The sequence below is a fragment of the Actinoallomurus liliacearum genome, from assembly GCF_039542035.1.
Taxonomy (GTDB): Bacteria; Actinomycetota; Actinomycetes; order Streptosporangiales; family Streptosporangiaceae; genus Actinoallomurus; species Actinoallomurus liliacearum.
This window is the reverse complement of sequence record NZ_BAABHJ010000001.1, coordinates 285151-340296: the sequence shown is the minus strand read 5'-3', so window position 1 is coordinate 340296 and position 55146 is coordinate 285151. Positions and strand designations below refer to the sequence as shown.

Below are 55146 nucleotides of genomic sequence, written 5' to 3'. Positions count from 1 at the left end.
GCACGCTGGTCCGCAGTTGCGGCGGGGACAGTCCCTCCAGCTTGCGCAGGACGGCGTCGCGGTAGAAGTCGAGATACGCGGCGAGCAACTCCGCCGGATCGCTCATCGTCTGTGGTGGTTCAGGTGCGGGGCTCCTGGAGACGATCACCGTCCCGACGGTACCGGGTACGGCTCATCGGCGGACCGATGACGTGATCCGTGGGGTACGTGTCGTTGACGCCATCACGCGGGACCGGCGAGCCTGGAGCCGTGGACGTCCCCCGGATCTGCTTCGTCATCTTCGACGGCTTCCAGCCGCTGGACCTCGCCGGACCGCACGAGGTGTTCGCCGACGCCGGGTACCGGTCGCGGATCATCGCGACGCGGGCCGGGCTCGTACGCTCCGGCAGCGGTCTGCCCGTCCACGCGGAGTACGGGGTCGGCGACGTGGACCCCGCCGGCGTGGACACGCTCGTCGTGGTGGGCGGTACGGGCGTCGACGCGGCAGGGCTCGACTCCGCGCTGGTCGGCTGGATCGCGGCGGCCGGGGCCGTGGCCCGGCGTGTCGCCTCCGTCTGCAGCGGGGCCCTCCTGCTGGCGGCGGCGGGCCTGCTGGACGGCCGGCGGGTGACGACCCACTGGAAGCGCCGCGACCAGCTCGCCGCCGAGCATCCGGAGCTGATCGTCGACTGCGATCCGATCTTTATCCGGGACGGCAGGTTCTGGACGTCCGCGGGGGTGACGGCGGGCATGGACCTGGCGCTCGCCCTCGTCGAGGAGGATCTCGGGAGGGACGCCGCCCATGAGGTGGCGCGGGAACTCGTCATGTTCCTGCGCAGGCCCGGAAGTCAGTCGCAGTTCAGTGTTCCGCTGTGGTCGGCACAGCCGTCGAGCGACCCGATCCGCGTCGTCGTGGACGCGGTGCACGCGGCGCCGGGGGCGCGGCACGGCATCGGGGACCTGGCGGCGAGGGCCGGGCTGAGCCCCCGTCACCTGCAACGCCGGTTCACCGCCGAGCTCGGCGTGCCACCGGCGGCGTACGTCGAACGGGTCCGGGTGGAGGCGGCGCGCCGTGCGCTCGCCGAGGGGGACGACCCGGTCGAGGTCATCGCCCGGCGGTGCGGCTTCGGAACCGCCGAGACGCTGCGCCGGGCGTTCCACCGGCACGTCGGCGTTCCCCCGTCCGACTACCGGGACCGTTTCCGATCGACAAGGGAGTGTGCGTGACCACTTATGGACTGCTGGTGTTCGACGGCGCGGAGGAGCTGGACGTCGTGGGGCCGTGGGAGGTGTTCACCGCCTCCTCCATGCTCCGCGACGGCGCCGACACCGCGGTGACCATCGCCGAGAGGTCCGGCCCGGTGCGCTGCGGCAAGGGGCTCAGGGTGCTGGCCGACCATTCCTTCGGCGACCATCCGCCGCTGGACGTCCTGCTGGTGCCGGGCGGCCAGGGCACCCGTCGTGAGGTGTCCAACCCGGCGCTGATCGACTGGATCGCGCGAACCGACGCCTCCTGGGTCACGGGGGTCTGCACCGGCGCGCTCCTCCTGCACGAGGCGGGGCACGCACGTGGCCGCCGGGTGGCGACGCACCATGCCTTCGAGGACACGCTGCAGGCGCGGGGCGACATCACGGTCGTACGCGACGCGCGCTACGTCGTCGACGGGAACCTCGTCACCAGCCAGGGCGTCTCGGCCGGCATCGACATGGCGCTGTGGCTGATCGGCCGGCTGCACGGCAGGGAGCACGCCCGGGCCGTCCGCAGATACATCCAGTACGAGCCCGCTCCGCCATACCTCGCGGACGAACCTCAGGACGCCTGACCGGAGGCGATGTGGGTAGCGTCACAAGATGGGCGCTGTTGGGCCGAACGGGCAGATGGGCTGCTATGTATGCGGGGTAAGAGTCGGATCGTCCAACCGGACGATCCGACTCGCCGTGCGGCGTCCGCTAAGGTATATTGCGTCGCAAGTTTCACTAAATGTTGTGACGGCAATTTCTTGACACTATTACGGCCGACCTCTATAACGGTTATGCCGAGTGGTAGCGCACGACCGGTGAGGTCTCGCCGGTCGGCTGGGGAGGAACAAGGTGCCCGGGCCCGGAAGTGGCACGGTTCGTAACCGCAGACTGGCCACGGAGTTGCGCCGCCTCCGCGAAAGAGCCGAACTGACCGGTGATGACGTCGCCGACCGACTCGGATGGTCGGCCTCGAAGGTCAGTCGTATCGAGAATGCCCGCCAAGCCCCCCGTCTGGGAGACGTGAGGAGCTTGCTGGACCTCTATGGTGTCGAAGGTACGTACCGGGACCAACTGCTCCAGTTGGCCCGGGACGCGGGTCGAAAGGGCTGGTGGGAGGCGTATTCCGACGCTCTCCCCGAGCCGTACGCCTCCTATATCGGTCTCGAGATGGAGGCGGAGGAGATCCTCCAGTGGGAGACCCAGGTCGTGCCCGGCCTGCTGCAGACGGAGGCGTACGCCCTGGCCGTCGAGCAGGGGTCGCACTCGATCGAGGTGATCCCGCCGAGCCGGGTCGACGCGCGCGTGGAGGCTCGGCTGGCGCGCCAGTCCGTGCTCACCCGAGAGACGCCGCTGCGGCTGTCCCTCGTCCTGGACGAGGCCACCCTGCTCCGCCGCTTCGGAGACGCGAGCGTGATGGGCGAGCAGCTCGAGCGCCTTCTGGAGTTGGCCGAGTTGCCCAACGTCACGCTCCAAGTGCTTCCACTTGATGGGCCCCATCCGATCACCACGGGGTCCTTCACGCTTCTGCAGTTCCCGCAAGTCGGGGGAATCAAGTTCCACGACGTCATCTATATCGAGCATCAGAACGGCTGCTCGTATCTCGAAGAAGAGACCGAGACCTACCGGCATCGGCTCAGTTTCGAGCGACTCAGCGCAGAGGCGCTCGCGCCTGCGGAATCCATGGATCTGATCTCCAGGATCGCCCGGGATGCGTGGGGTTCTTAGCCGAAAACGGAAGGGGGTGATAATGATGGATCAGGCAATCAGGCATCCCGGCGTCATCTGGCGCAAAGGATCTCGCAGCATGGCCAACGGTGCATGTGTCGAGGTCGCGACGGTGCCGGCGGCCGCGTCGGAGGACGACACGGCTCGGGCGGCGGAGTAGCGCCACAACTGAACAACGACTAATAAGTTGGATCGCTCGCAATAGCAATATTGTGAGCGATTGTGCGTGAAATAGCAGTGATGACGGTCCACTTCCTTTGCGGCGTGGCGGAGGAAGTGGACCGTTCGGGGTTTCCGGATCGGGTCTCCGGATCGAGGTCAAGAGATCTCGAGAGCCTCGACCGCGTGGGGGGCCGACTTGTGCCGGACGCCGTGCAGCACCGCCACGACGGCCGCCAGCACCGCGCCGATCGTCGCGATCACGAAGCACACGACGTACGCGTGTTCGGTCGGGACGCCCGGCGTTCCCGGGATCGTCTGCCCGGTCAGCACCGCGGCGGTGACCGCGCCGGAGACGCTGCCGCCCGCCGTCCGGACGAGAGAGTTGATGCCGCTGGCGATGCCGCTCTGGTCCATCGGCACGTGCTGCACCGCGAGGGTGCCCAGCGCGGCGTACGCCACCCCGACGCCGATGCCCTGCACGGCGCTGAAGCCCAGCATGTCGAACCCGTGCCCGTGTGACACGGCCAGCCAGAGGTAGCTCAGCCCGGCGCCCACCGATCCGATGGCCAGGGTGTACGCCGCGCCGATCCGGCCGGCGATCCGCCCCGAGAGCGCCGAGCAGACGAACATGGTGAACGTGCTGGGCAACATGTACAGGCCCACGTCGAGCACGGAGCCGCCGAGGCCGTAGCCGATCGCCTTGGGAGTCTGCACGAAGTTCGAGATGAGGGTGAACGCCGCGAACATCGCGAACCCGAGCAGGAGCGAGGCGGCGTTCGCCGACAGCGACTGACGGCCGACCAGGAGGTTCAGCCGGACCAGCGGCTGGTCGACGTGCAGCTCGATGACGACCCAGACGGCCGCCAGGACCACCGTCGCGCCGAACAGGCCGAGCACGCCGGCGGAGGACCAGCCCCAGTCGTTGCCCTCGCTGATCGCCAGCAGCAGGCACACGAGGAGACCGGCGAGGAACACCGCGCCCGGGATGTCCGGCCGCCCGCCGACGCGGACGCCGACGTCCCGCGCGCTCAGCGCGACCAGCACGAGTCCGACCCCGGCCGCCCCCGTGGCGATCCAGAACTCCGGGCGGTAGCTGCTGGTGTGGTCGGCGATCAGCCCGGTGACTATCATGCCGATGCTGCCGCCGACGCCCATGGTGGCGCTGACGATGCCGATCCCCGAGGTGACCTTCTCCCGCGGGAAGGTGTCCCGGATCATGCCGATGGCCAGCGGGATCAGGGCGGACGACGTGCCCTGCAGCGCTCGCCCGACGATGAGGACACCGAGCGAGTTCGACAGCGCGCAGATCGTGGAGCCGACGACCAGCAGCCCCATCGCGATGATGATGAGGTTCTTCTTCCCGTACATGTCGCCCAGTCGCGACAGCAGGGGGGTGGCCACCGCGCCGGCCAGCAGCGATGCGGTGAAAACCCAGGTCACCGCGCTGACGGACGCGTCGAAGTGACGCATCAGCGCCGGCAGCAGGGGGAGCACCAGCGTCTGCTGTACGGACGCGACCATGCCGGCGGTGGCGAGGGCCAAAAGGGTCAATCCGGTGTGCGTCTGCTCCCCGCTCTCACGCGACGAGACGGCGACGTCGACCATCGGGGGACTCTCCTTAGGTTGTGATCTCGCCGCTCATGATGACTTACTTAATTAAGGTAAGCAATCAATGAATATGCTGGATGACATGCCTCCGCCCGACGACATGGCCGAACTCGAACGGGCCTTGAGCCGGATATCCCACCTGCTCAGCCGCGCCAAGGAGCACGACCGGACGATCGATGAGGCCGGCGTGGCCGTGGACCGGGCGAGCGCGCCGTTCCTGCGCGCACTTGCCGACGCGTCCGCGCCGCTACGGCTGGGGGAGCTGGCCACGCTGCTCGGCGTGGAGGCGCCGCACGTGACCCGGCAGGTGCAGCGGCTGGAGCGCGCGGATTTCGTCGAGCGCGTTCCGGACCCGGACGACCGCCGGGCCCAGCGGGTGCGGATCACCGCCAAGGGCGCCGACGCCGTCGAGTGCATTCGCGCCGTGGGACGGCGCTGGATGTCCGACGCGCTCGCCGACTGGTCCGACGAGGACCGGCACCGCCTGGCGGCGCTCTGCCACCGGATGGTCGACGACTTCCTCCGGTTCGGCGCCGAACGCCGCGAGTCCGACCGAGGCCGCCCCGCGTGACGCCGAGCGCTCAGCCGAGGAAGTCGAACCGCGGGGCCGATTCCGCGGCCCGGTAGGCCGCCCAGCTCAGCGCCAGGTCCTGCCACGGCAGGCCGACGGGCGCGTAGACGGTCACCTCGGACGGTTCCGTACGCCCCGGGGCGGCGCCCCGCAGCACTTCCGAGATCACGCCGGCGGCGACGTCCGGGCCGAGGCCCGCGTTGCCGAGCGCTCCCATCGCGACGGCGAGGTCGAGGTCGTCCACGAACGTACGGCTCGCCCACAGCAGGTCGGCCGACAGTTCCGCCTTGCCCGGTTCGTCCGCGCCGAGGGAGGTGACGTGCGTACCCGGACCGACGTCGCCGGCGTGCAGCAGCGGCGTCCTCGACCAGGTCGCGGTCACGATCACGGCCGCTTCCGCGACGCCGGGCGGGACGCCGCGGCCGGTCCCGCCGGCCTCCGCCGGCACCGCCCGGCCACCGTGGCGGGCGGCGAACGCGGCGGCCCGCTCGGCGTCGAGGTCGGTGACGACCAGGTCGCGGATCGGCCGGAGGCGGCGCAGGCCGGTGACCACCAGGTCGGCCTGGGCCCCTGCCCCGATGACCGCGACCGTGTCCGCGTCCGGCCGGGCGAGCGCGTCCGTGCCCAGCGCCGCGGCCAGGCCGGTGCGCCACGCGGTCACGGTCGCCGAGTCGAGCAGCGCGAGCAGTTCGCCGGTCCGCAGGTCGTGCAGGCAGACGACACCCCGCAACGCGGGCGTCGCGCCCGGGAACTTGGCGTTGACCTTCACGGTGTAGGCCGGCACCCCGTCGATGAGGCCGGGGATGAGCGCGGTCGCGGTCCCGGGCCCGGGCAGGTCCGTGCGGACGCGCTGCGGCCGGACCGGACCGGGGGACGCCATGAACCCGGCGCGGAGCGCCTCCAGGCAGGCCTGAGGGTCGAGAACGGTCTCCAGGTCGACGCGGCTCAGCAGTACGGTCACCGGACGATCTTCGCGCATTCCCGCGCCGCTGGGAGGCACGGAGGGCTCGCTGACCGTGGCAGGGAGACCGACGGCTGAGGCCGAGCCGCCTTGGCGTCCGGGGTCGCGCTGGTCATAGGTTTCTGCCATGGACTCTCGACGCCGGGTGCCGCGTACGGACACCGTGCTCGCCGACCCGAGGTTCGCCGAGGCGACCCTCCGGCTGGGGCGCGGCATCGTGAAGTCGGCCGTCGCGGCGGCGCAGGAGCGCGCGCGGCGCGGCGAGATCGCCCCCGAAGGCGTCGCCGACGCGGCCCTGGCGTCCCTGCCGGCGCACGCCGCGACGCTGCGGCCGGTGATCAACGCGACGGGCGTCCTCCTGCACACCAACCTGGGTCGCGCGCCGCTGTCCGCGGCCGCCCGCGAGGCGGTGCTCGCCGCCGGCGGCTGCACGGACGTGGAGTACGACCTGGCCACGGGGCGCCGGAGCCGGCGTGGCCGCGGCGCCCTGGCGGCCCTCGCGGAGGCGTGCCCGGCGGCCGAGGCGGTCCACGTGGTCAACAACAACGCCGCCGCCCTCGTCCTGGCCGCCACCGCCCTCGCCCGCGACCGGGAGATCGTCATCAGCCGCGGCGAGATGGTGGAGATCGGGGACGGTTTCCGCCTCCCCGACCTGCTCGTCTCGACCGGCGCGCGGCTCCGCGAGGTCGGCACGACCAACCGCACGACCGCCGCCGACTACGCGGCCGCGCTCGGCCCCGAGACCGGGTTCGTGCTGAAGGTCCACCCGTCCAACTTCCGGATCGAGGGCTTCACCGCGCAGGCGCCGGTGCGCGAGCTCGCCGGGCTCGGCGTCCCGGTCGTCGTCGACATCGGCTCCGGGCTGCTGGCCCCGGAGCCGGTCCTGCCCGATGAGCCGGACGCCGCCACCGTCCTGCGGGAGGGCGCCGACCTCGTCACCGCCAGCGGCGACAAGCTGCTGGGCGGCCCGCAGGCCGGTGTGCTCCTCGGCCGCGCCGACCTGATCGAACGCCTGCGGCGCCACCCTCTCGCCCGCGCGCTCCGCGTCGACAAGCTGACCCTCGCGGCGCTCGAGGCCACCGTCCGAGGCCCCCGCACGCCCACCGAGGAGGCCCTGCACGCCGACGTCCGCGCCCTGCGGCAGCGGGCCGAGCGGCTCGCCAAGCGGCTTCCCGAGCACGACGCCCTGGCCGTCGAGTCGACCGCCCGGGTCGGCGGCGGGGGAGCGCCCGGCGTCGAGCTGCCCAGCGCGGCCGTCAGCCTGCCCGCGTCGTACGCCGTTCCGCTCCGCGAGTCCGGGGTCGTCGGGCGGCTGGAGTCCGGCCGCCTGCTCCTGGACCTGCGCACCGTTCCCGCCGACCTCGACGACGCCGAGCTGGTCCGGCGGATCGAGCGGGCGGTCGCGGCGGGGGAGGAGCGCCCGTGCACGTGATCGCCACCGCCGGCCACGTCGACCACGGCAAGTCCACGCTCGTACGGGCGCTGACCGGGATGGAGCCGGACCGCTGGGCCGAGGAACGCCGTCGCGGCATGACCATCGGCCTCGGGTACGCCTGGACGACGCTCCCGTCGGGAGACCGGATCGCGCTCGTCGACGTGCCGGGCCACGAGCGGTTCGTCACCACGATGCTGGCCGGGGTCGGTCCGGTGCCCGCGGTGATGTTCGTGATCGCCGCCGACGAGGGCTGGATGCCGCAGTCCGCCGAGCACCTCGCGGCGATCGACGCCCTCGGCGTCCGCCACGGACTGCTCGTCGTCACCCGCGCCGACCTCGCCGACCCCGCCGCCGCGCGCGACGAGGCGGCGGCCGAGATCGCCCGTACCGGCCTGGGCCGGGTCGAGACGGTCACGGTGAGCGGCGCCACCGGCGCGGGCCTGCCCGCGCTGCGGGACGCCCTCGACCGGCTCGTCGCACGGCTGCCCGCGCCCGACGCGACGGCGCCCGTACGGGTCTGGGTCGACCGGGCGTTCACGATCAAGGGCAGCGGCACGGTGGTCACCGGCACCCTGCCCGCCGGGACGATCCGGGTCGGCGCCGAGCTGCGGCTCGACGGCCGTCCCGTACGCGTCCGGGCCCTGCAGACGCTGAAGGAGACCGCCGAGACCGTCTCGGCCGTCTCCCGCGTCGCGATCAACCTGCGCGGCGTCGACCGCGACGAGGTCGCCCGCGGCATGGCGCTGACGAGCGACGAGTGGACCGTCACCGACCTCGTCGACGTGCGCGTGCACGGCGCCGAGACGTCCTCGTTGCCCCGCGAGCCGGTACTGCACGTCGGCTCCGCCGCCGTCCCCGTACGCCTGCGTCCGCTCGGGGAGGACACGGCACGGCTCGCGCTGACCCGGCCGCTGCCGCTGCACATCGGTGACCGCGCGCTCCTGCGCGACCCCGGCGCCCGGCGCGTCGCCGGAGTGACCGTCCTCGACGTACGGCCCCCGGCGCTGCGGCGGCGGGGCGCCGCGGCGGACCGCGCCCGCGAGCTGGCGGCCGGCGTTCCGGACGCCGAAGCGCTGCTGCGTCGCTACGGCCTGATCCGGGTCCCCGACCTTCTCGCCATGGGCGTCGCCGCAGAGGCCGAGCCGGTCGCCGGTGACTGGCTGGCCGACCCGGAGCGCTGGGCGGAGCTGCGCCGCATGCTGGCCGAGGCGGTGGAGCGCCACGACGCCGCCGACCCGCTCGACCCGGGCCTCCCGGTCGAGGCGGCGCGCGCCCTGCTGGACCTGCCCGACCGGCGCCTGGTGGACGCGCTGGCCCGCCCTCCGCTCCGCCTGGAGGGGGGCCGGGTCCGGGGCCCTGCTGCGGCGAGCCTGCCGGCGCCGGTGGCCGGCGCGGTGCGGCGGCTGCGCGACGACCTCGAGAAGGAGCCGTTCCGCGCCCCGGAGGCCGGCCGGCTCGCGGAGCTGGGCCTCACCGGCCGCGCCCTGGCCGCCGCCGTACGCGCGGGCGTGCTGCTCAAGATCGCCGATGGCGTCGTCCTGCTGCCCGGCGCGGACACCGACGCCGCGCGGCTGCTGGCCGGGCTGCCGCAGCCGTTCACGGTGAGCGAGGCCCGCCGCGCGCTCGGCACCAGTCGCCGGGTCGCCGTCCCCCTGCTGGAACACCTCGACCGGCGCGGCCTCACCGAACGCACCGGGGACCGGCGTCGCGTACGTCCCATCGGGGATTAAATCGGTTGAACGGGGCACCGCCTTTCTGGCGTCATAGATCCGGCTCACCGATGATCTGGAGAGGAGATGGTGATGCCGTACCGCACGATGAAGGGCGGCCACGTTCCGATCCGGATGTGGACCGACCCGGCCGACGTCGAGACGATCGCGCTCGACCAGCTGCGCAACGTCTCGAGCCTGCCGTGGGTGCACGGCGTCGCGGTCATGCCCGACGTGCACTACGGGAAGGGCGCGACGGTCGGCTCGGTGATCGCGATGCGCGACGCCGTGGCGCCGGCCGCGGTGGGCGTGGACATCGGCTGCGGGATGACCGCGGTCAAGTCCAGCCTCACCGTCGCGGACCTGCCCGACGACCTCGGTCGCCTGCGGGCGAAGATCGAGAAGGCCGTTCCGGTGGGGCGTGGCGCGCACAAGACGCCGATCGACCCGTCGGCGGTCCCCGGGCTGAAGGAACGCGGCTGGTACGAGTTCTGGAAGCGGTACGACGAGCTGGCGCCGGTCGCGCGGTCCCGCCGGGGCAAGGCGACCTCGCAGCTGGGCACGCTCGGCTCGGGCAACCACTTCCTGGAGGTGTGCGCCGACGACGAGGGCTCGGTCTGGATCGTGCTGCACTCCGGCTCCCGCAACATCGGCAAGGAGCTGGCGGAGCACCACATCGAGGCCGCGATGCGTCTCCCGCACAACCAGGACCTGCCCGACCGCGACCTGGCGGTCTTCCTCAGCGGCACCCGGAAGATGGAGGAGTACCGCCGGGACCTGTTCTGGGCGCAGGACTACGCGCGGCGCAACCGCGCCGTGATGATGGCCCTCACGCAGAACGTCGTCACCCGGTTCTTCGCGGGCACGCGGGTCCGCTGGGACGACATCATCTCCTGCCACCACAACTACGTGGCGGAGGAGGTCTACGACGACGTCGAAGTGCTCGTCACCCGTAAGGGCGCCATCCGCGCGGGCGACGGCGACCTCGGGATCATCCCGGGCTCGATGGCGACCGGCACGTACATCGTGCGCGGGCTCGGCAACGAGAAGGCGTTCAACTCCGCGTCGCACGGCGCGGGCCGGAGGATGAGCCGCAACCAGGCGAAGCGCTCGTTCACCGTGGACGACCTGATCGAGCAGACCAAGGGCGTCGAGTGCCGGAAGGACTCCGGGGTGATCGACGAGATCCCGGGCGCGTACAAGGACATCGAGTCGGTGATCGAGGCGCAGTCCGACCTGGTCGAGGTCGTCGCCCACCTGCGTCAGCTGATCTGCGTGAAGGGCTGACAGGGCCCCGCCGGGCCACGGCCCGGCGGGTGCCAGGGCTCCCCGGGAGCCGTTGAGCCGTCCCCACCGGGGAGGTGGGGACGGCTCCGGCGTCGCCTCACGTGTGGCCCCTTGTCCCGACCGGCCGGATAGACCCGTCGGGGACCGAAGTCTCGGTGAAATCACGGTGGAGCTGCTCGTTCGCGGTCTTCGTCCTTTTCATGATCGCGGTCACCGAGCATTCGGTACGCACGCCGGGGGTCGGGACGGAGAACTCCCCGGCAGCCGCAGGCCGCCGGGGAGTCGATTGTTGCGGGGGTCGCTGAGGAATCGGTTGACACCGAGGCGTATCAGAAGCCCTTGCGCCTGAAGTCCTTGATCAACCCCCACGCGACCCACGCGATGAAGAGCACGACAGGGATACCGATGCCGATCGTGAGGCCCCACTGGAGGGCACCGTGCGGCATGGTCTGCGTGTAGCAGTTACCCCATCGGTCGCAATAGCTGTACATGCCGAGCCTCCGTTTGTCGCTGAGTGCTTTGGCGTTCTCTGCTCACGTATAGTCCGGCACCGGCCTTCTTCGGCAAGATGCAGCTCCTGCGACTCAGCGCCATGGGGACACTGCCGCCTGTGAGTTCCTGAGGCGTGTGCCCGGCGGTCCAGAGTCTTACGGGGGACGGATGAGAGCGAGCCGTGGAGCTCGCCCGGGCCAACACCGTGCGGACGCGCTGGATGCGGGCGAAGCGCGGCCCAGCCGACGCGGTCGAGGCTCATCGGGAGCCGTTCAGCCGTCCCCACCGGGAGGCGGGGACGACTCCGGCGTCACCTCACCTGAGGCCTCTGAGCGCGACCAGGCGGTGGGACGCCTTATCGGTACGGTCGGACGCCGAGACCCCAGCGGGCTCCCTTACGCGGAGAAGGCCACGGCCACCCGTCCGGTCTGTGACGTGAGGACCACGATGGGCACCGAAGGCGAGACCTGGCTGCCGAAGCCGGCCGCCCCGGCGTGGCGGTCCCTGGAGAGCGCCGACTATTTGACCCTGGAGCAGTCCTGCCCCGCAGACAAAGCGGAATTCGGGCTTCGAGGCCTTCGGACAGGCAACCGAGTAGCGGGCGATATATCCGGCTCCCCATCCAAGTAGATAATTAGGAGGGCCATTGAACCGCCTGCTGTGTATGGTGCAGGAAGTGGCGTCTTTGGCGGCGACGCCGTAGCCCTCGCTGTAGCCGCGATGGTATTGCGTCTCTATATCCGGCTCGGGGCTAGGGTTGTCGGTCCGCTGAGAAAAGTAATCCGCGACCGCGCCCGCAGGCGCGGATACAGTCGTCGCCGGTGCTGCTTCAGCGCCCCCGAGAACGAGTCCGGCGCCGAGTAGTGGCGTGGCCAGTATCAGGCGATGTTTGAGACACATGCTGCCTCCTTGCGGTTCGGTCGCGGGCAGCGCACGACCGATGTTTCCTGTTCGTCTGGCGGTAAAGGGCGTGTCGCGCTGGTCACCCCGCCTCCCACTGAAACCGGACGCAATGGCGAAACTCAACACCAATATGGATAATTCCCTGCCATATAACCTTTGCGGTTAGATGGGATTGACGTTGCCCCTAGCCCTTCCACCGGCCCGCCGAAACCGTGGAGAAGCAGCGCGAGGAGGCGGCGCCGGGAGGAGAAGAGGTCGGCGAGCGGCGCGCCGTCGTGGTTCACCGGGACGGCGTCGTCCAGTCGCCTCCGGTGGAAGCGGAGGCGGCCGCGCAGCGGCACGGCGACGAGAGCGCGGTGATTGAGTAATCCCCTACTCACGCCTGCCGACGTGACCATCGAGAACGATTCGTACGAAGACGGGGGCCCGACACAACAGCAAAGGGGAATGCGGGTGATCGTACGATCGAGACCGATCCACTGGGTGACCGTGGCGCTGCTGGCGCTCGCCATGGCGATGTTCCTCCCGCCGGGAGGGCCTGCCGGAGCGCGGACCGGAACCTACCGGCTGGCGATCCTTCAGGTCTCTTACGCCGACTCCGCCGATCATGACTATTCGACGGCGCAGTTGCAGGCGGCGGGCGGGGAGCTGTCCACCTACTTCGGCCAGCTCTCCAACGGCCAGCTGAACTTGCAGGTCAGCGTCTACTCGGCGCCTCTCACCGAGTCCTGGCAGACCCGGGCGCACTACTGGACCGGCGTCGGTGACGACCTCCTCCAGCATGCGGTGAGCGCGGCGACGGGATCGGGTCTGCAACTGTCCGGGCTCGACGGCGTCATCGTGCTGAGCCCGGGTACGGGTGGTGACTTCACGATCGACCCGCGGCAGGTTCACGCCGGTGGTGTGACGCAGACGGTTCAGAACTCCTACGACTTCGAGCAGTGCGGGGGCGGCTGCGGGCCGGCGGGCGGCCACACGCCGGGGCTGTCGCACGTGTGGTGGAACGGTTGGGCGCACGAGATAGGCCATCAACTGGAGCTCGCGGACGGCACGGTCCTCGGCGGGAACTGGAACGGGCATCCCGGCCAGTACAGCAGCGGCTACGACCTCATGGACAGTGGCTACCCCGACAGCGAGAGCGTGTACGGGCTGTCGCGCCCTGAGATCGGCACGAAGGCCGTGTTCCCCGGATGGCTCCCGCCGTCGAAGGTCGGTTCGGATCCGGCGCCGTCCTCCGGCGCCCCGGTCAGCACGAACTTCGATCTGGCGCCCATCTCGACGGCCTCGTCGAGCACGTCGTATCTCCAGGGCCTCAAGCTGCCGATCGCTCCGGGCGTGTACCTCACCGTCGAGGCCCGCCGGCGGGTCGGGGCGGACAGCTACAGCGTCGGGCCGGGGATCTTCGATGAGGGCATCCTGCTGCACTCGGTCTCGGAGATGAGCGACCCGCCGGTGCGCCCGATCGACTCGTGCGACTACGTCGGTTCCGGCGGGTGCGTGCGCGAGCGCTCCGACTCCCGGGCGATGTCGTGCCAGGGCGGTGGCACGACCGTGGCCGCCTCACACCCGTACTGCTGGCCGTACGCGCTCTTCCACGTCGGCGACACCTACACCGACGCCGCCGACAACATCACCGTGCAAGTGACCGGGCAGAACCCCACGACCGGCACCTTTCACGTGGTCGTCACGCGAGGCGTCATGACGGGGCATCCCCAGTTGTACGTCACGCCGTGGCAGACGGCGCCGATGCACACCTGGGAGACCCGGGACATCTGGGTGGACAGCTCGTGCAACGGCTACGGCGTCTACAAGTACGGCGCCTATCCCGCGCCGGACGGGAACGTCGGGCAGGGCAACGGCGACGATCCATGCGTCGGCCATCCCAACCGCGTCTACGTACGCGTCCACAACGTCGGGACGACTCCCGCCGAGCACGTCGTGGTGAATTTCAAGGCCAGCAACCCGCTCGGCACCGGAGTGGGCCCCGACACCGGATGGAGCGACATCGGGTCCGCGAGCGAGGCCGGCTTCCCGGCGCTCACCGCCATTCCCGCCGGCGGATACGCCGACGTGTACGTCGAGTGGACGCCGAACGTGGACCCGTCCCGGATCCCGGACGCCACGTCGTTCTCCTTCCACAGCTGTCTCCAGGTCCAGGTCTCGAGGGCGCCGGGTGAGACGAGTGACGCCGGCCACCTGGCACAGGAGAACTTCGACTACTTCCAGGCGCAGACCGGGATGGACGGCGGCTCCGGGTTCGCCCCGCACGACGCCAACGTCATCCAGCGCAGCATCCACCTCGTGAACGAGTACTCCAAGGCGGATCAGAACCCGCGGCTCTTCTACATCAACACCTCGGGCACACTGCCCGACGGCGCGAAGTGGAAGGTCGGCGACGGGCAGAGCCGGATCCTGCTGCAGAACGGCGAGGCGCGCGATCTGCCGGTCACGGTGACGCTTCCGGCGGATATCTCCGCGGGCCGCCAGTACCGGCTGAACGTCACGGCCGGAACGGTCTTCACCACGACGAATCCGGCCATCCCCGACCAGGGGGTGGCGCCGCAGACACAGACGGAGTATCGGGACGTCGGCGGCGTCGTCATCGACGTCGACACGGTGCAGCAGAGCGCGATCAGCCTGACCGGCACGCAGTACCAGAACGCCGAACTGGTCGCCGACGGCAAATTGATTCCGGGACTCGCCGGGCAGATCGTCACCGTCGACTACCTGAGCCCGGACGGCGTGCAGTTCTCGCACCAGGTCCAGGTGCAGGCCGATGGGACGTTCAGCGACAAGTTCTCCCCGCCGAAACCACAGGTCGGCAAGTGGCGGCTGCGCGCCATCTGGCAGGGCACACAGTCGATCTCCAGCGCGGTCACCACGGTCGACGCCGTGGTGTCGCCGACCGGGTGATCCGTCCGTAGGAAGGACCGGAGCCGGCGCCGATTCCGCCACGGTGCCGAGCGGCCCTCGACGCGGCGTGGACGGCTCGTACCGCCGTCCACGCCGCTCGCGCCGTTCCGGGCGTCCGGGCGCGGGTTCCGTCATGAGTCATGAGCGCGCGGGAGATCCGTACGGCCGCCGCGCATCAGGCGGGCGAGTTCGGCGCGGCCGGTGACGCCGAGCTTGGCGTACGCCCGGCTCAGGTGATTGTCGACCGTGCGCACCGAGAGCACCAGCGTCGCGGCGATCTCCCTGCTCGTCGCGCCGCGCGCCGCGAGTTCGGCGATCTGGCGTTCCCGATCGGTCAGCTTGGGCATGCTGAGCGCCCGCAACGCCGGCGTGACCGCGCCTTCGCAACGGCTCGCGAGGCGGCGGGCGCGGTCGCCGGCCGCCGGGCTGATCCGTGCGGCCTGCGCCACGGCGTCGGCCGCGTGCAGGGTCAGGCCGAGTTCCTCGAAGCGATCGGCCGCGCCGAGCAGCCCGCGCACGTCCCCGTCGCCCAGCGCCCTGGCGTGCCGGGCGAACACGTCGCCCAGCGGCCCCTCGCACACGTCGCTCAGCGCGGTGAGCCGCTCCGCCGCCGGTTCGGCGTCGAGCCGCATCGCGTCGTGCAGCGCGGCGGCCTCGAACCCGGTGAATCCGTACGACCGGGCTCGACGAGCCGTACGCAGCGCCGCGGCGCGGGCCTCCCGCAGGCGGCCGGTGACCGCCAGCACCCAGGGCTCGGCGAGCTCGATGAGGGGATTGAGCAGCTCGAACGCCGCCGAACGCGACTCACCGGCGGCACGCAGCGCCGCCACCGCCGTGTCGGCGTCACCGGCCAGCGCCGCGGCATGGGCGAGCTCCGCGAGGCACAGCGGCGCCCACGGCGACCCGTCCAGGTTCGCCACGGCATCGCGCTGCCAGCGCACGGCCTCGGCGACCCGGCCGCGGTACCGCGCCGCCCAGCCGCGCGACATGGACAGACAGCCGAGCGCCCAGGGCCAGCCGCCCACCGTGGCCAGCCGCTCGTACGCCTCCTCGGCGGCGCGTTCGGCGGCCGGCAGCTCACCGGCCAGCAGATGCGCCAGCGTCAGCATGCTGTCCATGCCGACCTGCAGGAAGGGTGCCTGCGGCGCCCACGCGTCGACGGTGGCCATGGCGGCGTCGGCGGCGGCGCGCGCTCCGGACACGTCGCCCGTCACCGCGCGCACGTGGACCAGGACGCCGTGCGCCTGGGCGGTGGCCGGCGGCGGCAGCGGCGGGCCGCCGAGCAGCTCGGCCGCCACCGCCACGGCCGGGCGCCACTGCCCGCCGAGCATCTGCTGCGCGGCGCGCAGGCTGACGAGGAGTCCGGCCAACTCCCGTACCGGCTGACGCGCCGCCTCCTCATCGAGGACGCGCAGTGCCTCGTCGAGCCGGCCCAGTCCCCAGCCCAGGTTGATGGCCCGGTTCACGGCGTAGCGGGCGCGCTGGAACTCGTCGGAGTCCGCCAGGTCGGCCAGGGCGAGCGCGGCGGCGGCCTCTTCGGGCTGCGCGGACCAGATCCTGAACTCGGCGAGCGTGAGGGTGGCGTCCAGGCCGCCACCCGCCGCGACAGCGGCCTCGGCGAGCCGGAGCGCCAGCGACAGGTCGGACACCGCGTACGCGAGCGTGGCGGCGGCCAGCAGCGGTCCCGGTTCGGTGGCGGTGCCGCTCTCGAGCCGCCACGCCGCGATCCGCATGACGTCCTCCCGGCGCCGATGGCCGTACGCCTCTGTCACCGCCGCCAGCTCCGCCTGGCGACGACGGGCCCGCAGCACCGGGCAGGACGCGCGGATGACCTCGCCGTAGATCGGGTGCGCGAGCCTGAGCTGGGTGCGGCGGCCGTCCCGGAGCACGGTCGCGAGCTGCGCCTCCTCCACCGCCTCGCATGCCTCCGCGGAGGTGAGCGCGATGAGCGCGGCCAGCCCGACCGGCTCTCCCAGCGACAGGTACTCCAGCACCGCGAGCTCATCGCCGCCGAGCCCGGCCAGCCGGTCGTGGACGAGTTCGGCGAGTCGAGGGGAGATCCGTACGGCACCGGAGCCGCGTGGACTCCTCGCCTCCCGCGTACCGTCGAGAGCGTCGCCGCTCAGCGTCAGTTCCCGCAGCATCAGGGCGTTCCCGCCGGTCAACCGATGGAGCCGGCGCACGGCCGACTCGGAGATCGCGGGCAGGACCGCGCGGACGTCGCCCACCGTGAACGGGCCGAGCTCCGACCGCGCCACCCAGTCGTCCTTCCACAGCGCCGTGATCGCATCGGGTGCGGGTTCTCGGCTGCGCACTGTCAGCAGCAGGAACGCCCGGCCGGCGGCGGCCAGATGCAGCAGCAGAGTGGCCGAGGCGTCGTCGAGCAGATGCGCGTCGTCGACCGCGATGACGCGTCCGGCGAGCGCCTCGGCCGCCCACCGCACCATCCCCGCCGGTCCCGCGTCCACCGGCGGATTCGGGGGGAGATGGGGGGCGAACACGCCGAGCGGCAGTCCCGCGCCCGCCCGGGTGGCCTGTACGGACACGACGTCCCGGTCCGCGCACGCCTCGCGGAGGAGCCTGCTCTTGCCGACCCCCGCCGGACCTGCGATCAGCAGGCCCGCCTTGGCGCGAGCACCTACTGCGGCGCGGATTTCGGCTATTTCGTCCACGCGACCTACGAAAGGCCAGACGCCGACCATGAACGGATCTTAAAGTCGGCTTCCCGGAAACCGGCATGATCCGGCCTCATCCGGCCCATCTCGCAGCGCCGCGTACGGGCACTTCTCCGGGCGGAGTCCCACGTTCGCCTACCGCCGGGCGAGCCACCGCTCCGTCGGCTCCGCCTGATAAGGCAGGCCGTAGTGGGCGAAGACGGCCTCCTCGTCGCCGGCGAGGAGTTCCCCGTCGATGTCGATCGCCGGAGCGTCTTTGACCTGGTCGCGGGTGCGGGTGATGCGAATGTAGCCAGGGCCGACCGTGGCATCGGCCAGGGGCACGAACACCAGCCGATAACGGGTGGGCAGGCCGACCCGGACGGTGGCGAACGAGGGCTGATCCGTGCGGGTGTCGACGTACACGGCTTCCAACTTGCCGATCTTCTTGCGGTTCGCGTCCACCACGTCGTGGCCGCGCCATTCGCGGATGTCGTGAGCTTCCAGCATCCTGCCGCTCCTCCCTGGTGGACGGATCTGCAGAGGCAGGGGAGGCGCTCTCCTTCACCGGAGGTGTGTCAACGACGGCCCTGCCCCCTGGACCGCGTTCCAGTCGCGCGCCGCGCAATGGTTTCCCCAAACCGTGTGCCCGGCGGCCTCGAGTCGCACGGGGCGGGAGCCGGTGAGCCGCCCCCACCGGAATGGGGACGGCTCGGGCGTCGCCTCACCTCAGAGGGTCCTACGGTGACGCGACGGCGCGGGGGTCGGTCAGTCCAGCCAGGGCTTGATGGCGCCGACCTTGATCTTGGAACTCGGGGTGTTGGAGTTCCACTTGACGGAGGCGAACGTCCCGGCCTTGGGCGACACCGTGACGCGGACGTACGCCGGGTGGACGGGGTGCTTGCCACCCGTCGTGAAGGCCAGGTGGAACACCGCCTCCCGTCCGGGCCCGACCAGGGCCTGGCCCTTGGCGCCCCGGTAGACGCCGATGACCTTGTGCTTCTTGTTCAGCAGCCGCACGACCGGCCGACCGATGAGCAGGCAGGTCTTCTTGCCCTTCGTGCTGATCGACAGCGGCTGGTCGATCTTCTTGCCCTCGGGGTAGCCGTGGGCGAACTGGAGGACCAGACGGTTCTTGGCGACCGAGCAGGCCGGCGCCTTCGCCACCGGCGTCGCGGCCTGTGCCGGCGCGGCCAGGCCGGCCACGGCGATGGCGCCGGCGACGCCGGTCATCGCGAGCGTGGTGCTGAGCTTCACCTGGGTGACCCTCACTCTCCGTTGAGCGTGGCTCCCGCTGTGCGCGGGAGGGACGGAACGTCCCGTCCAAGGCCATGATCATCTAAATCCTCGGTACGAGGCGCCGTTTCGTGACAAGTCCCGTCAAGGCCGCGATGAGCGGAGGAGACCCGATCGCGGGCGCGCGGATCGTCGGCGCGACGGCATAGGCTGGAGTGTCCGCATCGACAGAGGGGGTTCGTCCTTGCTGGTGGACGGGTTCGGCCGGGTGGCGACCGACCTTCGCGTGTCCCTCACCGACCGCTGCAACCTGCGTTGCTCCTATTGCATGCCCCCCGAGGGCCTCGAGTGGCTGCCCAAACCGGAGCTGCTCACCGACGACGAGGTCGTCCGGCTCGTACGGGTGGGCGTCGAGCGCCTCGGCATCACCGAGGTCCGCTACACCGGAGGCGAGCCGCTGCTCCGCAGGGGGCTGGTCGACATCGTGGCCCGCACCACCACGCTGCGCCCGCGCCCGCAGGTCTCGCTGACCACGAACGCCATCGGGCTGGCCCGGCTGGCCGGGCCGCTGCGCGAGGCCGGTCTCGACCGGGTGAACGTCTCCCTCGACACCCTCGACCGGGACACGTTCGCGCGCCTCTCGCATCGGGACCGGCTGCCGGACGTCCTCGCCGGCCTCGCCGCCGCGCAGCGCGCCGGGCTGCGGCCGGTGAAGGTGAACACCGTGCTGATGCGCGACGTCAACGACCACGAGGCGGCGCCGCTGCTGCGCTTCTGCCTGGAGCAGGGCTACGAGCTGCGCTTCATCGAGCAGATGCCGCTCGACGCCCAGCACGGCTGGCGCCGGGACGACATGGTCACCGCCGACGAGATCCTCGACCGGCTCACGACGGAGTTCTCGCTCGTACCGGACGACGCCGCCGCACGCGGCAGCGCCCCGGCCGAGACCTTCCTCATCGACGGCGGCCCCGCGCGGGTCGGCGTCATCGGCTCGGTCACCCGGCCGTTCTGCGGGGCCTGCGACCGGGTCCGGCTCACCGCGGACGGCCAGATCCGCAACTGCCTGTTCGCGCGCGAGGAGTCCGACCTGCGCGCCGCGCTGCGCTCCGGCGCCTCGGACGACGACCTCGCCGAGCGCTGGACGGCCGCGGTCGCGGCCAAGCGCGCGGGGCACGGCATCGACGACGTCGGCTTCCTGCAGCCCGCCCGTCCGATGTCCGCGATCGGCGGGTAGAAAGGACGCGTGACCGAGCAGCCGCAGGAACACCGGGTCGAGATCATCGTTCCGCCCGACCACGAGGTGGGGGTGTACGCCGGGTTCGCGTCGGTGTGGCGCACCCAGGACTCGTTCGTCATCGACTTCTCCACCGCGGTGCGTCCCCCTGAGGTGATGCAGGACACCGAGAGCGGTGCCTCGTACGTCCATGTCCCCGCCCAGGTGGTGTCCCGCGTACGCATCCCGCCGAGTCAGGTCTGGGAGCTGATGAAGGCCCTCGAGCAGAACCTCAGCGCGTACGAGCGGGAGAGCGGCAAGAGCGCGCATGACGACGGATGACGCGTACGACGCCGTGATCCTCGCAGGCGGGGCCGCGTCGCGGTTGCGCGGCGCCGACAAGCCCGGTCTGCTCGTCGGCGGGCGGGCGCTGGTGGAGCGCGTCGGCGCGGCCGTGGCGAACGCGCGGCGCATCGTGCTCGTGGGGCCGGACCGTCCCGAGCTGCCCGCCGCGGTCGTCGTCCGGGAGGACCCTCCGGGGGCCGGGCCGGTGCCCGCCCTGCGCGCCGGGCTGGCGCGGGTGGAGGCGTCCTGGGTGGCCGTGCTCGCCGCCGACCTGCCGTTCCTCACCGCCGATGACGTCGACGCGCTGCACCGTCGGGCCCGCGGCCGGGCCGGGGCCGTGTACGTCGACGACGGGGACCGTCCTCAGTGGCTGACCGGCGTGTGGCGGACTTCGGCCCTGCGCGACGCCCTGACCGAGTATCCCGGCGCGTCGCTGCGCGGGCTGATGGCACCGCTCGACCCGGCCCGCGTACGGTCCGCCGGGCGCCGCCGGCCCGCGTGGTACGACTGTGACACGGAGGACGACGTCGCCCAGGCGTCCCGGCTGATCGAGGAGAACGATGCTTGAGGAGTGGCTCGACACGGCATGTGCGGAGCTCGGCATCGACCGCGCGGAGGTCGACCGTGACCTGGTCCTCGACCTCGCCCGCGACGTCGCGCACGGGGTGGCCCGGCCCGCCGCTCCTCTGACGGCCTACCTGCTCGGCCTGGCCGTGGGCCGTGGCGAGCCCGCCCGGGACGCGGCGGCCCGTATCACCGAACTCGCCACCGAGTGGCCCGCGCGCCGGGAGGGCCGGCCGTCGTAGCCGTACGGCCGCCGGGGACGCGGGAGCCGTGACCTCACGACCGCGGGAGACGGGGAGTCCTGGTCTCACGACCGCCGGGGGCGGGGCACGGCGCGGCCGGCGGTCATGGCCGCCACGACCGTGAGGGCGGCGAGCAAGGGCAGCGCGGGGGCGACCGGGCGTACCCAGGTCAGCAGCACCGCCTCCAGCGCGGCACCGCCCAGGGCGGCCGCCAGCACCGCCGCGCGGCGGCGCATGGTGAGCGGTGATCCGGTGGTCGCCGTCTCGGTCATGAGCGAGGTCAGCGTTCCGGTGAGGTAGGTGGTCGCGGCCCCGCTCACCGCGAGCGCGTTGACCGCCGTGCTCTGCACGCCCATCGCCGCGGCGGCCACGGCGATCAGGGCGACCTGCGGGGCGGTGCCGGGGCGGGCCGCCGCGGCGAGCCTGCCGGCGAGCTCGGCGGCCTGCGCGGGCGGCACGACGGCCAGCGCGGCGACGACCCGTCCGGGCCACGGCCCGGCGCCCGCGGGCGACGTCTCCCGCAGCCACGACGCGGCGCCGAGCACCCCGGTCGCGTAGGCCGCGATGGCCACCGCGGAGCGTACGGCGCCGCCCGCGTCGGCGTGGACGACGGCGACGCCGAGCAGCACGAGATTTCCGGTCATGACGCTCGTGAACACGGCGCCCAGCGCGACGAAGCTGAACGCGTCGGCCGCCCCGGAACCCAGCGCGAGCAGAAAGACGGCCGCCGTGACCGCGCCCTCCCGGGGCGCGACCGCCGGCCGTGCGGACCACCCGGAGCGGAACGACCGCGCGAACCGCCGGAACCGCGCCGGCCGCGGCGTTCGTCTCCCAGGGCTCACGCAGGTCGTGTTCCCGCCTGCGCCCGTTCCATGGCCGCCGCGTAGATCCGCCCTGCCTAGCGGATGTCGTCGACCGGGACGGTGTCGCGCAGGAAACCCCGGCGCGCCAGGAACGTGCTCAGGTGTTCCTTGTGGTCGTCGCAGGCCAGCCAGATCTTGCGCCGGTCGGCATCGTGGATCTTCGGATTGTTCCAGCGCAGTGCCCACCGGGCGTCGGCCCGGCAGCCCTTGGCGGAGCACTGGAGGGGTTCGGCGGCGGTCACCTTCCCAGTCTGGCGGATCCGCGAACCGGCCGTGATCCCACGGTGGCGTGATCCGCGCCGCAGCTCATCCACTCCACCCTGACTGTACGTATTCGTAGTGATTTGTTTGGGTTGCGGGTGTCCGGGTAACGGGGGCGCAACGGTTGAGCAGACAGCCGATCCCGCGCGGGCGGGGCTGTCGCTCGTCCCGGGGATCGGCGGAGGAGGAGGAACCGTGCCGTCCGATCGTGGGTCCCGGGACGTCATCGACGTACTCACGAGGGATCATCGCCGAGTGAAGGAGATGTTCGTCCGCGTCATCGCGCTTCCTCCCGGAGACAGCCGGCGCCGCTATTTCGTGGCGAGCGTGATCACCGAGCTCATGCGTCACGCCCTGACCGAGGAGATGTACCTCTATCCGGCGGTCCGGGCCCACGTGCCGGACGGCGACCGGCTCGCCGCGGAGAAGATCGCGGACCACGCCCTGGCACGGCAGACGATCAACGAGCTGGACGGACTCGACCCGTCGGACGCGCGGTTCGACGAGGTGTTCGGCCGCCTCTTCGGAACCACCCAGGAGCATCTCGCGGATGAGGAGACGAACCTCTTCCCGCGACTGGCCGGCGCCTGCGACACCACCATGCTCCACGACCTCGGCACCAAGGTCGAGCGGGCCAATCGGGCGACGCCCGTGTGGCCGTCCGTCGAACCGGCCGACGTCCCGCCGCTCCACGGATGGTCCCGGCCCGGGCTGACCGATCATTCGGGCCCGGGGCTGGACGGCTGGCCGGGCTCCGGACCCCTCACGCGGTGAACAGCAGCAGCCCGAACAGCGCCACCCCCGCGGTGAGCCACGCGGCGTACTCCGCGACATGCCCGGAGTGCGCCGCCCGCAGGCGAGCGACCACGGGCCGCAGAAGGCGCGGCACCGGGTAGCGGAGGCCGAGCACCGCGACCACCGCCGCCAGCACGACGCCGGCCGCTCCGCCGGCGAGCCCGGCGGTGGTCCACAGATGGAGCGGAACGGACGCCGCGCGCCAGACGCCGCCGGACAGCACCGCCGAGACGTAGCCGCCGTGGTCGACGAAGACTCCCGCCGCGTGCGAGACACCGCGGCCCAGCCCGGGGACGAGGCCCAGCGCCACGGCGCCCGCGGCGAGGACGACGGCCGGCGCGGCCATGGTCCAGGGCAGGCGCGACAACCTCGGCCCGGTCTCGGTGTCCTCATGCTCGGCCGTGCCGCCGCCGGACGGGCCCGCGCCGCGGAACACGCGGAGCCACACCCGCAGCACCGCGCCCGCCGTGAGCGCGGACGCCACCACGCCGACCGGCGCGGCCCACCACCAGCCCGCGCGCTCGGCGGCCTCGTCCATCACGGTCTTGCCGGCCCACAGCCCCGAGGGCGGCATTCCCGCCAGGCCCAGACCGCCGACGAGGAACACCGCGCCGGACACCCGCATCGTGCGCCCGCGGCCGTGCAGCTCGCGTTCGTCGAGGGTCTCGAACCGGTTGAGCAGCGTCCCCGCGGCGATGAACAGCGTGGACTTCACGCCCGCGTGGCCGAGCACGTAGTACGCCGCTCCGGCGAGGGAGTCGTGGTCCAGAGCCGCGACCCCGAGCAGGATGACGCCGACGTGGCTGACGGTCGAGTACGCGAGCAGGCGCTTGACGTGGCGCTGCAGGACGCACATGACCCCGCCCAGCAGGGCGGTGGCGACGCCGAGGACGGCCAGGGCGGGCCCGGTCCCGGGCACGGCCCCCGCGAACGTCGCCCAGTACGTTCGCGCGACCGCGTAGGCACCGAGTTCCACCATGACGCCCGAGAACAGCACGCACACCGGCGTGGGGGCGACCGCGTGGGCGTCCGCCAGCCAGAAGTGGAAGGGCGCGGCCGCCGCCTTGACCAGGAAGCCGGTGCAGATCAGGAGGAACGCGACATTGACCAGGCGATGGTCCTGACCAGGCAGCCGCGCCCCCATGGCCGCGAACCCCAACTGCCCGGTCCGGGCGTACAGCAGGCCGATCCCCATCAGCGTGATGTACGCCCCGAGCGAGTTGATCACACCGAAGTTCAGCGCTCCGTGCACCGTCCGCGGCTCTTCGGCCTTGTAGCCGGTCAGGACGTAGGCGATGACGCTCATCAGCTCGAAGAAGACGAAGGCGTCGAACAGGTCTCCGGTGAGGACGAACGCGCACATCGCGGCGGTGAACAGGAGCATCAGCGCGTGGTAGATCGCCTGCACCTCGACGAGGTACCGCCACGAGAACACGAGGGCCGCGAGCGTCAGGACGGCGACGAGCAGCGCGAGGCCCGCCGACATCGGGTCGGCGACGAGCGGGATGCCGACGCTCACACCCGCCCGCGGCCGCCATCCCCCGAGCCACGCGACGACCGGGTGCCGGAGCGCGTCCGCCAGGACGACACCGAGCAGCACCGTCACGGCGAGGACCGTTCCGGTCGCGACCGTGTCGACCAGCGGTCGCGGCAGCCACCGGCCCCCCGCGGCGAGCAGGATCGCGACCATGACGGGTGCCGCGATCGCGGCCTGGAGCATCACTCCAGTGGCCGCAGTTCGTCCGGGTCGATGGTGCCCTGCCGCTTCGCCACCTGGACGGCCAGCGCGAGCAGCAGGGCCGTCGCGGTCGCGTTCACGACGATGTCGGTGAGCGCCATCGCCTGCACGACCGGGTCGACGACCTTCCCGGTGGGCTGGATGTCGGAGAACACCGGAGCGGTCCCGCCCTTGCGGTAGCCGACGGTCAACAGCAGGACGTACGTCGCCGACTGCGTCACCGACAGGCACACCACGACGTGCACCAGGTTCCGGCTCGTCACCATGCCGAAGATCCCCGCGAGCAGGATCCACCCGGCGGCCAGATACGGCAGGTGACTCATGCGCCCTCCTTCGTCGGAGGAGTGACCAGAGACGCTGTGCCCATGATTCACTCGCTGCGCTCGCTCATGCGCCCTCCTTCGTCGGAGGAGTGACCAGAGACGCTGTGCTCATGATTCGCTCGCTGCGCTCGCTCATGCGCCCTCCTCGCGTACGAGGAGCGCCTGCTCGAAGAACTTGGCGAGCACCAGGACGATCGCGCAGCCGACCTCCAGCCCGACCAGCGTGTTCCCCGTTTTCACCAGTCCGGCGCCGGCCAGGCCGACCATCACGAAGGCGCCCGCGGCCAGGGCCTCGCCCGCCTCGAAGGCCGGTACGGGACGCAGCCGTGCCAGCGCGGGATAGTCGCCGGTGAGGTAGAGGAGGTGCAGGGCGGTGCCGAGCACTACGCCGCCCTGGAAGCCGCCGCCGGGGGAGAGGTGACCATGGGCGACGATGTACACGCCCACCAGGAGCGTCACCGGGAGCAGGACGTAGCCCGTGAGACGCAACGCGTCGAACACGTCGGCGGGCCCGTACCCGTGCTCGCCCGCCTCCTCCTCCCGCTCCCGCCGCACCGTACGCAGCAGGACGACGGCCCCGAGCGCGGACGCGAACAGGATCAGCTCCTCGCCCACGGTGTCGAAGGCGCGCTGGTCGAAGTTGACCGACGAGACGACGTTCTTCGTCTTCTCGGCGATCGCGGAGGCCACCGCGCGGTCGCCGTACGGGTGGAACCGGCCCCCGAAGTCGGGCAGGCGGAACGCGGCCAGCACGAACAGCACCCCGAGCCCGGCCGCGCCGACGGCGAAGACGGCGAACCGCACCCCGCGGCTCACCGGCGTTCGCCGCCCTGCTTGCGGATCGCGTGGATCGCCAGGATCACCACCAGCGGAACCACGACCGTGCCCACGGCGATCTGCGAGAGCGCGACGTCGGGCGCCTGCAGGACCAGGAACAGGATGCCGAGTGTCACCCCGTAGGCGGACAGCACGATCGCCTGGCGGGCCGGGTCGCGGGTCAGCACGACCGCGGTCGCCATGACGACGACCAGCACCAGGGACACGATGAGGACGGCGTCAGTCATCGGGCCCTCGCCGCGCCCGTGCGGTGGCGACGACGGTCGCCGGTCCGGTGCCGATGAGCAGCAGGCCGATGAGGACCAGCTTGAACACGTCGTGCCAGGACGACCACGTGCGCAGCGCGAGCCCCGCGACGACCAGAGGGGCGGCCAGCACCGTCACCGGCCCGATGAAGTGCAGCCGTGCGAACAGGTCCCTGGTCAGCACCAGCCGGATCGCGCTCAGCGCCGCGACGGCGACCCCCGCCCAGATCAGGACGGTGCTCACAGGGTCCGCCCGATGAACCGGGCGTACACCAGGGAGCCCGCGAACGACAGCAGGCCGAGCACGAACGCGACGTCGAGGTAGGCGGGCCGGTCGTACCCGGCGGCCAGGAGCAGGAGGACCAGTGTCGCCGCCGGTCCCGCGAGGATGAGCCCGGTCAGCCGGTCGGCCGGATCGCCCCACAGGGTCGCGAGCAGACAGGGCCCGACGGCGGCGATCAGCAGGACCAGCGCGGCGGTCAGCATGAGGTCAGCTCCCGTTCGAGGCGAGAGGGGCGGTCCTCCGCGCGGTGCACCCGGATGGTGTCCCGGTCCGGGGACACCTGGGTGACGTACGCGCCCGGCGACACCGACAGCAGGAGGGTCAGCACACCGTCGCGGTGGGACGGCGGCGAGACCTCGGCGAACCGGCCCCGCCGGGCCGGTCGCAAAAGCAGGACGCAGTCGCGGAGGATCTGCGGGGGCAGCAGGAGCAGGGCGCGGAGCCGTGGGCGGGCGACCGCCAGGTCGGGCAGCAGGGTTCGCCGCGTGGCGACCGCCGCCGTGGCCCCGACCGCCGCCGCGGCGGCCCCGACGATGAGCTCGGTCACCGAGACCGTCGAGATGATCCCCAGGTAGATCACGTACAGGGCCGCCCACCACGCCGCCGACTCGATGACGGACCGCGTCAGGCCGGCCGTCCGGTCGTCGTGCCCGGATCCTCCGCCCGCGCCGCCTGGCCGTCGTCGTCGGAACACGAATGGCCGTATACCCGCTCGCCCGACCCGAAACCCGGACGCTGCGCGGCGGTCCGCTGCCGCGTCGGGTCGATGAACACGTGCGGGGTGACGGACAGCCGTTCCCCGACCCGCCGGTCGATGTCCTCGGCCATGTCCTCGACCTCCTCGGCGGTGATGTCGTCGACGAAGCTCGCCCGCGCCGCGATGAGGAGATGGTCGGGCCCGAGTCGCATCGTCAGCAGCTCGGCCACGTCGTCGACGCCCTCGGTCGCATTGATCTCCTCGGCGATCAGCCGCTGCTCGTCGGGGTCGGCCGCGTGGCCGATGAGCATGTCCCGGCTGTCGCGGCCGAGACGGTACGCGACGACGATGAGCAGCACGCCGACGGCGACGGACGCGGCACCGTCCCACACCGAGGAGCCGGTGAGCTGGGTGAGCAGCAGACCGCCCCCGGCGAGGACGAGACCGATGACGGCGGCGGTGTCCTCGAACAGTGCTGCCTTGACCGTCATGTCCGGGCTGCGGCGCACGTGGTCCAGTACCTCCCGGCCCTGATGCTCGGCCTCCTGCCGCATCTGGTGGACGGCACGGGCGAACGAGATCCCCTCGGCCACGAACGAGACGGCCAGCACGATGTACGCGATCAGCGGGTCCTCGTGCCCATGGGGCCGCAGCATCGCGAGGATGCCCTCGAACACGGAGAATCCGGCACCCGCCACGAAGATCCCGAAGGCCGCCAGCAGCGACCAGAAGTAGCGCTCCTGCCCGTAGCCGAACGGGTGGTCGCGGTCCGGCGGCCGGTTGCTCTTGCGCAGCGACGTGAGCAGGAACGCCTGATTGAGGGTGTCGGCGAGGGAGTGGGCCGCCTCGGCGAGCATCGCGCTCGAACCGGAGATCAGGCCGGCGGCCAGTTTGGTCGCGGCGACCACCAGGTTGGCGGCCCCGGCGACGAGGACCGTACGACGGGTTGACCGATTCATGGGGGTTCCGTTACCCGCGCAAGACCCGTCGATACGTGCCCGTCCGAGTCGCCTGCGCGAGGAGGCCGAGTCGCCTGTGCGGGGCGGCAGGGCCGCCTGCCGCAGGACGGTCGGACCCGGCCCCCGGCTCGGGGCGGTCGACGGCGGTCGCTAAGGGATGCGCCCCGTTCGGCCGACCGGCCACGGGAAATGGCCGGTCGGCGATGCTGGATCGATACGAAGGGTGGATCCGCCGACACGGACGCAGCGTCTAACGTGACGACCGCACGTCCCCCTTTCCCCCACCTCAGGATCTGCTGATGATCGAGGCGAAGAACCTCACCAAACGTTACGGCGACAAGGTCGCCGTGCATGATCTGTCCTTCACCGTCGAGCCCGGCAGGGTCACCGGGTTCCTCGGGCCGAACGGCGCCGGGAAGTCGACGACGATGCGTCTGCTGCTCGGGCTCGACCGCGCGGACGGCGGTGACGCGACCATCGCCGGCCGGCACTACCGGGACCTGCCGCGGCCGCTCTCGGTGGTCGGCGCGCTGCTGGAGGCACGGGCGGTCCACACCGGGCGCAGCGCCTACAACCATCTGCTGTGCCTGGCCCAGACCCAGGGCGTCGGCGCCAAGCGCGTCCAGGAGGTCATCGACCTGGTCGGGCTCCACGAGGTCGCCCGCAAACGCGCCGGCGGTTTCTCGCTGGGCATGGGCCAGCGGCTCGGCATCGCGGCGGCCCTGCTCGGCGACCCGGCCGTGCTGATCCTCGACGAGCCGGTCAACGGCCTCGATCCCGAGGGGATCCTGTGGATCCGCAACCTGATGAAGTACCTCGCCGCCGAGGGGCGCACCGTCTTCGTGTCGAGCCACTTGATGAACGAGATGGCGGTCACCGCCGAGCACCTCATCGTCATCGGCCGGGGGCGGCTCATCGCGGACTGCTCGACGGAGGAGTTCATCGAGCGCAGCACCGAGCAGCAGGTGGTCGTCCGCAGCCCGGACGCGGAACGGCTCGCCGCCATCATCGGTGAGGAGGGCGGCAAGACGACCCTGGACGGCGACGGCGCCCTCCTCGTGTCCAACCTGGAGGCTCCGCGCATCGGCGAGCTCGCCGCCGCGGGCGGCTTCGTGCTGCACGAGCTGACCCCCCGGCGCGGCTCGCTGGAGGAGGCATTCATGGAGCTGACCCGCGAGAGCGTCGAGTACGGCGCGGCGTCGGCCTCGGACGTCGAAGGAGACCCGCGATGACCACCGCTACCAGCGCGCCCGCCGGCCCGGCCGCTCCCGCCGACCACCGGCCGGGCTTCCACCACCTGCTGCTGAGCGAGTGGACCAAGATCCGCTCCGTGCGCTCGACGGTGTGGTCGCTGATCCTGCTGGTCGTCCTCGACCTGGGCTTCACCGCCCTGTTCACGGCCGTCACCGCCGCGCAGTGGGACAAGACCGACCCGGCGGGACGCGCGGCCGTGGCCGCCGACCCGACGAGCACGATCCTCGGCAGCGGGTTCTTCCTCAGCCAGCTCACCGTCTGCGTGCTCGGCGTCATGGTGATGGCCTCGGAGTACTCCACCGGGATGATCCGCGCCAGCCTCCTGGCGGTGCCCCGGCGGCTGCCCATGCTCGCCGCCAAGGCGACGGTGTTCGGCCTGCTGATCCTGGTCCTCGGGACGGTGGTGTCGTTCGCCTCCTTCTTCATCGGCGCGCCGATCCTCCACTCCAAGGTGCCGGTGTCGCTGAGCGACCCGGGCGTCCTGCGCGCCATCGTCGGCGGCGGGCTGTACCTCGCCCTGCTGGGGCTGTTCGCGCTGGCGATCGGCGGGATCGTCCGGCACACCGCGGCGGGCATCACGGGAGTGATCGGGTTCGTGCTGGTCCTCGCGCCGTTGGCCCAGTTGCTGCCCGGCAGCATCGGCAAGCACGTCCACGCCTACCTGCCGTCCGAGGCGGGCCACCTGATCGCCCAGGCGCATCAGGGCAAGAGCGACCTCCTGACCCCGTGGCAGGGGTTCGGGGTCTTCTGCCTCTGGATCGTCGTCATGCTGGCGATCGCGGCGATTCTGTTGAAGCGGCGCGACGCCTGACGGGCGGTGAACGGGCGGCCGGCGGCTCGCCGCCCTGGTCGACCGGGAATCAGCCCAGGTCGGCGGCGAACTGAATAAGGGGAGAAAAGTGGCGACGCCGGGAGGATACGGGGGCAATCCTCCCGGCGCCGCAATCATCGGTGTTCCGACGGGGGCCCGGAACACCGGCACGGGCGCCCCGACGGGGGACCAGAGCGCCGGAACAAATCGTACACCGAACCCCCCCTCTGTTAGTCAAGAGATTGTCACGAGCCGATTTCGTCGCGCGGGCCGGAAATCTCTTTTCGGTCAACGGTGTTTGGCTCGTACGGCGTGAATCGGGAGGCCGAGTCGGGCTCACGGCCGCCGTTCGCAAAGATGACGGCGACGTAGGGCAGCAGCACCGCGCCGAGTAGCGCGACGATCGCCAGCCACCGCCACGCGCCGTGAAGCGTCACGGCGAAGATGATGCTCAGCAGGAAGCAGAGCGCTCGCACGCCCATCGTGAGCAGGTAGCGGCGCTCGCGGTAGCCGATGTCCTCGGACAGGGGCCGGCGGGCGTCCGTCACCGTGTACACCACGGGCCGCTCATGTCGCCGGGTCGACGGTCTCACCTTCACACCTCCACGGTAGTCCTCGGACGAAACCGGGCAAGTGTCCGGGTGATCCGTGCCGGTCCGGTACGACGCCCCCCGCCCGAGACGGCCCGCCGGGTCGCCCGGCCACCTCGGGCGACGCGGCGGGACGGGGACGCTCGCTTCGCGTCGCATGGCGCGTGCGGCGGGCGGGAAGAAGGATCAAAGCATGTTCATCGCGGCGCGGGAGGAACTGTCATGACGGACCGGACATACCGGGTAACGGAGATCGTGGGCACCTCACCGGACAGCGTGGACGCCGCGATCCGCAACGCGATCAGACGGGCCGGGCAGACGCTGCGGCACCTGGACTGGTTCGAGGTCACCGAGGTGCGCGGCCAGATCGTCGACGGCGAGGTCGCCCACTACCAGGTGGGCCTCAAGGTGGGCTTCCGCCTCGAGGACACCTGAGCGGCACGCTCGCCGCACACGCGGCGACGGACCGACCGCCCCGGTCTCCCGTACGGCCACCGGCCTCGTACGGGCCCCTGTGTCTCCCGTACGGTTCCCGGTCCATGCGGACCGCGCTGGATCTCCGTACGGCGACGGGACCCCGTACGGAGACCGGAGCGCCGACGGCCGTCCGACCGGTCCGAGCCGGCCGACCGCTTTGTGGACGCGGTCGGCCGACTTTACGGACATAGTCGGCAGGGGAGATCGTTAGCTGGCTTTGCTGACCGTCGACATGTTGAAGTCGGTGATCCGGAGCGGCGGCATCGCCGTACGGGTGAAGTAGTCGGACCACTCGCGGCCGAGCGTCCGCTGTGACGCGCCGGCCTCCGCGATGCGGGCCAGCATGCCGACCGGGCTCTCGTTGAACCGGAAGTTGTTCACCTCGCCGACGACCTCGCCGTCCTCCACGAGGTACACGCCGTCGCGGGTCAGGCCGGTGAGCAGCAGCGACTGCGGGTCGACCTCGCGGATGTACCAAAGGCAGGTGAGCAGCAGTCCGCGACGGGTGCCCGCGATCATCTCGTCGAGCGTCTTCGCGCTGCCCGGCACCTCCATCAGCAGGTTGTCGACGCCGGGAGTGAACGGCAGGCCGGTCAGCCCGGCCGAGTGACGGGTCTGCAGCAGCGCGGACAGCCGGCCCTCGGAGATCCAGTCGACCGACCGGAGCGCGACCCCGTTGTCGAACGCCGACGAGTCACGGCTGGACGCGTGCGCCACCGCGAACGGCGTGCACTCCAGGCCGGGCGCCGCCGGGTCGCTGTACAGCCGGACCGGCGTGTCGGTCAGGCTCTCGCCGACCCTGGTGCCGCCGCCCGGCTTGCTGAAGACGGTACGGCCGTCGTTCGCGTCACGGGCCCCGGCGGACCAGTAGAGGTAGATCATGAGGTCGGCCACCGCGCTCGGCGGCAGCAGCGTCTCGTAGCGGCCGGCGGGCAGGTCGATCCGCCGCCGCCCCCACTCGAGGCGCCGGGCGAGGTCGTCGGCGAGCGCCGTGACGTCGACGTCGCGGAAGTCCCGGGTGCCGACGCCGTTCCAGGCGGACCGGGACAGGTCGTCGGACTTGGCGTTCAGCTCCACCTTTCCGGTCGGCTCGTCGGACCGGAGCCGCAGTCCGGCCGAGGTGCCGAGGAAGGTGGTGTTCATCGAGTGTTCGGCGAAGCCGTACAGCCTGCGGGCGTTCCCCTCAGCCGCGGCGAACGCCTCCCCGAGCGACGGCGCGAAGCCCTCGAAGACGCCGATGGACGTCTCGGCCGGCGGGTCCTCCCAGCGGCCGCTCGGACCGGCCTCGGCCGCCTCGATCAGCGACGTGGCGTCCTCGGCCGGGGCGTTGTCGGCCGCCGCGCGCTCGGCCGCGCGGACCAGGTCCTCGACCTGGTCCGGAGTCACTCCAGCACGGGACATGACACCCGTCGAGACGCCGTCGGCCTTGTTCTTGATCGCGATGACGGTGAGCCGCCGGGAGCGGGTGACGCCGTTGGTGGTCAGCGTGTTGCCCGCCCAGCGCAGGTTCGTGCCGCTGGACTCCTCGGCGATGACGACGCAGCCGTCGGTGCGCGACAGCGACAGCGCCCGCTCGACCGTCTCCTGCGGGGTGGTCACTTGCCCGCCTCCTTCACCGCGTTGAGGATGTTGACGCCGCGGAACAGCGCGGCGGGCGTGCCGTGGCTGACCGGCGCGACCTGGCCGGGCTGGCCCTTGCCGCAGTTGAACGCGCCGCCGAGGACGTAGGTCTGCGGCCCGCCGACGGCCTCCATCGAGTTCCAGAAGTCGGTGGTCGTCGCCTGGTAGGCGGCGTCCCGCACCTGGCCCGCGAGCCGGCCGTTCTCGATCTTGAAGAACCGCTGGCCGGTGAACTGGAAGTTGTAACGCTGCATGTCGATCGACCAGCTCTTGTCGCCGACCACGTAGAGCCCGCGCTCGACGCCGGCGATGAGCTCCTCGGTGGACGGGCCGTCCGGGGCCGGCTGCAGCGAGACGTTCGCCATCCGCTGCAGCGGCATGCTCGACGGCGAGTCGGCGAACGCGCAGCCGTTGGACCGCTCCGCCCCGGTCAGCCGCGCGATCCGCCGGTCCAGCTGGTAGCCGACGAACAGACCGTCGCGGACGATGTCCCAGCGCTGCGTCTCGACGCCCTCGTCGTCGTAGCCGATCGTGGCCAGGCCGTGCTCGGCGGTGCGGTCCCCGGTGATGTTCATGACCTTGGAGCCGTACTGCAGGCTGCCGAGCTTGTCGGACGTCGCGAAGGACGTGCCGGCGTAGGCCGCCTCGTACCCGAGCGCCCGGTCGAGCTCGGTCGCGTGCCCGATCGACTCGTGGATGGTCAGCCAGAGGTTCGACGGGTCGATGACGAGGTCGTACGTCCCGGCCTCGACCGACGGCGCCGCGAGCTTCTCGGCCAGCAGCTCGGGGATGCGGGCCAGCTCGTCGTCCCAGTCCCACGCGTTGCCGGTGAGGTACTCGTAGCCGTGGCCGGCCGGCGGGGCGAGCGTGCGCATCGTGTCGAACGCGCCGTCGCGGATGCCGACGGCGGTCAGCACCGGGTGCAGCCGCACCCGCTGCTGCGTCGTGACGGTCCCCGCCGTGTCGGCGTAGAACTTGTTCTCCTTGACCTGCAGGAGCGACGCGTCGGCGTGCGCGACGCGGTCGTCGCGCAGCAGCCGGGCGCTCCAGTCGGCCAGCAACGCGGTCTTGTCGCGTACGGCGACGTCGAACGGGTCGACCTCGTACGCGGAGATCCAGACCCGCTCGCCATGCGCCGGCTCGGCGGCCAGCTCGATGCGTTCGCGGTTGATGGCCGCGGCGACCTTGGCGACCTCGACCGCCTGCTCGGCGACCCGGACGGCCGCGTCCGTGGTCAGGTCGATGCCCGAGGCGAACCCCCAGGTACCGTTCAGGATCACCCGGACGGCGAAACCCGTGTCGTCGGCGTCGATGGCCGTCTCGAGGTTGCCGTCGGACAGGCGCAGCGTCTGGTGACGGATGCGCTCGAGGCGGAAGTCGACGTGCTCCGCGCCGAGTTCGCGCGCCCTGGACAGCGCCGCGTCGGCCAGCGCCCGCGACGGTAGCGCGGTGAAGTCTGAGTCGATCTCTCTCACTTGAGCAACCTATCGCGTCCTACAAAGACCGGCCGGTCCTCCTTGGCGGTGCCGTGCTCGTGTTACCTATCGGTAGGGCAATAGGCTCGCCACGATCGAACTGGAGGTTTGTCGAATGAGTCGCTCCGTCCTGGTCACCGGAGGCAACCGGGGAATCGGGCTGGCCATCGCCCACGAGCTGAAGGACGCCGGGGACGCCGTCGCCGTGACCTACCGCTCCGGAGAGCCCCCGGAGGGCCTGTTCGGAGTGCGCTGTGACATCACCAGCGCGGAGGACGTCGACGCCGCGTTCGGGAAGGTCGAGGCCGAGCAGGGCCCGGTCCAGGTGCTCGTCGCCAACGCCGGCATCACCAGGGACAACCTGCTGGCGCTGATGAGCGAGGACGAGTTCACCTCCGTCCTCGACACCAACCTCACCGGCGCCTATCGCGTCGCCAAGCGCGCCGTCCGCGGCATGATGCGCAAGCGCAACGGCCGGATCATCCTCGTGTCCTCCGTCGTCGGGCTGCTCGGCTCCGGCGGCCAGGCCAACTACGCCGCCTCCAAGGCCGGCCTCGTCGGCTTCGCCCGGTCGCTGGCCCGCGAGCTCGGTTCGCGCAACATCACGGTGAACGTCGTGGCGCCCGGCTTCGTGGACACCGACATGACCGCCGCGCTGGGGGAGGACCGCCAGACCGAGATCAAGAAGCAGATCCCGCTGGGCCGCGTCGCCCAGCCGGCCGAGATCGCCAAGGCCGTCCGCTTCCTCTCCGGGGAGGACGCCGCCTACATCACCGGCGCCGTGATCCCCGTCGACGGCGGCCTCGGCATGGGTCACTGACCCGGCGTATCCCCGAAACGAGCACCGGGCCGCGGGCGACCGGCGGCCGACATCTGGAAATGGGACACTGAATGGGCATTCTCGACGGTAAGCGGATCCTCGTCACCGGCGTCCTCACCGACGCCTCCATCGGCTTCCACGTGGCGCGGCTCGCCCAGCTGGAGGGCGCCGAGGTCGTCCTCACCGGGTACGGTCGCATGTCGCTCGTCGAGCGCATCGCCAAGCGGCTCCCGGAGGCCGCGCCGGTCATCGAGCTGGACGTCACCGACGCCGAGCACCTCGACGGCCTCGCCGGGAAGGTCGCCGAACACGTCGACGGGCTCGACGGGATCGTGCACTCCATCGGGTTCGCGCCGCAGACCGCCATGGGCGGCAACTTCATGAACACCCCGTGGGACGACGTCGCCACCGCCGTGCAGATCTCGACGTACTCCCTCAAGTCCCTGACGGCCGCCTGCCTGCCGCTGATGAAGAACGGCGGCTCGGTCGTCGGCCTGGACTTCGACGCCACCCAGGCCTGGCCGGTGTACGACTGGATGGGCGTGGCGAAGGCCGGCCTGGAGTCGACCGCCCGCTACCTCGCCAAGTACCTCGGCCCGGACGGCGTGCGCGTCAACCTCGTCGCCGCCGGACCGCTCAAGACCATGGCGGCCAAGAGCATCCCGGGCTTCGAGGAGTTCACGAACGTCTGGCCGGACAAGGCCCCGCTGGGCTGGGACGTCGCGGACCCGGAGCCGACCGCCAAGGCCTGCGTCGCGTTGCTGTCCGACTGGTTCCCCGCGACGACGGGCGAGATCGTCCACGTCGACGGCGGCGTGCACGCCGTCGGCGGCTGAAGTTCGAGAATGGCCTGGCGCCCCGCCTGCTCGGCGGGGCGCGCGGTGGCCGGTGGCGGGTTGGCGTCGGTGGCCTCGCCGAGGTGGCGGGTGCCGAACCGCCCGGATGGTCCGGCTCTCTCAGGAACCGGGCGTGAGTAGAGGGGCTTTCGTAGGTCCGGTGTCAGGTGGACCGAGTGTCCTCCAGGACAGTGACCTCGACGCACTCGCCGCCGGAGTTGCCGCTGCGACTGCTCTTCCTCCACGGCTGCTGCTTGAGATTCACAGGTACTCCTTCACCTTGTTCAGGCTGTCCTCGCCCGGCAGCGCCGACGTCCGGACGAGATCCCACGTTAACGTGATCTCCCGGACACGCGCCTGCTGATCGATCAGATAGCCGCCGCGCACGGCATCGACGTAGGCGATGTCCGCGCCGTCGTGGAAGCTGAGGATGGTGAACGCCCCTTCCAGTCCGGCGTACGTCTGCGCGGACTCGGGGACGACCTGAAGTGTGATGTTGTAGCGGTCGCTGATTTCGAGGAGATGCTCGAGCTGGGCGGCCATGACGTCTGGTCCGCCGACCTGGCGGCGAAGCGCCGCTTCATCGATCAGCGCCCATAGCCGGGCGGGCGCGGGGTCCTCGCGGAAGAGGATCCGCTGACGCTCCAGGCGGGCCGCCACGGAGTGCTCCAGCTCGTCAGGACTTCGCCCGGCCCGGAGGACGGCCGTGGCGTAGCCCTCGGTCTGGAGAAGGCCGGGGATGAGCAGAGGCGCGTGCGTTCTTGCCTGGTCGGCGGTTCGTTCCTTCTCGACGTATCCCCGGAAGAAGCTGGGGACGGCCTCTTTCTTGATCAGCTCGTACAGGTGACCGAAGCGGTCGGTGCGGAAGTAGGCGTCGAGGGCTTCCGCGTGATGGCGCCTGGGGATGCGTTCGGCGAGTTCGAACATGCTCACGATGGGTCTGGTCCAGCGGAGTTCGGCGGCCAGTTGGTCCTGGGTGAGTTTTTCGTGCTCGCGGTGCCTTCGTAGCTCATATCCGAAGTAGGCGGTGGGGGAATCGCCCGGTCTGAGCTGCTTTGCTGGTCTTCCCATTTATGCCCCTTATGTTGACGAGGTGTTTGTCGCTAGTCGGGGTGCGCCGCCTTGTGACGAAAAGCGGGTGGCCAGCATAACGCCGTCCTGCCATGGTGAGAAAGAAGCAACTGAGAACAGGAACGGGATAACCACGACACAGAGGGGAGCTGGCCGTGCCGGTGCTACGCGGCGACCCCGATCAAAGATGCGTTATACACTCGACGGCGGACCGCCGATCGGTGAAGCGCATCCGGCGCTTCGTTCGAGACGTACTCACAGACTGGAAATGTGACGAGCCGCTGATCGATAACGCGATCTCCGTCGTCGCCGAGCTGACCAACAACGTCATTCTCCACGTAGCGAACGTCACCAAACTTCGGGTCGCGGTATCCCGTGAGGCCGGGAAGATCTGTCTTGAAGTATGGGATCCGTCCGATGAGATCCCTGAGCCGCGTCACGCGGGCGTCGAGGACACCGTCGGCAGAGGTCTCGCCATGGTCGAGGCGCTGTGCGAGTCGTTCGAATGGCGGTGCGACGACCGCGGCAAGATCGCGAGGGCGGTGCCATGCGCCGAGTGACGGGGATCGGCAAGGCGGACGCCGACAGGATGACCGCGCGGATCGAAGGGCGTCACCCCGGTTGGATCGTCGGCTACGGCGTCTGTCACGGATATGGCTACGAAGGCCAGGAGTTGAGGCCTTGGTGGGCGCTCACGGACCGGCTGGCGAGTAGGACGTTCTTTGTGCGACTCGAAGCCGATTCGGCGGCCGAACTGGAGAAGCGGATGGCCTACTACGAGGACCGGCTCGCCAGACGCCAGGACTTCGGCATATTCGCGAATTTCCCGGTGTCGGGCTATCTCCTGAAGCCGGATGAAAGCCAAGTAGAAACGACGCTGGTCGCATGATCTCCACCACGCTGATGTCTTCGGAGACGACCCGCATCAGCACCGTGGTCACCAATATAGGCGCGACGGTGAAGGGCGCAGGTCGGTAAACAGCTTCACGTCCGTAGCAGCATCATCAACCGGAAGGAGCCGGTCGTGACGATCACGACGGAACATCCTCTGCACCAGGCCCAGGTCGATCCGAAGGACCCACGCGACCTCGTCTCGCCCGAGGTCTTCGAGAAGGTCACCACGCACCTCGCCAAGAAGATGGAGGTGACGAAGGTCTACGCCGAGCGGATGTTCGGCCAGGCCCTCGTCTTCCTCAAGGCGTATGCCGACACCCGCAAGGCCAAATCCAAGGCCATGCTGCTGCCGGACGGCACGGGCTACCGGGTCGTCCCGGACGTCACGGTCGACCCGGCCTGGCACGCCTTCATCGAGCACACCGAGGACTACGTGCCGTTCTGCCGGGAGATCGCGGGCGAGTACATCCACCACCGGCCGGTGCTGACCGCGGAGATGCGGTCCGGCCACGCGCTGGAACACACTCTCCCGGCGCTGTACGCCACCGGCTACCGCGTAGACCCCGAGTTCTGGTCCACCGCGACGAGTTGCTGCCCGCCCTGCTGCGCACCGCCCATCCTTCCCCCGCTTTCCTAGATTAGGAGTCCCATGCGCACCGCCTGGACCGAGCTGCCTGGACAACTCCAGGCAGCGATAAAGGACCGCGCCGGTCGGATTCGCGCCCTCCAACCGGCTACACGGGGAAACCACGCGGACTTCGCGTCCACGTTGTACACCCCGGACGGACGTGTATTCGTCAAGGCCGCGCGGAAGGTGTCGACGGACGTCGACGGTCCCGAGGTCCGGGCGCTGCGCTGGGAAGCGGCGATCAATCCGTACGTGGCCGAGCTCGCCCCCCGGCTTCTGTGGCGTGCGGAGGCCGGAGGGTGGCTCGCCCTCGGATTCGAACATGTAGCCGGCCGACATGCCGATTACTCGCCCGGCTCTCCAGATCTGGCCGCACTCGATCGGGTGATTCGTACGCTTCAGGAGACGGTCACTCCTGAAGCGGTCAAGGGTCGCGTGGAACGCCGTTGGACTTTGGCGGATGTCGACGTGTCCGGTGCGGCCGGTGATGTGCTGCTGCACACTGACATCAACGCGGACAACCTGCTGATCACCCCGGACGAACGTGTCTATCTCGTGGACTGGGCGTTCGTCGCACGAGGTGCGGCCTGGGTCGAGTTGGGCTTGATGATTCCGTGGCTGATCAAGGCCGGTCATAGCCCTTCCCGGGCGGCGGCATGGGCCGAACGGTTCCCGGCATGGAACCGGGCCGATTCAGCCGCGATCGATGCGTTCTCCATGGCGCTCGCACAGTGCTGGCGCGTGCGATGTGAGCACAACCAAGCAGAATGGGTCGCAGAGCGCGCGGCGCTCACGCGACAGTGGGCTGAACATCGACTGAGAGGGCGAGAGGTGAACGGCGTGGGCGAGAAGCCGAGCGGCGTCAGCTGGGCCTGATCCGCCCCGCGTAGGTGACGGTGGCCGGTATCGCATCGCCGACTCCTCTGCTCAGCTCACCGTGCGGGGTTCTTCGCGGGTCCGATCGGCGTCGGTGGCGGCACGCCGCGTCGCGGTCGTCAGGCTCGGTTCCAGCAGGCGTACGGCGACGAGGGCGAGGCAGTCGATCGCGCCGAGGGCGACCCACGGCAGGGCGCGGTGGACACTGAACAGCCGGGTGAAGAACGCGGGCGCGATGATCCCGGCGAGGGTGAACGAGTACTGGAAGGCGGCCATGTAGCGGCCCCTGAGCTCGACGGGGGAGATCGCGGCCGCCAGTGCCATCGAGACCGGTGCGTGCATCACCTCGGCCAGGGTGAACAGCACCGTCGCGCCGGCCAGCACGGGGATCGTCACGGCCGGCCGACCGGGGACGAGACCGGACAACACGAAGCACCACGTGGCCCACAGGGCGGTCGAGGCCATCAGCACCCGGGTGCGCCGGTACCCGGCGAGCCGTTCGATGACGGGTGCGGCCAGCACCGACACCAGGACGGTGTTGCCCACGAAGAGCGCGGACGCGAGCCAGGACGGCCCTCGCAGGCCGGTGAGCACGAAGGTGGGCAGGGCCAGGCCGAGCATCATGCTCGTCATCGCCAGGGCGGTGTTGATCCCGGTCAGGGCGAGGAACGGGCGGTCCCGGAAGAGCGTTCCATACCCGGATCGGGCCCGTCCGGTGCCGTCGTGGCGCCGTGGCGCGCGGACGAAGACGCCGATCGCGGTGGCGGCCACCGCGAAACAGCCGGCCGCGCCGTAGGCGACCGCGCGATAGATAGCAGGACGGCCGTCGGCGATGACGGCGCCCGTGACCAGGCCGCCCGCACCCAGCCCCGCGGTGCGGGCCATGTTGGCCCAGGCGAACCATGAGTCGGGGCTCCGGCCGGAGGCGCTCGCGTCGGCGTAGTCGGCGAGCGCGGTGAAGACGCAGGACCAGAAGAACCGGACGCCCACGGCCACCAGGCTCGCCGCGAGGAGGACGCCGACGGGCGTCTGCACCCGAATGTACGCGAGGTAGCCGAGCGCCTGCACGACCTGGGCCGCGACGACCAGAGGCAGGGCGCCCAGTCTGTCGGCCAGGGAGCCGGCCCAGATGGGGATCGGGAGCGTCACGGCGTTGGCGACGCTGATCAGTACGCCGAGAAGGCCGAGCGGGATGTGGGAGAACCGGGTGAAGAAGACCAGGGACAACGGAAGAAAGAGCCCGTTGCCGACCGAGTCGATGACCAGGGCGCCGATCAGGACGCCGCCACCACGGGCCTTGATCGAATCGGTCATCTCCGGTGTCACTGTAATCGAACACAGGCTCGGACGGCGGTCGACGGCAGGTCGCCGGCGACCCGCGCCGAGGGGCGGGTGCCGAGCCGCCCAGGTGGTCGAGTTCGGTGAGACCACCGCATCGCCGCCAGGATGATGACACCCCTCAGGGGGTGGTCAGTGATGGCCGCCGTAGGTCTCTTCGTCGGCGTCGGCGGCGTTGATCTCGGCCGCGGTCAGTAGGGCGCCGAGCAGGCCGGGGAAGCGCGCGTCCAGATCCTCCCGGCGCAGGGACAGCAGGTTCTCGCGGCCGTAGGGACGCTGCCAAATGATCCCGCTGTCTCGCAGGACCTTCCAGTGGCGCGTCAACGTGGACTTCGACACCCCGTCGAGGATCGTCCCGCAGGGGTGCTCCCCGCCGGCGGCGAGCGTACGGACGATCTGCAGTCGCCGCGGGTTCCCCAAGGCCGTGAGGACGTTCTCCAACCGGATCTGGTGGCGTTCTGGGTGCTGAGGGATCACGTACCGAGTGTATGTACGCGTACCGACGAACATCCAACCCTCCTCTCTTGCGCAATCATACGTCAGTTGACATACCTACGTACTGTTCGCAAATATGCGTACATTCGAACCTAGAGAACGGTGGGCGAATGACCGATTCATCCGTGGGGTCGAGCCGGGGCCCGGTGGGCCGGGCGCGACTGGGCTGGAGCCTGGCCCTGCTCGCGCTGGCCCAGCTGATCTTCGCACTCGACCTCAACATCGTGTTCGTGGCGCTGCCGGAGATCGGCGCCGACCTGGGCTTCTCGGATCAGACCCAGCAGTGGGTCGTCAGCGCCTATGTGGTGTTCGCCGGAGGGTTCCTGCTGCTGGGGGGACGCGCGGCCGATCTGCTCGGCCGTCGAAGGATCTTCGTCCTCGCCCTCACCGTCTACGCCGTGTCCTCACTGGCCGGCGGTTTGGCGGGCGCCCCGGGCGTCATCATCGTGGCCCGGGCGGTTCAGGGCATCGGCGGGGCGCTCCTGCTGCCCTCCACCCTGTCACTGATCAATACGCTCTTCGAGGAAGGGCCCCGGCGGAACCGCGCGCTCGCCGTGTGGGGCGGCGCCGGAGCCAGCGGGCTCACCGTCGGCGCGCTGCTCGGCGGAGTCCTCACCCAAAGCTTCGGCTGGCCCGCGGTCTTCTTCGTCAACGTGCCCTTGGCCGCCCTCGTCGCCCTGGGCGCACTGGCCGTCATGCCGCGTGACGGCCGCCGCCAGGAGAATCGCAGATTCGACCTGCCCGGCGCGCTGACGGTGACCGGCGGTGCCACCCTGCTCGTCTTCGCACTGGTCCAGGGGCCGGTGGCCGGCTGGTGGTCCGCGGAGATCATCGTCGCAGCGGTTCTGGCGCTGACGCTGCTGGTCGCCTTCGCGATCGTGGAACTGCGGAGCGCCGATCCCCTGATGCCGCTCCGGCTGTTCCGTAATCGCAGCCTCGTCGTCGGGGTCGCGGTCACGTTCATCTACATGGCGACGTTCGGCACTCTCCCGTACTTCCTGACGGTGCTGCTGCAGACCGTGCACCGATTCAGCGCTCTGCAGACCGGCCTCGCCTTCCTCGTGCCCTCTCTCGCGATCGCGGCCGGCACCCAACTGGGCGAGCGCCTGGCGACCCGCCTCGGGATCCGCACCACGCTCCTGACCGGCTTCGGCATCGGCACGGTCGGCACACTCGTCCTCGCGCTCGGCTTCCATGCCGGCAGCGGTTACGCCGCGATCCTCCCAGGGCTGATCGTCTCGGGCGTGGGCCAGGGCATCACCTGGACCGCCATGTGGATCGCCGCGGCCGCCGGAGTCGCCCCCCGCGAACAGGGCGTCGCGTCCGGCATGGCCTCAACGACGCTGAATCTGGGCAACGCCATCGGCCTCGCCGTGCTCGTGGCGATCGCCAACTCCCGCGCCGGGGGGTCGTCAGGGCCGGTGCTGCGTTCCTCGATCGCCGACGGCAGCCGCACCGCCGTCTTCATCGCCGCCGGCGGCATGCTCTTCGGACTCCTCGTCGCGGTGCTCTCACCGCGTGGATCCGCCTCCGCCAAGGAGACGGTGGACGAGACGCTCAAGCCCTCCGAGCCCCAAGCGGTGTGACAACGGCCCCGCTCGTCCGACACGGCCGGGCGGGGCCTTCCCCTCCACGGCGGACGGCGTCACCGGGCCGGCCGCTCAGCTCACCGCCGGAGGGTTCTCAGGGATCCGGTCGATTCCGGTAACGGTACGTCGCGCCGCGGTCGGTCAGGCTCGACTCCGGCAGGCGACGATGGTGAGGCGGTCGATCGTGCCGAGGACGGCTAGGCTCCAACCGGTCGACGGTCCGCGCCGGTCCGGAAATTGCGGACGCACCCGGCCGTCAGCGCGGCCGGCGCAGGCGGCGGCCGAGCACGCTCAGATTGAGCGCCGTAACGGCGCCGATCAGACCCGAGGCGGTCGCCACCAGGAGCGGCGGGACCGGGTCGCTCTCAGGAGCGCTGGCGGCCACGAGGCGGGCCGGGGTGGCCTGGTCCTGCCCGACCGGCGAGTCCTGCGGGGACACGACCGGATCCCGCGACACGATGTCGGGCAGGGCGGGGCCCTGCTGCTGCGGCGCGGCGACCTCGGGGGCGCTGCCGCCCGCACCGGCAGCCGGCGGGGCGATCGGCGCGTTCACCGAACCCGAACCCCCCGAACCCCCCGAGCCGGAGTGCGTGGCGCGGCCGGAGGCGGGCTTCGGCTTGGGCTTGGGCTGTGGCTTGGGCTTGGTCGGCTTCGTCGTCGGCTTGGACGATCCGCTGCCGCTCGACTTCGGCGGAGCCGAGGCGCTGCCCTTCCCGCCGTTCAGGATGCTGCACAGCAGGGGCCCGAGCTTGCACTCGCCCGCCGTACGGACCATGGTGCTCGTCTCCGCCGACGCCGGACCGGTGCCGATCGCGAAGAACACCACCGCGCCGGCGGACATCGTCGCCGACACCGCACCGACGCGCCGCCAGTCTCGCCTTGGACCCATGTCACTCCCTGCGTCGCTCCCGTTGTTACTGACAACTGGTCCAACGAGACGAGCGTTACACGGAAACGCCGGAAACGACAGACTTACAGATCCGCCAGGTTCTCGCGCAGCAGCGCGGCGAGGCGGGTCCGGCGGGGCGGTTCGGCGCGGTCGCGGACCGCGCGGGCCAGCTCCGCGCCGGCGGCGTGCACGACCGACAGGTGCCGCCGTGCCCGGCTGAAGGCGCCCACCGTGAGCGGCCGGGACAGCGCCCCGCCCGCCTCCCCGGGCAGGACGGCGACGACGGCGGGCCAGCGTGTGCCCTGGGCCCGGCGGACGGTCACCGCCCAGCCGTGCCGCACCGCGGAGTCCGGCACCGTCGTCTCACCGGCCGGGAACGCGACGACCAGGGTGCCCTGGTCCGGATGGGCGGCGGTGACCGTGCCGAACTCGCCGGCGGCGGCCGCCGGCAGGTCGGCGACGGCGACGACCCGGTCCCCGGCGTCGTACGGACCCGCGCCCGGGTTGAGGCGGTCCTTCAGCGCGCGGTTGAGCGCGATCGCGCCGGCCTCCCCGCGCCGTACGGGCGTCACGACGAGGATCTCCTCGGCGGAGATGCCGAGAGCGCGCGGGATCGAGTCCGTGACGAGCTGCACGGTGCGATGGGCCGCCTCACGGGCCTCCGCGGCCGGGACGATGACGACCTCACGGTCGGGCGACTCCACCGGGGCGAGCGTGCCCTCTCGTGCCGCCGCGGTCAGCCGGCCGATGACGTCACGAGGCGTCGCGGGCAGCTCGGCCACCGGGACCGTCCCGGACGCGATGACGTCGGCGAGGACGCGGCCCGCGCCGGACGGGGACGGCGCCGCCGGGTCGCCGGCCAGCACCAGGTGCGTCCCGTCCATGCACGCCTCGACGAGCGCGGCCGCCCGCTCGACGTCGAGGGTCTCCGCCTCGGCCACCACCACCAGGTCGGCCTCGAGAGGGCGGTCCTCACCGCGGGAGTAACCACCGGGTCCCGGCTCGAGCAGCAGGTGCAGGGAGCGGGCGCCGCCCAGTGCCCGCGCGGCCCGGTCGGTCGGCGCGGTGACGATCACGCCGGGGGCGTCCCGCAGCCGCCCAAGAACCTCCTCGACGGCCTCCGGCGCGCCCGCGAGCACGCTGACGCCGCTCTCGCACACCGCTTCCGGGACGCCCTCGACGGCGGGCAGCGGGTCGGCGGTGGCGGTGAGCCGGGCGAGGCCCTCGGCGACGGTCTCCTCGGCGACGGTGAGCCGGGCGAGGCCGAGCAGTTCGGTCTCGGACTCCTCGTCCATCACCGCGGCGATCTCCCCGGCGGCGATGGAGGCGCGCAGCACCTCGACCGCGTCACCCGGATCCAGGGCCTCGAGCGCGGACAGGATCGCCTTGGCGGACGTCACGGTGTGGCCGTCGCCCGCCGCCCGCAGCAGCAGGTGCGCGGCCAGCGCCGCCGCGCGCCGCGGATCGTGCGGCCCGGCCTCCGCGCCGAGCAGTCTGCGGGCGAAGAAGTCGGCCTGCTCGGGCCGTACGCCGGGAATCTCCAGCAGGCGCCACGGGTCGTCGCGCAGGATCTTGGCGGCGGACTCGCCGAGGCGGGTCAGCGCCTCGGGCGCCAGCCGGGCCGGTACGTCGCTGGCCGCGAACAGCTCGGTCACATCGGAGAGCGGGCCGGAGAAGGTCTCAGTCATCGCCAGCTCACTCTAGTGCCGTGGCGTTCGCCGCGTCGGCGGAGACGGCGTCGCGATACACGTGAGAAGGGACGCAGGAGTGTCCCATGCGCCGCGCGGGCTCCGGCCTGGGCCGGGGAGCGCGTCAATCGGATGAGACGTCGTCGAGCGCGTCGCGGATCTCGGCGGGCAGTGTCACCTCCTCCGCCTTGAGGATCGCGGTGAGCTGGCCCGCCGTACGCGCCCCGACGACGGGAGCCGTGATGCCGGGCCGGTCGCGCACCCAGCTGAGCGCGACGGCCAGCGGCGAGACGCCGAGCCCTTCGGCCGCGGTCGACACCGACTCGACGATCTGGGCGCCGCGCTCGCTCAGGTAGGGCTGCACGAACTCCGCGTAGTGCGGCGTCGCCGCGCGGGAGTCGGCGGGGATGCCGGTGCGGTACTTGCCGGTCAGCACCCCGCGGCCGAGCGGGGAGCACGGGAGCACGCCGACGCCGAGTTCCGCGGACGCCGGCAGCACGTCGTCCTCGATGTCCCGGCGCAGCAGGGAGTACTCCACCTGCGTGGAGACGATCGGGGTACGTCCCGGCCACGCCTTCTGCCACGTCGCGGCGCGGGCGAGCTCCCACGCGGCGAAGTGCGACACGCCGGTGTAGCGCGCCCGGCCGGAGGCGACGGCGTCGTCGAGGGCGGACAGCGTCTCCTCCAGAGGCGTCTGGGCGTCGTAGGCGTGCAGCTGCCAGAGGTCCACGTGGTCCGTGCCCAGCCGCTCGAGCGACGCGTCGAGGGCGCGCAGCAGGTGCCGCCGGGAGGCGTCGCGGGTACCGTCGGCGGTCAGCACGGCCTTCGTGGCGATGACCAGATCGTCACGCGCGACGACCCGGCCGACGAGGGCGCCCAGAACCCGCTCGCTCTCCCCGCCGCAGTAGACGTCCGCGGTGTCGACCAGGGTGCCGCCCGCCTCGACGAAGGCGGTGAGCTGGGCGGCGGCGTCCTCGACCTCGGTGTCCCCGCCCCACGTCATCGTGCCGAGACCGAGGCGGGAAACGGCCAGGCCGCTCCGGCCCAGGTGACGCTGTTCCATGCCTGCGGAGCGTATCGGCAGTCAGCGGACCCGGCATACGCCCGCCCAGTGGCCCGGAACACACGCCGGCCGTGGGCCGGAGGCGCGTCGACCGCCGGCCGGACCTCGACGACGGCGGGCCGGTGGGCTGGGCGGACCGCGACCGGGACGCCCGCCGACCGCCGGTCGGGACACGCCCGGCCCGTGGGTCGGGCCGGGGTCCGACGGCACTAGGCTGCCATCGTCATCAGCGACTCCCCGCGCGGCGGCGGGTGAACAAGGAGACTCCGGACCCGTGAACTTCGTGCAAGCGACCGTGCTGGGCATCGTGCAGGGCCTCACCGAGTTCCTGCCGATCTCCAGCTCCGCACACCTTCTGATCGTGCCGCGGCTGCTCGGCTGGAAGGACCCGGGCGCGGCGTTCACGGCGGTCATCCAGCTCGGCACGATGCTCGCGGTCCTGCTGTACTTCTGGCGGGACATCGTCCGCATCATCGGCACGTGGTTCCGCAGCCTCACGAACAAGGAACTGCGCGGTCACCTCGACGCGCGGATGGGATGGTACGTCGGGCTCGGCACGATCCCGGTCTCGGTCATCGGGCTGGCGTTCAACCACCTGATCGAGGGACCCGCGCGGAACCTCTGGATCAACGCGGCCTCGCTCATCGTCATGGGCCTGGTCCTGATGGTCGCCGAATGGGCGGGCCGGCAGAAGCTCGAGGTCGGCGATCTCAACATGCGGGACGGCCTCATCATCGGCGGCTTCCAGTGCCTGGCGCTGATCCCCGGCTCCTCGCGGTCCGGCTCCACGATCACCGGTGGTCTCTTCCTCGGGTACACGCGGGAGGCGGCGGCGCGCTACTCCTTCCTGCTGTCCATCCCGGCGGTGGTCCTGTCCGGCCTGTTCGAGCTGCGCAAGGTGAGCGAGGGCGGGCTGCCGATCGCCGGGACCGCGGTCGCGACCGTGGTGTCCTTCGTCGTCGGGTACGCCTCGATCGCGTGGCTGCTGAAGTTCCTCGTCCGGCACTCGACGCTGCTGTTCACCTACTATCGCGTGGCGCTCGGCGGCGTCCTGATCGGCCTGCTGGCCGCCGGAGCGATCACCGCGACCTGAACCGCCGCCCGCACCGCCCGGCCGCGACCTCCGTCGCGGCCGGGGTCACGTCACAGCCAGCCGCTCTTGCGGAACCAGCGGTACAGGCCCAGGCAGATCCCGAGGATCAGCAGGAGCGCCGCGGGATAACCCCACCACTGCTTGAGCTCCGGCATGTGCGTGAAGTTCATCCCGTACACGCCTGTCACCATGGTGGGCACCGCCAGGATCGCCGCCCAGGCGGAGATCTTGCGCATGTCCTCGTTCTGCTGCATGCCGACCTGGGCCAGGTGCGCGTTCAGCACGTTCGTCAGCAGTTCGCTGTGGGAGTCGACGCGCTCGTCCACGCGCAGCAGGTGGTCGAGGACGTCGCGGAAGTACTCCAGCGTGCCGGGCGCGACCTCGACCCGGCCCTTGACGATGTCCTGCAGGACCGGGATCAGCGGATCCTCGGCGCCGCGGAACTCCAGCACCTCCCGCTTGAGGTCGTAGATGTCCTCGGTCACCATGCTGCGCCCGGGCGAGAAGACCGCGCGCTCCAGTTCGATGATGTCGGTCTCGACCTCGTGCGCGATCGACTCGTACCGGTCGACGACCTCGTCGAGGACCGTGTAGAGGACGGCGCTCGGCCCATGGCTCATCAGGCGGTGGTCGCACTCCAGCCGCCGGCGCACCTCCTTGAGCGGACTGCCCTGGCCGTGCCGGACGGTGATGACGAAGTCGGCGCCGACGAACAGCATGATCTCGCCGACCTCGATGTCGGACGTCTCGTCGATGTAGCGCAGCGTCTTCACGACGACGAAGAGGGTGCCGTCGTAGCGTTCGAGCTTGGGACGCTGATGGGCCTTGACCGCGTCCTCGATCGCCAGCGGGTGCAGCCCGAGCTCGTCGGCGACCAGGTCGAACTCCTCCCGGGTCGGCTCGTGCAGCCCGATCCACATGAACGCGTCGCCGTTCTCACGGGCGACGTCGAGCGCGTCGCTGAGGTCGCCGTCGACGGTCTCCCGCTCGCCTTTGCGGTAGATGGCGCAATCCATGATCATGACGGGACATTGTTCCGCATCGCCGGTTAACAAAACGTCCAACAGTGCTTACCCACGGATACGCGAGGCAAGCGCCGCCCCCGAGTGCCACTAGAGTTCACGGGTGGCCACACTTCTGCTGGTACGCCATGGGCTGACCGAGATGACCGGACCGTTGCTCGCGGGGTGGACACCCGGCGTGCACCTGGACGAACGCGGCCGGAAGCAGGTCGCCGAACTCGCCGCGCGGCTGGCGCCCGTTCCCCTCGACGCGATCGTCTCCAGTCCGCTGGACCGCTGCCAGGAGACCGCGGAGGCGATCCTGACCGGTCGGGACGACCTCGGCGTCCAGACCGACGACCGGCTCGGCGAGGTCAAGTACGGCGAGTGGACCGGCCGCCCGCTCGAGGAGCTGGCCAAGGAGGACCTCTGGAAGGTCGTCCAGGCGCATCCGAGCGCCGCCCGCTTCCCGGGCGGGGAGTCCCTCGCGGAGGCGCAGCACCGGGCCGTGTCCGCGATCCGGGAGTGGAACGACCGGCTCGGGCCGGAGGCGACCTACGTCGTCTGCAGCCACGGCGACATCATCAAGGCGATCGTGGCCGACGCCGTCGGACTGCACCTGGACCAGTTCCAGCGCATCCAGGCCGACCCGGCCGCGCTCACCGTGATCCGCTACACCGAACTGCGACCCTTCCTCGTACGCCTGAACGACGTCGGCGGCCGGGTCGACGATCTTCTTGCGAAGTCGGGGCGGGACAGTGACGCGGCGGTCGGCGGCGGAGCGTAGGGTCATCTCATGCCGGTCATCGCATACGACATGCCCGACAGGTTCGTCGCTGGCACCGTCGGCCAGCCGGGCGAGCGCGCCTTCTTCCTCCAGGCACGGGCCGGCCGCCGCGTCACCAGTGTGGGCCTGGAGAAATTCCAGGTGACGCTCCTGGCCGAACGCCTCGAGGAACTGCTGGACGAGGTGTTGCGCCAGGGCGCCGCCGCGGTGGTCCCCGCCGTCGCGCCCGTCGAGCTGCAGGACGACGAGCCCCTCGAGCAGCCCGTCGAAGAGGAGTTCCGGGTCGGCACCATGGCCCTCGCCTGGGACCCCGAGGACGAGCGCATCGTCATCGAGGCCCAGGAGATGACCGAAAGCGAGGAGGACGAGGCCGACATCGGCAGCGAGAACCCCACGGTCGCCGTTCTCCGGGTGCGGATCACCGCGGCCCAGGCGCGGGCGTTCGCGCAGCGGGCCTTGAAGATCGTCGCCGCGGGTCGCCCGCCGTGCCCGCTCTGCGGCCTTCCCCTCGACGCCCAGGGTCACGTGTGTCCTCGCCAGAACGGCCATCTTGGCTGAGACCCCGATCCCCTGGACACTAAGCACATGAGTCAGCCCTCCAGGTACGGCATCGGCGGGGACGGCGCACTGAGTCCCGCCGACACCGAGGCCGCCCTCCGCCTCCTCCAGCACGGCGACATGACCGTCGAAGGGCGACTCGTCGCGGCCAGCAACGCGACGCTGTACTGCTCGATCGCGCACGACGACCTGCGCGCCAACTGCGTCTACAAACCCGTCTCCGGGGAGCGCCCGCTGTGGGACTTCCCCGACGGCACCCTGGCGGGGCGCGAGGTGGCCGCCTACCTCGTCTCCGAGGAGATGGGCTGGCACGTCGTGCCGCCGACGGTGCACCGCGACGGGCCGTTCGGGCCCGGCATGGTGCAGCTGTGGATCGACCACGACTCCGAGGTCGACCTGGTGGAGCTGTCCCGCGGTGACGACCCGGGCGTGCGCCGCATGGCCGTCTTCGACGCCGTCGTCAACAACGCCGACCGGAAGATCGGTCACCTGCTGCCCACCCGGAGCGGTCACGTGTACGGCTGCGACCACGGGGTCTGCTTCTCATCCGAGTACAAGCTCCGTACGGTGCTGTGGCAGTGGCGGGGGAAGTCGCTCACCTCCGAGGCCGTCGACGCGCTGCAGCGAATGCGCCGCGCCTTCACCCGCGACGGCTTCGCCCGGCGGCTGTCCGGGCTGCTGACCGCGGAGGAGGTCGAGGCGGTGCACGGCCGGATCGAGCTCATGCTCAAGCACCGGATCCACCCGTACCCGCCGGAGGACTGGCCCGCCATCCCCTGGCCGCCGCTGTAGCGCCCGGCCGCGAGCGCCGCTCTCGCGTCGCCCTCGCGCCGCACCACGCCGTGTCGTGCTCGCGCCCGCGCCGCTCTCGCGCCGTGCGCGCTCGCCCGGGAAACGCCGCGGACGGCGACCCTACTGCGGCGAACCGCTGGGGCCGGGCGCCGTGCTCACCGGCCCGGGCGCGCCGGCCTTGGTCCAGCCCTGCGCGAGGAAGCCGAACGCGTCCGGCAGGACGCTGCGCACGTAGTCCCAGTCGTGGCCGCCGGGGCGTTCTTCGAAGACGGCCGGCACGCCCGCCGCGTCGAGCAGCTTCTTGAACCGCTCCGGCTCGCCCTTGATGACGTCGTTGTCCTCGTCCTCGGCGGCCGACATGAAGATCCGTACGCGCCGCGCGGCGGGGATGTTCTGATCCGGTCGGTTGGCGGTGATGGCGGCGGCCTGGTCGCCGAACATGTGCGACGGGTCGTCGACGTGGAAGTAACCGGAGATGGACGTCACCGCGCCGAACACGTCGGGGTGGCGCAGCGCGAGGTTCATCGAGCCGTACCCGCCCATGGAGAAGCCGCCGATCGCACGGTGCGCGGCGTCACGCCGGTGCCGGCCCTCGACGGCGGGGATGACCTCATCGAGCAGCCGGTCCTCGATCCGGTCGGATCCGTCCACGGCGTTCGCCCATTCGGTGTCGTCGTGGTGGCTGCCGTTGCCGTCCGGCACCGCCAGTTCGAACGGCGTGCCGCCCTTGGCGACGTACGCCGCGACCTGCTTGGCGAGCCCTTCGTCGTCGATGAGCGTCTTCGGGTCGCTCGGCACCCCGTGCAGGAAGTACAGCACCGGCAGCATCCGCGTCTCCGGCACGTCGGGACGCCACACGTAGACCCCGTACGCCTTGTGGTCGACCGGGTCGGTGACCGTGATCCGGGTGAGCCCCGGCCGCGCCGGGGAGGGGGTGTCGACGTCCCGCGGCCGGCGCGTGGCGGCCGAGCCGTGGTGCAGGCCGACGTTCACGGTGACGTACGCGATCCCGAGCGCCGCGGCGAGTGTCGCCGCCCACACGGAAAGGCCCGCCAGCGGCGGGCGACGAGGCTTCTTCCTGCGGTGTTTCGACACGGTGCGGGTTCAGACTAGGGAAGGGGGACAAGCGTGACCAGACTTCCACATCGCTGGCGGACCAGCAGTTATTCCACGCGACATGGCGCACTCTTTACCCTCCGCCCGACATTTGGAACCCGAGCGGTATTCGGGTGACCGTCCGGCGAACCGAACCTGCCTGATCGTGGACCCGCGGACGCCGGTTAGGCTGCTGGGTATGCGATCGTGGCCCGCCCCCAAGGTCCCCAGCCTGGCCGAACACGGCCTCCCCGCCCCCGGCGACGTCCGGCTGAGCGTCTACGACTCGTCCGTCGGCGCCGTACGCCCCACCGATCCCGGCCCGACCGCGCGGATCTACGTCTGCGGCATCACCCCCTACGACGCGACCCACCTGGGTCACGCCGCCACGTACCTGGCGTTCGACCTGGCGAACCGCGTCTGGCGCGACGCCGGCCACGACGTGTACTACGTGCAGAACGCCACCGACGTCGACGACCCGCTGCTGGAGCGCGCCGGCCAGACCGGAGAGGACTGGCGGGCGCTGGCCGAACGGGAGATCTCGCTGTTCCGCGACGACATGACCGCCCTGCGCGTGCTTCCGCCCCGTGACTACGCCGGCGCCGTCGAGTCCATCCCGCTGATCATCGAGTTCATCGAACTGCTCCGGGCCAAGGGCGCGACGTACGAGCTGGACGGCGACCTGTACTTTCCCATCTCCGCCGATCCGTCGTTCGGCGGGGTCAGCGGCCTGTCGCCGAAGGAGATGCTCCCGCTGTTCGCCGAGCGCGGCGGCGACCCCGGGCGCAAGGGCAAGAAGGACCCCCTGGACGCGCTGCTGTGGCAGGCCGAGCGCCCCGGGGAGCCGTCGTGGGACTCCCCGTTCGGCCGGGGCCGGCCCGGCTGGCACGTCGAGTGCGCGGCGATCTCCGTACGCACCCTCGGCATGTCCTTCGACATCGAGGGCGGTGGCTCGGACCTGGTCTTCCCGCACCACGAGATGGGCGCCTCGCACGCCGAGATCGCCACCGGCGAGCGGCCGCACGCCAAGGCGTACGTCCACGCCGGCATGGTCGGCCTGGACGGCGAGAAGATGTCCAAGTCGCGCGGCAACCTCGTCTTCGTGTCCCGCCTGCGCGCCGCGGGCACCGACCCCATGGCCATCCGGCTCGCGCTGCTGGACCACCACTACCGGTCCGACTGGGAGTGGACGGAGGACGACCTCACCCGGGCCGAGGCGCGCCTGGCCCGCTGGCGTGAGGCGGTCCTGCTGCCGGCGGGACCGCCGGCGGGCGATCTCGTCGGCCGGATCCGCCGGCACCTGGCCGACGACCTCGACGCCCCGGCGGCGCTCCGGGCCGTCGACGAGTGGGCCGACCACGCTCTCGGCGTCACCGACGAGGACCGCGAGGCCGACGGCGCGGCGCCCGGCCTGGCCCGCGTCGCCGTCGACGCGCTGCTCGGCGTCGAGCTTTAGGCGAACGCGAGGGGAGGCGTGGAGCCTCCCCTCGTCAGCGTGTCACTGGGCGTCGCCGCGGCGGCGCAGGTAGCGCTCGAACTCCCGGGCGATCGCGTCGCCGCTCGCCTCCGGGAGCTCCGTCGCGTCCTTCTGCTCCTCCAGCGCGCGGACGTACTCCGCGACCTCGGAGTCCTGCTCGGCCAGCTCGTTGACGCCGTTCTCCCAGGCGCGTGCCTGCTCGGGCAGCTCACCCAGGGACACCGAGAGGTCGAGGACGTCCTCCACCCAGCGCAGCAGCGCCAGGGTCGCCTTCGGCGACGGCGGCTGCGCCACGTAGTGCGGCACCGCGGCCCACAGCGACACCGTCTCCAGGTCCGCCTTGGCGCAGGCGTCCTGCAGCACGCCGAGGATCCCGGTGGGTCCCTCGTAGCGCGCCGGTTCGAGCTGCAGCCGGGTGGTCAGGGCGGCGTCGGAGGAGGCCGCGGTGATCGGCACGGGCCGGGTGTGCGGGGCGTCGGCCAGCAGCGCCCCGAGCAGCACGACGGTCCGGGCGTTCAGCTCGAGCATGATGCCGACCAGGTCACGGCAGAACGCCCGCCAGCGCATGTTCGGCTCGATGCCATGGACCAGTACGACGTCACGGTCGGAGCCGGGCATCTTCGCCACCGACAGGCGTGTCGTCGGCCAGCTGATGCGCCGGGTCTCCCCGTCGACCATCTCGACGGTCGGACGCGTGACCTGGAAGTCGTAGTAGTCGTCCGGGTCGAGTGCGGCCAGCGGGGTGGCGTCCCAGATGTCCTCCAGGTGCCGTACCACGCCGCTCGCCGCTTCTCCGGCGTCGTTCCACCCTTCGAAGGCGGCGATCACCACCGGGTCGACGAGCTCGGGCACGTCGTCGAGCTCGACCACGCGCTGCCTCCCAACCGACGTCCGATAAACGACATCTCCAGCCTATGTCCTGTACGCCCCCTGGCGTCCCCTGGAGATCACAGTGGACCGAACCGGCCGGTCACCGGCCGTCGGTCGTGCGGACGATGAGCACGTCGCAGGGGGAGCGGTGGGACAGGTTCGCCGGCACCGAGCCGAGCAGCCGGCCCGCGAGGCTGTTCAGTCCGCGGTTGCCGACCACGACGAGGTCGGCGCGGCGGTTCTCGGCGAGTTCCACGAGGGAGTCCACGGCGTCGCCCTCGACGGCGACCTCGTCGATGTCACGGGCCCCGGCGGCGACGGCCCGGTCGCGGGCGGCGCGCAGCGCGTCGTCGGCGGGCGTGGAGCCCTCGACCTTGTAGGCGAGGTCGCCGAGACGGTCGGCGGCGTGCTGGCGCTGGCGTTCGGGCATCGGATGGTAGGCGCAGGCGAGGACGAGCGTGGCGCCGGCGTCGGCGGCGATCCGCGCCGCGGCCTCGACCGCCCGGAACGAGGATGTGGAGCCGTCGGTGCCGACGAGGACGGTGCTGTACGAACCCACGGGTCCTCCTTGGAGGAGACCAGGCCGGAGAAGGTGCCTGGCGATGGACGATCAGGACCGGCATATGGTGCCGTTCAGGACAACGCGTATCGACGGTAACGGTTACGGAACGCACGCGGACGGAGATGTCGATCACGTCCACGTCCCTCGAGGCGCGTACGAGCGGGCCTTCGGCGGCCGCGGATAGGCTTGGTGCTCATGAGCGCGACGCCAGAGACTTTGCGCCAGGCCCTCCGTGACCGTGTCGTCGTGGCCGAC

At 71.3% G+C, this 55146-nt stretch carries 62 protein-coding genes (2 of these 62 cut by a window edge); 31 read left to right on the top strand and 31 right to left on the bottom strand.

Annotated elements, in window-relative coordinates; all coding sequences use genetic code 11:
* A protein-coding gene (locus ABD978_RS01620; protein ID WP_345346984.1) for a DinB family protein crosses the window boundary here: on the bottom strand, positions 1–148 show its beginning. Its footprint begins 377 nt before the window's first position; 148 of the gene's 525 nt are visible here — the first part of the coding sequence; its start codon is at positions 146–148; its stop codon lies off the left edge, out of view.
* A 101-nt stretch (positions 149–249) separates the two neighbouring features.
* On the opposite strand from ABD978_RS01620, the gene ABD978_RS01615 reads away from it, so the two are divergent.
* The 4 genes from ABD978_RS01615 to ABD978_RS43705 all read left to right on the top strand — a co-directional run bounded on the left by ABD978_RS01615 (position 250) and on the right by ABD978_RS43705 (position 3106).
* Positions 250–1206 (top strand): GlxA family transcriptional regulator, encoded by a 957-nt coding sequence (locus ABD978_RS01615; RefSeq protein WP_345346981.1) that lies wholly within the window; start codon positions 250–252, stop codon positions 1204–1206.
* On the top strand, positions 1203–1802 hold the full coding sequence (locus tag ABD978_RS01610) for a DJ-1/PfpI family protein (protein ID WP_345346978.1): 600 nt from the start codon (positions 1203–1205) through the stop codon (positions 1800–1802). Before ABD978_RS01615 ends, ABD978_RS01610 begins: the two co-directional genes overlap by 4 nt.
* 268 nt (positions 1803–2070) lie before the next feature.
* A complete protein-coding gene (locus ABD978_RS01605) occupies positions 2071–2946 on the top strand; it encodes a helix-turn-helix domain-containing protein (RefSeq protein WP_345346975.1) in 876 nt (291 codons plus the stop codon).
* Positions 2930–3106 (top strand): DUF397 domain-containing protein, encoded by a 177-nt coding sequence (locus ABD978_RS43705; RefSeq protein WP_425550657.1) that lies wholly within the window; start codon positions 2930–2932, stop codon positions 3104–3106. Before ABD978_RS01605 ends, ABD978_RS43705 begins: the two co-directional genes overlap by 17 nt.
* Positions 3107–3264: 158 nt before the next feature.
* On the opposite strand, the gene ABD978_RS01600 is transcribed toward ABD978_RS43705, so the two are convergent.
* Positions 3265–4713 (bottom strand): MFS transporter, encoded by a 1449-nt coding sequence (locus ABD978_RS01600; protein WP_345346972.1) that lies wholly within the window; start codon positions 4711–4713, stop codon positions 3265–3267.
* 85 nt (positions 4714–4798) lie between these two features.
* On the opposite strand from ABD978_RS01600, the gene ABD978_RS01595 reads away from it, so the two are divergent.
* A complete protein-coding gene (locus tag ABD978_RS01595) occupies positions 4799–5287 on the top strand; it encodes a MarR family winged helix-turn-helix transcriptional regulator (protein ID WP_345346969.1) in 489 nt (162 codons plus the stop codon).
* A 10-nt stretch (positions 5288–5297) separates the two neighbouring features.
* On the opposite strand, the gene ABD978_RS01590 is transcribed toward ABD978_RS01595, so the two are convergent.
* Positions 5298–6248 (bottom strand): ornithine cyclodeaminase family protein, encoded by a 951-nt coding sequence (locus tag ABD978_RS01590; RefSeq protein ID WP_345346966.1) that lies wholly within the window; start codon positions 6246–6248, stop codon positions 5298–5300.
* Positions 6249–6375: 127 nt separating this feature from the next.
* Here ABD978_RS01590 and selA point away from each other — a divergent pair, with 127 nt between their 5' ends.
* The 3 genes from selA to ABD978_RS01575 all read left to right on the top strand — a co-directional run bounded on the left by selA (position 6376) and on the right by ABD978_RS01575 (position 10679).
* On the top strand, positions 6376–7680 hold the full coding sequence (gene selA / locus ABD978_RS01585; RefSeq protein WP_345346963.1) for an L-seryl-tRNA(Sec) selenium transferase: 1305 nt from the start codon (positions 6376–6378) through the stop codon (positions 7678–7680).
* The gene (gene selB, locus ABD978_RS01580) at positions 7671–9413 is read left to right on the top strand and encodes a selenocysteine-specific translation elongation factor (protein ID WP_345346960.1); all 1743 of its coding nucleotides are present in this window, start codon (positions 7671–7673) and stop codon (positions 9411–9413) included. Before selA ends, selB begins: the two co-directional genes overlap by 10 nt.
* A 72-nt stretch (positions 9414–9485) precedes the next feature.
* Positions 9486–10679: an RtcB family protein gene (locus ABD978_RS01575; RefSeq protein ID WP_345346957.1), complete on the top strand. Its 1194-nt coding sequence runs from the start codon at positions 9486–9488 to the stop codon at positions 10677–10679.
* 329 nt (positions 10680–11008) lie between these two features.
* Here the strand turns inward: ABD978_RS01575 and ABD978_RS01570 are convergent, their stop codons facing one another.
* Entirely contained in the window at positions 11009–11170 is a 162-nt protein-coding gene (locus ABD978_RS01570) for a hypothetical protein (protein ID WP_345346954.1), read from the bottom strand.
* Between the two features lie 1116 nt (positions 11171–12286).
* On the opposite strand from ABD978_RS01570, the gene ABD978_RS01565 reads away from it, so the two are divergent.
* Positions 12287–12442 (top strand): hypothetical protein, encoded by a 156-nt coding sequence (locus ABD978_RS01565; RefSeq protein WP_345346951.1) that lies wholly within the window; start codon positions 12287–12289, stop codon positions 12440–12442.
* An 85-nt stretch (positions 12443–12527) separates the two neighbouring features.
* The gene (locus ABD978_RS01560; RefSeq protein ID WP_345346948.1) at positions 12528–14987 is read left to right on the top strand and encodes a hypothetical protein; all 2460 of its coding nucleotides are present in this window, start codon (positions 12528–12530) and stop codon (positions 14985–14987) included.
* A 131-nt stretch (positions 14988–15118) separates the two neighbouring features.
* Here ABD978_RS01560 and ABD978_RS01555 read toward each other — a convergent pair whose 3' ends face one another.
* The 3 genes from ABD978_RS01555 to ABD978_RS01545 all read right to left on the bottom strand — a co-directional run bounded on the left by ABD978_RS01555 (position 15119) and on the right by ABD978_RS01545 (position 18898).
* On the bottom strand, positions 15119–17689 hold the full coding sequence (locus ABD978_RS01555) for a LuxR C-terminal-related transcriptional regulator (RefSeq protein ID WP_486303907.1): 2571 nt from the start codon (positions 17687–17689) through the stop codon (positions 15119–15121).
* A gap of 108 nt (positions 17690–17797) precedes the next feature.
* Complete coding sequence (locus ABD978_RS01550; RefSeq protein WP_345346942.1) at positions 17798–18151, bottom strand: PRC-barrel domain-containing protein; 354 nt, start codon at positions 18149–18151, stop codon at positions 17798–17800.
* 258 nt (positions 18152–18409) lie between these two features.
* On the bottom strand, positions 18410–18898 hold the full coding sequence (locus tag ABD978_RS01545) for a DUF4232 domain-containing protein (protein ID WP_345346939.1): 489 nt from the start codon (positions 18896–18898) through the stop codon (positions 18410–18412).
* Between the two features lie 223 nt (positions 18899–19121).
* Between ABD978_RS01545 and moaA the strand changes: the two genes are divergently transcribed.
* From moaA to ABD978_RS01525, 4 genes are read left to right on the top strand one after another with little or no spacing between them, the layout of a single operon-like run.
* The gene (gene moaA / locus ABD978_RS01540; RefSeq protein ID WP_345346936.1) at positions 19122–20111 is read left to right on the top strand and encodes a GTP 3',8-cyclase MoaA; all 990 of its coding nucleotides are present in this window, start codon (positions 19122–19124) and stop codon (positions 20109–20111) included.
* A gap of 9 nt (positions 20112–20120) precedes the next feature.
* Positions 20121–20432, top strand: a complete 312-nt coding sequence (locus ABD978_RS01535; protein ID WP_345346933.1) for a DUF3467 domain-containing protein — start codon at positions 20121–20123, stop codon at positions 20430–20432.
* Positions 20419–21003: a molybdenum cofactor guanylyltransferase gene (gene mobA / locus ABD978_RS01530; RefSeq protein WP_345346930.1), complete on the top strand. Its 585-nt coding sequence runs from the start codon at positions 20419–20421 to the stop codon at positions 21001–21003. The genes ABD978_RS01535 and mobA overlap by 14 nt, the downstream gene beginning before the upstream one ends.
* Positions 20996–21241 carry a DUF6457 domain-containing protein gene (locus tag ABD978_RS01525; RefSeq protein ID WP_345346927.1) on the top strand — a complete coding sequence of 82 codons (246 nt, stop codon included), beginning with the start codon at positions 20996–20998 and terminating at the stop codon, positions 21239–21241. Before mobA ends, ABD978_RS01525 begins: the two co-directional genes overlap by 8 nt.
* Before the next feature lie 65 nt (positions 21242–21306).
* Here ABD978_RS01525 and ABD978_RS01520 read toward each other — a convergent pair whose 3' ends face one another.
* Both ABD978_RS01520 and ABD978_RS01515 read right to left on the bottom strand, forming a co-directional pair.
* Positions 21307–22083 (bottom strand): DUF1275 family protein, encoded by a 777-nt coding sequence (locus ABD978_RS01520; protein ID WP_345346924.1) that lies wholly within the window; start codon positions 22081–22083, stop codon positions 21307–21309.
* 56 nt (positions 22084–22139) lie between these two features.
* Positions 22140–22346, bottom strand: a complete 207-nt coding sequence (locus tag ABD978_RS01515; protein WP_345346921.1) for a hypothetical protein — start codon at positions 22344–22346, stop codon at positions 22140–22142.
* Between the two features lie 97 nt (positions 22347–22443).
* On the opposite strand from ABD978_RS01515, the gene ABD978_RS01510 reads away from it, so the two are divergent.
* Positions 22444–23139, top strand: a complete 696-nt coding sequence (locus ABD978_RS01510) for a hemerythrin domain-containing protein (RefSeq protein WP_345346918.1) — start codon at positions 22444–22446, stop codon at positions 23137–23139.
* On the opposite strand, the gene ABD978_RS01505 is transcribed toward ABD978_RS01510, so the two are convergent.
* From ABD978_RS01505 to ABD978_RS01470, 8 genes are all read right to left on the bottom strand, one after another.
* On the bottom strand, positions 23129–24880 hold the full coding sequence (locus ABD978_RS01505; RefSeq protein ID WP_345346915.1) for a complex I subunit 5 family protein: 1752 nt from the start codon (positions 24878–24880) through the stop codon (positions 23129–23131). The two genes, ABD978_RS01510 and ABD978_RS01505, sit on opposite strands and share 11 nt — an antisense overlap.
* Entirely contained in the window at positions 24880–25221 is a 342-nt protein-coding gene (locus ABD978_RS01500) for a sodium:proton antiporter (protein WP_345346912.1), read from the bottom strand. The genes ABD978_RS01505 and ABD978_RS01500 overlap by 1 nt, the downstream gene beginning before the upstream one ends.
* A 132-nt stretch (positions 25222–25353) precedes the next feature.
* The gene (locus tag ABD978_RS01495; protein ID WP_345346909.1) at positions 25354–26025 is read right to left on the bottom strand and encodes an MnhB domain-containing protein; all 672 of its coding nucleotides are present in this window, start codon (positions 26023–26025) and stop codon (positions 25354–25356) included.
* Positions 26026–26033: 8 nt separating this feature from the next.
* Complete coding sequence (locus ABD978_RS01490) at positions 26034–26285, bottom strand: DUF4040 domain-containing protein (RefSeq protein ID WP_345346906.1); 252 nt, start codon at positions 26283–26285, stop codon at positions 26034–26036.
* A complete protein-coding gene (locus ABD978_RS01485; protein WP_345346903.1) occupies positions 26278–26547 on the bottom strand; it encodes a monovalent cation/H(+) antiporter subunit G in 270 nt (89 codons plus the stop codon). Before ABD978_RS01485 ends, ABD978_RS01490 begins: the two co-directional genes overlap by 8 nt.
* Positions 26544–26789: an MrpF/PhaF family protein gene (locus ABD978_RS01480; protein WP_345346900.1), complete on the bottom strand. Its 246-nt coding sequence runs from the start codon at positions 26787–26789 to the stop codon at positions 26544–26546. Before ABD978_RS01480 ends, ABD978_RS01485 begins: the two co-directional genes overlap by 4 nt.
* Positions 26783–27280, bottom strand: coding sequence for a hypothetical protein (locus ABD978_RS01475; protein ID WP_345346897.1), 498 nt, complete (start codon positions 27278–27280; stop codon positions 26783–26785). Before ABD978_RS01475 ends, ABD978_RS01480 begins: the two co-directional genes overlap by 7 nt.
* Positions 27211–28242, bottom strand: a complete 1032-nt coding sequence (locus ABD978_RS01470) for a cation diffusion facilitator family transporter (RefSeq protein WP_345346894.1) — start codon at positions 28240–28242, stop codon at positions 27211–27213. Before ABD978_RS01470 ends, ABD978_RS01475 begins: the two co-directional genes overlap by 70 nt.
* Positions 28243–28541: 299 nt before the next feature.
* Here ABD978_RS01470 and ABD978_RS01465 point away from each other — a divergent pair, with 299 nt between their 5' ends.
* Both ABD978_RS01465 and ABD978_RS01460 read left to right on the top strand, forming a co-directional pair.
* Complete coding sequence (locus ABD978_RS01465; RefSeq protein WP_345346891.1) at positions 28542–29474, top strand: ABC transporter ATP-binding protein; 933 nt, start codon at positions 28542–28544, stop codon at positions 29472–29474.
* On the top strand, positions 29471–30307 hold the full coding sequence (locus ABD978_RS01460) for an ABC transporter permease (RefSeq protein ID WP_345346888.1): 837 nt from the start codon (positions 29471–29473) through the stop codon (positions 30305–30307). Before ABD978_RS01465 ends, ABD978_RS01460 begins: the two co-directional genes overlap by 4 nt.
* A gap of 245 nt (positions 30308–30552) precedes the next feature.
* Here ABD978_RS01460 and ABD978_RS01455 read toward each other — a convergent pair whose 3' ends face one another.
* Complete coding sequence (locus ABD978_RS01455) at positions 30553–30867, bottom strand: DUF3099 domain-containing protein (protein WP_345346885.1); 315 nt, start codon at positions 30865–30867, stop codon at positions 30553–30555.
* 252 nt (positions 30868–31119) lie between these two features.
* Between ABD978_RS01455 and ABD978_RS01450 the strand changes: the two genes are divergently transcribed.
* Positions 31120–31332 carry a dodecin gene (locus ABD978_RS01450; protein WP_345346882.1) on the top strand — a complete coding sequence of 71 codons (213 nt, stop codon included), beginning with the start codon at positions 31120–31122 and terminating at the stop codon, positions 31330–31332.
* Positions 31333–31581: 249 nt separating this feature from the next.
* Here the strand turns inward: ABD978_RS01450 and ABD978_RS01445 are convergent, their stop codons facing one another.
* Together ABD978_RS01445 and ABD978_RS01440 are read right to left on the bottom strand one after the other, a co-directional pair.
* Positions 31582–32973, bottom strand: a complete 1392-nt coding sequence (locus ABD978_RS01445) for a metallopeptidase TldD-related protein (RefSeq protein ID WP_345346879.1) — start codon at positions 32971–32973, stop codon at positions 31582–31584.
* Positions 32970–34469, bottom strand: coding sequence for a TldD/PmbA family protein (locus ABD978_RS01440; protein WP_345346876.1), 1500 nt, complete (start codon positions 34467–34469; stop codon positions 32970–32972). The genes ABD978_RS01445 and ABD978_RS01440 overlap by 4 nt, the downstream gene beginning before the upstream one ends.
* A 115-nt stretch (positions 34470–34584) precedes the next feature.
* Here ABD978_RS01440 and ABD978_RS01435 point away from each other — a divergent pair, with 115 nt between their 5' ends.
* Positions 34585–35289: a beta-ketoacyl-ACP reductase gene (locus ABD978_RS01435; protein ID WP_345346873.1), complete on the top strand. Its 705-nt coding sequence runs from the start codon at positions 34585–34587 to the stop codon at positions 35287–35289.
* A gap of 71 nt (positions 35290–35360) precedes the next feature.
* Complete coding sequence (gene fabI / locus ABD978_RS01430) at positions 35361–36125, top strand: enoyl-ACP reductase FabI (RefSeq protein ID WP_345346870.1); 765 nt, start codon at positions 35361–35363, stop codon at positions 36123–36125.
* Positions 36126–36288: 163 nt separating this feature from the next.
* On the opposite strand, the gene ABD978_RS01425 is transcribed toward fabI, so the two are convergent.
* Positions 36289–36390 carry a DUF397 domain-containing protein gene (locus ABD978_RS01425; protein WP_345346867.1) on the bottom strand — a complete coding sequence of 34 codons (102 nt, stop codon included), beginning with the start codon at positions 36388–36390 and terminating at the stop codon, positions 36289–36291.
* Positions 36387–37196 carry a helix-turn-helix domain-containing protein gene (locus tag ABD978_RS01420; RefSeq protein WP_345346864.1) on the bottom strand — a complete coding sequence of 270 codons (810 nt, stop codon included), beginning with the start codon at positions 37194–37196 and terminating at the stop codon, positions 36387–36389. The genes ABD978_RS01425 and ABD978_RS01420 overlap by 4 nt, the downstream gene beginning before the upstream one ends.
* 155 nt (positions 37197–37351) lie before the next feature.
* Between ABD978_RS01420 and ABD978_RS01415 the strand changes: the two genes are divergently transcribed.
* From ABD978_RS01415 to ABD978_RS01400, 4 genes are all read left to right on the top strand, one after another.
* Positions 37352–37756 carry an ATP-binding protein gene (locus tag ABD978_RS01415; protein ID WP_345346861.1) on the top strand — a complete coding sequence of 135 codons (405 nt, stop codon included), beginning with the start codon at positions 37352–37354 and terminating at the stop codon, positions 37754–37756.
* Positions 37753–38085: a hypothetical protein gene (locus ABD978_RS01410; RefSeq protein WP_345346858.1), complete on the top strand. Its 333-nt coding sequence runs from the start codon at positions 37753–37755 to the stop codon at positions 38083–38085. The genes ABD978_RS01415 and ABD978_RS01410 overlap by 4 nt, the downstream gene beginning before the upstream one ends.
* Before the next feature lie 135 nt (positions 38086–38220).
* Positions 38221–38727 (top strand): glycine-rich domain-containing protein, encoded by a 507-nt coding sequence (locus ABD978_RS01405; RefSeq protein WP_345346855.1) that lies wholly within the window; start codon positions 38221–38223, stop codon positions 38725–38727.
* 12 nt (positions 38728–38739) lie between these two features.
* Positions 38740–39594: a phosphotransferase gene (locus ABD978_RS01400; protein WP_345346852.1), complete on the top strand. Its 855-nt coding sequence runs from the start codon at positions 38740–38742 to the stop codon at positions 39592–39594.
* 51 nt (positions 39595–39645) lie between these two features.
* Here ABD978_RS01400 and ABD978_RS01395 read toward each other — a convergent pair whose 3' ends face one another.
* The gene (locus tag ABD978_RS01395) at positions 39646–40908 is read right to left on the bottom strand and encodes an MFS transporter (protein ID WP_345346849.1); all 1263 of its coding nucleotides are present in this window, start codon (positions 40906–40908) and stop codon (positions 39646–39648) included.
* Positions 40909–41064: 156 nt separating this feature from the next.
* Positions 41065–41409, bottom strand: coding sequence for an ArsR/SmtB family transcription factor (locus tag ABD978_RS01390; protein ID WP_345346846.1), 345 nt, complete (start codon positions 41407–41409; stop codon positions 41065–41067).
* 128 nt (positions 41410–41537) lie between these two features.
* Here ABD978_RS01390 and ABD978_RS01385 point away from each other — a divergent pair, with 128 nt between their 5' ends.
* A complete protein-coding gene (locus tag ABD978_RS01385; RefSeq protein WP_345346843.1) occupies positions 41538–43013 on the top strand; it encodes an MFS transporter in 1476 nt (491 codons plus the stop codon).
* Positions 43014–43272: 259 nt separating this feature from the next.
* Here ABD978_RS01385 and ABD978_RS01380 read toward each other — a convergent pair whose 3' ends face one another.
* The 3 genes from ABD978_RS01380 to ABD978_RS01370 form a co-directional block, all read right to left on the bottom strand.
* Positions 43273–43905, bottom strand: a complete 633-nt coding sequence (locus ABD978_RS01380; protein ID WP_345346840.1) for a hypothetical protein — start codon at positions 43903–43905, stop codon at positions 43273–43275.
* 83 nt (positions 43906–43988) lie between these two features.
* Positions 43989–45593: a helix-hairpin-helix domain-containing protein gene (locus tag ABD978_RS01375; RefSeq protein ID WP_345346837.1), complete on the bottom strand. Its 1605-nt coding sequence runs from the start codon at positions 45591–45593 to the stop codon at positions 43989–43991.
* Positions 45594–45717: 124 nt separating this feature from the next.
* Positions 45718–46656 (bottom strand): aldo/keto reductase, encoded by a 939-nt coding sequence (locus ABD978_RS01370; protein ID WP_345346834.1) that lies wholly within the window; start codon positions 46654–46656, stop codon positions 45718–45720.
* Between the two features lie 274 nt (positions 46657–46930).
* Here ABD978_RS01370 and ABD978_RS01365 point away from each other — a divergent pair, with 274 nt between their 5' ends.
* On the top strand, positions 46931–47749 hold the full coding sequence (locus tag ABD978_RS01365) for an undecaprenyl-diphosphate phosphatase (RefSeq protein WP_345346831.1): 819 nt from the start codon (positions 46931–46933) through the stop codon (positions 47747–47749).
* Between the two features lie 50 nt (positions 47750–47799).
* Here the strand turns inward: ABD978_RS01365 and corA are convergent, their stop codons facing one another.
* Positions 47800–48771 carry a magnesium/cobalt transporter CorA gene (gene corA / locus ABD978_RS01360; protein ID WP_345346828.1) on the bottom strand — a complete coding sequence of 324 codons (972 nt, stop codon included), beginning with the start codon at positions 48769–48771 and terminating at the stop codon, positions 47800–47802.
* Between the two features lie 103 nt (positions 48772–48874).
* Between corA and ABD978_RS01355 the strand changes: the two genes are divergently transcribed.
* The 3 genes from ABD978_RS01355 to ABD978_RS01345 are packed head-to-tail and all read left to right on the top strand — an operon-like array spanning position 48875 to position 50887.
* Positions 48875–49537 (top strand): histidine phosphatase family protein, encoded by a 663-nt coding sequence (locus ABD978_RS01355; RefSeq protein WP_345346825.1) that lies wholly within the window; start codon positions 48875–48877, stop codon positions 49535–49537.
* Positions 49538–49546: 9 nt separating this feature from the next.
* Entirely contained in the window at positions 49547–50095 is a 549-nt protein-coding gene (locus ABD978_RS01350; protein WP_345346822.1) for a DUF3090 domain-containing protein, read from the top strand.
* 27 nt (positions 50096–50122) lie between these two features.
* A complete protein-coding gene (locus tag ABD978_RS01345) occupies positions 50123–50887 on the top strand; it encodes an SCO1664 family protein (RefSeq protein ID WP_345346819.1) in 765 nt (254 codons plus the stop codon).
* A 120-nt stretch (positions 50888–51007) separates the two neighbouring features.
* Here the strand turns inward: ABD978_RS01345 and ABD978_RS01340 are convergent, their stop codons facing one another.
* Positions 51008–51928, bottom strand: coding sequence for an alpha/beta hydrolase (locus ABD978_RS01340; RefSeq protein ID WP_345346816.1), 921 nt, complete (start codon positions 51926–51928; stop codon positions 51008–51010).
* Positions 51929–52175: 247 nt separating this feature from the next.
* On the opposite strand from ABD978_RS01340, the gene mshC reads away from it, so the two are divergent.
* Positions 52176–53438, top strand: coding sequence for a cysteine--1-D-myo-inosityl 2-amino-2-deoxy-alpha-D-glucopyranoside ligase (gene mshC, locus ABD978_RS01335; protein ID WP_345347437.1), 1263 nt, complete (start codon positions 52176–52178; stop codon positions 53436–53438).
* A 42-nt stretch (positions 53439–53480) separates the two neighbouring features.
* On the opposite strand, the gene ABD978_RS01330 is transcribed toward mshC, so the two are convergent.
* Together ABD978_RS01330 and ABD978_RS01325 are read right to left on the bottom strand one after the other, a co-directional pair.
* Positions 53481–54329 (bottom strand): PAC2 family protein, encoded by an 849-nt coding sequence (locus tag ABD978_RS01330; protein WP_345346813.1) that lies wholly within the window; start codon positions 54327–54329, stop codon positions 53481–53483.
* Positions 54330–54429: 100 nt separating this feature from the next.
* A complete protein-coding gene (locus ABD978_RS01325; protein ID WP_345346810.1) occupies positions 54430–54888 on the bottom strand; it encodes a universal stress protein in 459 nt (152 codons plus the stop codon).
* Positions 54889–55086: 198 nt separating this feature from the next.
* On the opposite strand from ABD978_RS01325, the gene metH reads away from it, so the two are divergent.
* Positions 55087–55146 carry the 5' portion of a methionine synthase gene (metH, locus tag ABD978_RS01320; protein WP_345346807.1) on the top strand. It continues 3414 nt past the right edge of the window, so 60 of the gene's 3474 nt are visible here — the first part of the coding sequence; it begins with the start codon at positions 55087–55089; its stop codon lies beyond the right edge, outside the window.

Excerpts from the sequence above, each read along its gene's own strand:
- ABD978_RS43705 (WP_425550657.1), top strand. The coding sequence starts at position 2,930 with ATGCGTGGGGTTCTTAGCCGAAAACGGAAGGGGGTGATAATGATGGAT.
- ABD978_RS01600 (WP_345346972.1), bottom strand. The coding sequence starts at position 4,713 with ATGGTCGACGTCGCCGTCTCGTCGCGTGAGAGCGGGGAGCAGACGCAC.
- ABD978_RS01595 (WP_345346969.1), top strand. The coding sequence starts at position 4,799 with ATGCCTCCGCCCGACGACATGGCCGAACTCGAACGGGCCTTGAGCCGG.
- selA (WP_345346963.1), top strand. The coding sequence starts at position 6,376 with ATGGACTCTCGACGCCGGGTGCCGCGTACGGACACCGTGCTCGCCGAC.
- ABD978_RS01575 (WP_345346957.1), top strand. The coding sequence starts at position 9,486 with ATGCCGTACCGCACGATGAAGGGCGGCCACGTTCCGATCCGGATGTGG.
- ABD978_RS01570 (WP_345346954.1), bottom strand. The coding sequence starts at position 11,170 with ATGTACAGCTATTGCGACCGATGGGGTAACTGCTACACGCAGACCATG.
- ABD978_RS01555 (WP_486303907.1), bottom strand. The coding sequence starts at position 17,689 with ATGGTCGGCGTCTGGCCTTTCGTAGGTCGCGTGGACGAAATAGCCGAA.
- ABD978_RS01550 (WP_345346942.1), bottom strand. The coding sequence starts at position 18,151 with ATGCTGGAAGCTCACGACATCCGCGAATGGCGCGGCCACGACGTGGTG.
- mobA (WP_345346930.1), top strand. The coding sequence starts at position 20,419 with ATGACGACGGATGACGCGTACGACGCCGTGATCCTCGCAGGCGGGGCC.
- ABD978_RS01525 (WP_345346927.1), top strand. The coding sequence starts at position 20,996 with ATGCTTGAGGAGTGGCTCGACACGGCATGTGCGGAGCTCGGCATCGAC.
- ABD978_RS01505 (WP_345346915.1), bottom strand. The coding sequence starts at position 24,880 with ATGCTCCAGGCCGCGATCGCGGCACCCGTCATGGTCGCGATCCTGCTC.
- ABD978_RS01500 (WP_345346912.1), bottom strand. The coding sequence starts at position 25,221 with ATGAGTCACCTGCCGTATCTGGCCGCCGGGTGGATCCTGCTCGCGGGG.
- ABD978_RS01490 (WP_345346906.1), bottom strand. The coding sequence starts at position 26,285 with ATGACTGACGCCGTCCTCATCGTGTCCCTGGTGCTGGTCGTCGTCATG.
- ABD978_RS01480 (WP_345346900.1), bottom strand. The coding sequence starts at position 26,789 with ATGCTGACCGCCGCGCTGGTCCTGCTGATCGCCGCCGTCGGGCCCTGT.
- ABD978_RS01470 (WP_345346894.1), bottom strand. The coding sequence starts at position 28,242 with ATGAATCGGTCAACCCGTCGTACGGTCCTCGTCGCCGGGGCCGCCAAC.
- ABD978_RS01465 (WP_345346891.1), top strand. The coding sequence starts at position 28,542 with ATGATCGAGGCGAAGAACCTCACCAAACGTTACGGCGACAAGGTCGCC.
- ABD978_RS01460 (WP_345346888.1), top strand. The coding sequence starts at position 29,471 with ATGACCACCGCTACCAGCGCGCCCGCCGGCCCGGCCGCTCCCGCCGAC.
- ABD978_RS01450 (WP_345346882.1), top strand. The coding sequence starts at position 31,120 with ATGACGGACCGGACATACCGGGTAACGGAGATCGTGGGCACCTCACCG.
- ABD978_RS01435 (WP_345346873.1), top strand. The coding sequence starts at position 34,585 with ATGAGTCGCTCCGTCCTGGTCACCGGAGGCAACCGGGGAATCGGGCTG.
- fabI (WP_345346870.1), top strand. The coding sequence starts at position 35,361 with ATGGGCATTCTCGACGGTAAGCGGATCCTCGTCACCGGCGTCCTCACC.
- ABD978_RS01420 (WP_345346864.1), bottom strand. The coding sequence starts at position 37,196 with ATGGGAAGACCAGCAAAGCAGCTCAGACCGGGCGATTCCCCCACCGCC.
- ABD978_RS01400 (WP_345346852.1), top strand. The coding sequence starts at position 38,740 with ATGCGCACCGCCTGGACCGAGCTGCCTGGACAACTCCAGGCAGCGATA.
- ABD978_RS01395 (WP_345346849.1), bottom strand. The coding sequence starts at position 40,908 with ATGACCGATTCGATCAAGGCCCGTGGTGGCGGCGTCCTGATCGGCGCC.
- ABD978_RS01385 (WP_345346843.1), top strand. The coding sequence starts at position 41,538 with ATGACCGATTCATCCGTGGGGTCGAGCCGGGGCCCGGTGGGCCGGGCG.
- ABD978_RS01380 (WP_345346840.1), bottom strand. The coding sequence starts at position 43,905 with ATGGGTCCAAGGCGAGACTGGCGGCGCGTCGGTGCGGTGTCGGCGACG.
- ABD978_RS01375 (WP_345346837.1), bottom strand. The coding sequence starts at position 45,593 with ATGACTGAGACCTTCTCCGGCCCGCTCTCCGATGTGACCGAGCTGTTC.
- ABD978_RS01370 (WP_345346834.1), bottom strand. The coding sequence starts at position 46,656 with ATGGAACAGCGTCACCTGGGCCGGAGCGGCCTGGCCGTTTCCCGCCTC.
- corA (WP_345346828.1), bottom strand. The coding sequence starts at position 48,771 with ATGATCATGGATTGCGCCATCTACCGCAAAGGCGAGCGGGAGACCGTC.
- ABD978_RS01350 (WP_345346822.1), top strand. The coding sequence starts at position 49,547 with ATGCCGGTCATCGCATACGACATGCCCGACAGGTTCGTCGCTGGCACC.
- ABD978_RS01345 (WP_345346819.1), top strand. The coding sequence starts at position 50,123 with ATGAGTCAGCCCTCCAGGTACGGCATCGGCGGGGACGGCGCACTGAGT.